A 57671-nucleotide genomic window follows, 5' to 3' on the forward strand; every position below is an offset into this window, starting at 1 on the left:
TCACCACTACCACGGTAAGCAGATAGATGCTCACCAGCGCCGGGCGACGGAACAGCAACGGCAGGCTTTTCAGTGAACCGGAGTGTTCGCTTGGCAGGCGCGGCAGCAGTTTTATCAGCGCCAGCATGGTTATCAACGCACCCACGCCAATGGCAAAGAAGGTGGTTCGCCAACCGAAGTACTGGCCCACGATACGGCCAAGCGGGATCCCAAATACCATCGCCAGCGCCGTACCGGTGGCCAGCAGGCTCAGCGCCTGAGCGCGTTTACCGGCGGGAGCCATGCGAATGGCTAAAGAGGCGGTAATTGACCAGAACACCGCGTGGGCAAAGGCAATACCGATACGGCTGATAACCAGCACGGTAAAGTTCCACGCAAGGAACGACAGCACGTGGCTGGCAATGAATAAGACAAATAGCCCAATCAACAGCTTACGGCGTTCAATCTGGCTAGTGAGCAGCATAAAAGGCAGTGACATCAGCGCCACGACCCAGGCGTAGATGGTCAGCATAATGCCCACCTGCGCCGTTTCCATACCGAAGCTGCTGGCTATATCAGACAGCAGGCCAACCGGCACAAATTCAGTGGTATTGAAGATAAAAGCAGCGATAGCCAGCGTGACTACCCGAAGCCACGCGATCCGACGAGAGACCGTGTTTGTTGTCATAAAAATGCACCGGGAGCGTTAGAAAAAAGAAGAGACGTACGATCTTAAAGCGAATAATGCGGCAAATACAATCGTTTTGTGACATACCTCTCATTATTATATTTGTGTGACGTTGTCACCTTTTGCAAAAACAAAGAGACTTGTCGATGTTAATTTTTTGTGTCAGTTTGCTATGACGCACCGATGACGAGGGAATACGCATGCACGAGATTGATTTTTATATGGTTGATGCCTTCAGCGACCGGGCTTTTGGCGGCAACGCGGCGGCGGTCTGCCTGCTGGATGACTGGCTACCCGATGAAACGCTATTGAGAATGGCCCAGCAACATAATCAATCGGAAACGGCGTTTATCGTGAAACAACGCAGCGGTTTCTCCCTGCGCTGGTTTACAACCCAAAATGAAGTCAATCTTTGTGGTCATGCCACGCTTGCTAGCGCGCATGTTGTCTTTCAGCACCTTCACTATCCCGATGAACGCGTTCACTTCGAGACGCTCTCCGGGCGCCTAACCGTCTCTCGACGCGAAGCATGGCTGACGCTGGATTTCCCAGCCTGCCCAACCCACGACGCCGTGCCGCCAGCAGACATGCTGCAAGCGCTTGGCCTGAGCCACTATGTGAATGCACGCAAAGGTCGTGCTTGGGTTATCGAGCTTGAGAGCCGCCAGCAAGTTGAAGCGCTGAAACCGAATATCAGCGCGATGATCCCTGGCGAACATAAGGTCTCCGTGACGGCACCAGGCGACGGTGAATACGATTTTGTCAGCCGATTTTTCTCTCCGGGAGAAGCTGTGTGGGAAGATCCGGTCACCGGTTCTGCGCATACCATGCTAATCCCATACTGGGGTGAAAAATTGGCTAAAACGCAGATGTTGGCGCGGCAGGTTTCTGCGCGGGGCGGTGATATCCGCTGTGAATGGGTGGGAGAGCGAGTGTTGATGAGCGGCGTCGCGCGAACCTATTTACAGGGCAAAGTGTTGCTGGATTAGTGTAGGCTGCCGGCCAATAAACCGCGTGACACGGTTTATTGGCTTTGCGAAAGGGCGAGTGGCATGTCACGAATGCTAAAAATTCACTAGAACGGCAGCTTTCGCGGCTGCGTCTGCATTGTCACCCAGCGCAGTTCCGTAAATTCATGTATCCCCGCTCGACCACCAAAGCGTCCGTATCCAGAATCTTTGGTGCCGCCAAACGGCATTTGGGCTTCATCGTGTACCGTAGGGCCATTGATGTGACAAATCCCGGTTTGTAAAGCCTGCGCCACGTTCCACGCGCGGGCGGTATCCCGACTGTAGACGGCGGATGAAAGCCCGTAGGCGCTGTCATTGGCTATTCGCACGGCATCCTGTTGGTCATTCGCGCGTATAACGGCTTTCACCGGACCGAATGACTCCTCGTGCCAGATACGCATAGCCGGTGTGACGCCATCCAGCAGCGTGGCGGACATGAATGTTGACTCCGCTTTCCCACCGGTCAATAGCGTCGCACCCTGGGCCAGCGCGTCATCAATCAGCGCATTGCAGCGCTCCACGGTTTTGTTATCCACCACCGAACCCAGTACGCCATTCGGCAGCGCATTGACCCGTTTAACGAGCGCCTGAATAAACGGTTCGGCAACCGCCTGCTCAACGATAATGCGCTCGGTCGACATACAGATCTGCCCAGCGTTAGCAAAGGCTCCGAAGGTCGCGCCAGAGGCGGCCTGGTCGATATCCGCGTCATCCAGCACCAGCAACGGCGCTTTACCGCCGAGTTCGAGCACCACCGGCTTAAGGTATTTAGCACAGGTCTGGGCAATGATTCGCCCAACCGGCGTAGAGCCGGTGAAGTTAATCCGCCGTACGCCGGGGTGGGCAATTAAGGTCTCAACCAGCGCGGGAGCATCCTGCGGCGCACAGGTAAGATAGTTCACCACGCCTGCGGGGAAGCCCGCCGCTGCCAGCGAGGCAATAATCAACCCTTGTGTCGCCGGTGAAAGTTCGGAGCCTTTAAGGATCACCGTATTGCCGCAGGCAAGCGGCGTGGCGATAGCGCGTACCGCCAGAATAATCGGCGCATTCCACGGTGCCATACCGAGCACGACGCCCGCGCCCTGACGGGTGGCCACCGCCAGATTACCGGGAATATTTGACGGGATCACCTGACCGTCAATCTGCGTGGTCAGCGCCGCGGCTTCGCGCAGAATATCAGCCCCGAGGTGCACATTGAACCCCGCCCAGTGCGGCGTAGCGCCGGTTTCGGCGTTCATGGTAGCGACAAACTGCTCGCTGCGTTTTTCCAACTCATCCGCGGCGGCCAGCAGCAGACGGCGACGCTCACCTGGCGACGTATCGCGCCACTGTGGAAACGCGGCGGCGGCGGCATCGGCGGTGCGGGTGGCATCTTTCAGCGTGGCGGCAGGCGCAATGCTCGCCGTCTCTTGGGTGACCGGATTCTGGCGTGTGAAGATGGCGGCGTTTTGCGCGGCGCAGGCTTCGCCGTGAATAAATAGGGTACAGGTGATGGTCATGGTGGCCTCTTATCGACTCGGGTTATTTATCGAGTGTAAAGAGGCTCCCGCGGGTTGAATATCCGTGATGCGGATTTCGCACGTTTTTTTTCAGCTTTTGAAAGCGGTTCACATCCTTGTGCCGCCGAGGGTTTACCGGAGAATCGTTTGTAGCGTTTGCTGTGCGTCACGGTTTAATGCCAGCGGGTTAACGGCTTCACCTGGTTCGGTGCTGCGCGCATAAAGCGCAACCAGCCAATCATAAACGTAGCGCGTTGCGGCATGTACCGGCTGCTCACCTAGCTGGGTAAGACGCACACGGGATGGCGCGGCGGGCAGGGCGAAAATGGCCTCACCTTTGGCGATGCGGCTTGCCGGGCGTTGCGACACCGGTTGCTCTGCGTAGCCCAGCCAGTTAATGAAGTTGCCGATAATAGCCCGAAGCTGTGCGGCACCGGCCTGCTGTTCGGCGCTGGCGCGTCGCAGCTGCTGCGCCAGCGCCAGACGCTGGCTGGCAACGAGAAGCGATAAGGCGAGCTGCTGCTGCGAATCGGCGCTGAGCAGGGCATGTGGCTGACGGCTCCATTGACGTAAATGTTTACACCACAGCGCGTAGGCCTGCGAGCCATGATCCTGATGAACCAGCGTATTTTCCATCACCGATTCTGGTGCGGCGAACAGGTCTACCGCATCATTAAACAGGCCGCTGACTTTCTCTTCGCGCTGCTGCTGAACCTGGCAAAGGGCATCGAATGCCGCAAGTTCAGGCAGTAGGCTTTCCAGCAGCTCACCATGGCGTGCGGCGTGCGTCTGTAGTTCGCGGATCATGGCTTCGACTTTTCCGGTGTCTGGCTGCGCCGGAGCCAGCAGCGGCTGGCACAGCGTGCGTAACTGTTGCTGACGGGCAGTCGCCATCGCGGCGAAACGACGCTGGCGTAATTCTGACTGTGAGGCCTGAGACAGCCACTCAATCAGGCGCTGTAGGCTACTGTGATCGAGCGCTTGCAGGGTTCCCCAATGCTGACCGGGTTTGCCCACCAACTGTTGGATCGCTTCATCGAAATGACGTTTATGCACGAAGCGGTCGTCTTCCGGCGTAATGGCCCACACCAGACCCGGCAGTTTATTCTCCTGCACGGGTTGAGTTTCGGTTACCCAACGCAGCAGCGTTTTTGCGGTGTCCGGAATCGCCGTTCGCTGGGCGGTGGCGTTACAGGTGAGCAGAATGTCCGGCTGCTGTTGCTGGCGGTAGTAATCCAGCAACCAGCGGCATTTGCAGGCCCATAGCGGAGACGCTTCATCACGTGGCGGTACGGGAATATCGATAATATCGACGTTATCCAGCACGCCGTGTTCGGTGCTGAGCACCAGTTCCAGCGTAAGCTGCGCCAGCGTCGTGACCGGCACACTGACGGCGTTCTGGTAGCCGTCGTGGGTTAACGGATGCACCAGAACGGCATCGTCGGTTTCGCCACCCGGCGTTAAGAAAGCATCCATCGGCAGGGCGAACGCATCAACCAGCAGGCTCAGCGGCGCCATCACTTCCCGGCGATTGCCCAACTGATGCAGCGTATGGGCAAGCGTTAACCACTGCTGGGTCAGTTCCTGTTGTTCACCCCACAGCAACGACCAGGCGCGAGCGCGAGCGCTGAGATCCAACGACGGCAGCAGGTGAGCAAACTGATACCACAGCGCATCATCAATCTGCTGATAGGCCGTTGGCAGCGTGTCGCGCCAGAAACGGCTGATGGTGGCAATGTCCGTCGCCGTCAGACCTGGAACCGGCTGCGGCTGGCGTAAACTTTGCCAGCCGCGCAGGCGTTGGGCGATAACGCTGCTGTCCGGAGGACGGACATCGCCGCGCTGCCAGGCGTGGGTGATAAATAGTTGAACCAGCTCCGCTTCGCTAATCAGTTTTAGGCGCAGCGGGAAGGCATCGTCCGGCGTGGACTGATCTCGGCTAAAGCGCAGCGCCATTTGCGTCAGGCTATGGCCCGGATTGATGTGGCTGAAGTAGTCGAGCGTTTTGCTACCGCTTTGCACCGTCAAGCGACCTTCGCCGCTGCCGCATAGCGTACGGAGCAGATGCGCTTTAGACGGCTGTGAATGGCCGAACAGCGCGATGCTGGCGCGGCGCGCTATCGCCTGTTGGTGTGTTTGCTGCTGCGCGTCAAGAGCCAGCAGCCGAATAAGCAGGGCGTCTGCATCATCATCCAGCGCCGGGTGCGCGTGTCGCTCGGTGGCGAGCCAGTCCATTACTGCGTGTACGGTGGTCATTTCAGGAATACGCTCCCGCTATCAATCCAGTAGTGGCTGCCGCTATGACGGCGGTCGGCCAACGTATTTAGCTTCAGGGTCAGCGCATCCGGTGAGACCGGCGTGCCGTCCTGCAGCCACGCATCGCTGAGCACGAATGCCTGCGGCGCTTCGCTTTTGCTCCCGCCCTGAAGTTTCAGTCGTACCTGCAGTACGCCATCACCGGCGATGGCGCGGGCCAGTTCCGGCGAGTTGATACTCAGGGTGTAGAGCGGCGTGGCTGGCCAGCGGGTATTCGCCAACTGACGGAAGCCGAGGGTGACGTTGCCGCGCAGCGGGAAGTGCAGGCGGGCGTCGAGCTTCGCGCCGGGCTTATCGAGGTCGAGATCCTGATACCAGATATTCTCATCGCGCAGCGTATTGACGGTTTTATCCAGTACGCCCAGATAGCGCACGGTGGAATAGGCGCCGATATCTGCCGCTTTAAAGTTAAAGTGCGGCAGGCGAAGATCCAGCGCCAGGCTGCACAGCATCGCGCCGACGGCGGCGGTGGATTTGGGGTTGCCAATACGCCCTTGCTGGCTGAACGGATACCACTCGTGAACGTGGTATTTATCCAGCCAGACCATGCGGTTAACCGGTACCGGCTGGAGGTAGCGAATCAGCGCCTGGACGCCCGGCAGGCAGCCAGGACGCCCGGTTACCAGCAGCACGTCGCAGCGGTAATGGGAAATGGCCTCACACAGCGCGTGTAGCGGACCCGCAAGGGTAAATTCGCCTGCCAGCATGGCTGACTGGAGGGTGCTGAAGGTGACTTCCAATGGTACGGCAAGCAGGTCAAACGGCGCGCTTCCGGCGGGCAGGGCATGTTCGATGGCCTGCCCGACATAGTTCATGACGTTACGGGTTGGCGTTTGCGTCAGTAATTCACCAAAGGTGGCATGCAACCCGGCCAGCGGGTCCTGTACATCGCTCTGCTCCCACGCCGCGAGAATCGCGTGGCCTAACGGCATAAACAGTTGCAAGGTGGTCTGCTGGCGCAGCACTGCCTGCGTGTCTAAGCGCCCTGAATCGCCAAACAGCGTTGCCATCAGCGCCTGGGCATCGGCGACGCCCGATTTTTGCAGCTGGGTTTGCAGCGCGGGCAGGACGCAACGCTGAATAATATCCAGCAGCACATCATCACCGGCAATTTTGAACCCTTCGCGGAACAGCAGCTGCGGGGTGATTTTGACGTTGCCGCCGATACCGTCATCTAACTGGTACTCGGCGATGGCCATATCGGTGGTGCCGCCACCGAGATCCAGTGAGGCAACGCGCAGCGTACGGCCAGCCGTTTCACCGGCTTCGGGTTGGCGGTCCGGGCGGGCCATCGCGGTGAAGAGCGCTTCGGTTTGTCCGGCAAAATGGGAAATGGCTTCGTTGTACAACCACACCAGCTGACCGCAGCTGGCTTCATCCCATTCCATATGAATTTTCGGAATCGGCACGACGCTCTTTTCCTGCAGGCGAACGTTAGCAAAATCGTCGTCCTGCGGGTGCCAGCCCATGGCTTTCCATACCAGCGCAATGGCTTCAAACATGCGGCGACGGAAAATCTCGCGCTCCTGCTTCGGCATCGCCGACGGCAGGGTGAGGATAAGCGTACGTAGCTGGCGTGGCGAAGCCGGGAAGCCCAGACGCAGACGGGTAGCCACGCTGTTAATTTGCCCCAGCGCCTGTGCCAGCAGCTCGCAGAGCATGTGGGTCATCAGGGTACTGCGGCTATACTGCGGCGAGAAGACCGGCATGCGCTCGTCCGGCGGCAGGGTAAACAGCGGCTGGCCCTCATCATTCATCAGGTTCATCAGCGGGAAGGCCGTCGCCAGCGGTTCGCGCTGGGTTTTGCCGTTCATCTGGCTAAAACGCCAGTCCTGGACCGTTGGAGTTTCATCCCACAGGTAGCGGCGCGGGCTGGAGATGCCGCTGTAGCCTTCGGTGCCGGAGCGCTGCATTGCCAGCTTGCGGGCTTCATCGCCCACGCGCACCAGCGATGGCCAGATAAAGGCGTCTTCGCGCCCGCTTTCGACGGAGAAGTGCTGCTTGCCAAAGCGGGATTCTGAGAACTCGACCCGGCTGGTAAACAGCGGTTCGTTCAGATATTGCGGCTCGCTTAGCGAGCGCACCTGTAGCTCTGCGGTCTGACGCAGGCCGTCGTTGGCATCGCCGTGATCTTCGATGCTCACGCCGCAGGTGTGGGTGTTGCCCACGTCGAGAATTAAATCCACCGGGATAGCCGGCGTGCTGAGGGTGGCGGTGACCATTTTAATTTCCGGCACCGTCAGCTGTTCGCCGAGCAGCGCCAGGATGTTCATCCAGTGGCCCTGATATTCAAAGCTGCGCAGCGCCTGGGCAATATCACGTTCGCTTCGGGCTTCATGGGTGGTAGTGGTCTGCTGGAACACTTCGCGCAGCCAGCCGTCAATCCAGGTCTGATCGAGGAAGTCGGCAATTTCATTATCGCGCCAGGCCAGCGCAAAACGGGTACCGTTCAGCAGATCGCCAGCGACCGGGGAGAGCGACATCGCATCGTCCGGGCTTATCTGGCTGTCGAACGCCAGCGTTACGCGGTGAGTGTTGCCCGCGCTGTCCGGTTCGGCGAGTTTTCTTATCTGCACGCGAGCCCAGTTATCCGGCCCTTCAACGAAGGTCCGCGGCGGGTTAAAGCGCAGGAACGGCAGCGGTAGCCAGACGCCGTCGAGCAGCGTCAGCGAGTGGTGCAGGGCAAGCGTGGATTCGGGCTTAACCACTTCAGGCGCGCGACCGGGCTCACCCGGCAGCGTATAGCGCTGATTGACTACGTCATAATCAAGGCGCAGCAGGGGGCCGTTGGCGGTTTTGCGCACGAAGCGCCCGTGCTGCAACGACTCTTGTGGACTCAGGCCGAAATCCAGGAACTGTACGCCGCTGTTGGCAATCAGCGTAACGCTCTGTTTGTAATCGCAAAGGGTGACCAACATGGCTTAGGCTCCCGTCTTTTTAAAGGTCAACGGCACAACGGTTTTAGCATCAAACCGTGCGGTGCAGACGGCGACGTTGCTGTTGCCAGGCTTGCAGCTAATTTCCGGCAGCGGATAGCGTGCGCCGTCGCTGCACTGCGCGTTACCGCGGCTCTTTATCATCAACTCGCCGTTTTGATGCAGGCCAGAGAAGACCGCCGCTTTGCAGACGATACTGCCTTCACGCACCACGCGAGCGGTGCCTTTGTTGTTCTGAATCTGATAACGCAGGCTTGGTGCTTTGCCACTGTGGGCGTCGCTGACGTCCATCTGGACGCGCCAGGTGCCGTTCAGGAAGCGGGTGGTTCCGGCGCGAAGCTGGTCGGCATCCATCACCATCGCATCTTTAGGAATAACGGCGATCACCACCGGTTTCTCTTCTGGCTCAACGACAGGTTCTGGCTTGACGCTCGCCTGATGCAGCGGCAGATCGCTAATTAGCATCGGCATGTCGGGCGCTTTTGGCATGGCTGGTGCAGGCACAGGCGCAGGTTCAACCTGAGCGACGGGTTCGGACTCAGCCTGCGTAGTTGGGATCATCAACGGGACGGCAATGGCTACGGCTGCAACCGCAGCGGCCAGCGGCAGCCCCCAGACCCAACGCGGACGACGCGTTTTTGGCACTGATATTACAGCAGCAGCCGGTGTATGCGGCTCTTCGGCTTCTTCCACCGGCAGCGTATAGGCGTTTATTAATGGTTCATTGGCGGAGATAAGCGGAGCATCGGCTTCACTAAACGTGACGAGAACCTCTTCAGGCTCTTCCACTTCAGGCACTTCGGTGATTACCGGCTCTTCTTCGACTATGATTTCCGGCTCGACGTAGCGCAGGCAATCGAGCGCATCTTCACGCGCGCTTTCGTTAAGATTCACGAAGCCCCAGAAGCTGATAACCGGTTTGCCCGCTACCAGAAAGAGGTGGTTTTCGCCGGGAAACTGCAGCGATTTTTCCAGCAGCGCGCCAAAAAGCTGCTGTGCGGTTTTATCTGATTGCAGACATTTTTTACTGAGCGCTCGGGCGCTTTCCTGCAAGCTTTCTAAATAGTGTAGCGCGCGGGTGCGCTCGGCCTCATCGGCGGCTTTCCAGCCAATGATCTCGCCATCGACCGGGGAGTACCAGTCAACGCGGTCGCCTTCATCATTCAGTTGCGGTATCGCCAGGCAGTCGGCCAACGCCAGCTGTTTGCGTAAACGCAGCGTTTCGCGCACCTGAAGCGCAGAATGAAATACGGTTTGCCCGCCGCCGCCTACGGCCTGAAAGTCATCAAGACTTCCACTGCGTAAAAGAGTTTTTGCCACGTTCCTGTCCCATAGACTTCTTCACGGGATTACTTTACCCAAAGCAAAAAGCAACAAACGGCGAAAGAGAGGGGTAAATAGGGTAATTCTCGCGGCATTGAATGGCTGGACTTAAGTCAAATCAAAAGACAGGCGATGAAGAAACCAGCAATAAACGGTTATTCAGCATAACCTGAGACAAATTGGTTATTTGCCAGTTATCTGCCCCTGTGCTGTTATTAAGCCGTCCATATAATAAAATCGAAAGGCTTATAACCATGATCACAGGGAACACCACAGGGAAAACGCTCCTCGCGCTGGCCTTCAGCGCGCTGTTACCGGCAAGCGCCTATGCGGCAAACACCGACACGCTGGTTTACTGTTCCGAAGCATCGCCAGAATCCTTCAACCCGCAGATTGCCAGTTCCGGCCCGTCTTTCGTGGCCAGCTCGCAGGTGCTGTATAACCGCTTGATCAACTTTGATCCGGTGAAAAATACCCCGGTGCCTTCACTGGCAACGGACTGGACCATCTCTCCGGATGGCCTGACCTATACCTTCACGCTGCGTCAGGGCGTGAAGTTCAACAGCAATAAATTCTTCAAACCAACGCGTGATTTCAACGCTGATGACGTGATTTTCTCCGTCATGCGCCAGAAAGATGTCAATCACCCGTATCACAAAGTGTCGCAGGGCAACTACGAGTACTTCAGCGATGTTGGCCTCGATAAGCTCATCAAAGAGGTGAAGAAGGTCGATGATTATCATGTCCAGTTTGTGCTGAGCGAACCGAACGCCGCGTTCCTTGCTGACTGGGGGATGGACTTCGCTTCGATTCTGTCGGCGGAATATGCCGACCAGATGATGAAAAAAGGCACGCCGGAAAACGTCGACAACTGGCCAATTGGCACCGGCCCGTACGTACTGCAACAGTACAAGGTGGATTCACAGATTCGTTACCTGGCAAACCCGAACTATTGGGACGGCGCGGTACCGACTAAGCATCTGATCTTCTCCATTACCCCGAATGTGGAAACGCGTCTGGCGAAACTGCAAACCAACGAATGCCAGATAATCCCGGCACCGTCGCCGGTTCAGTTCGACGTCATTAAGGGTAATAAAGATCTGACGCTGCATGCGGTTGAGGCACTGAACGTCGGCTATCTGGCGTTTAATACCGAGAAAAAACCGTTTGATAACGTGCTGGTACGTCAGGCGTTAAACTACGCCACCGACAAACAGGCTATCGTTAACGCGGTGTTTATGGGTTCCGGCACCGTGGCGAAATCGCCGATCCCACCGAATATGATGGGTTACAGCAAAGATCTCAAAGACTACAGTTACGATCCGGAGAAAGCGAAAGCGTTGCTGAAACAGGCAGGGCTTGAGAAGGGCGCGGAAGTGACCCTGTGGTCGATGCCGGTACAGCGTCCGTATAACCCGAACTCACGCCGTATTGCGGAGATGATCCAGAATGACTGGGCGAAAGTAGGTATCAAAGCGAAGATCGTTAGCTATGAGTGGGGTGAATACCTCACCGGTATCCGCAAGGGTGAGCACGACAGCGCGCTGTACGGCTGGATGTCGGACAACGGCGACCCGGATAACTTTGCCAATACGCTGCTCGGCTGCGACAGCATTAAAACGGGCTCTAACGCCGCGCGCTGGTGCAATAAAGAGTATGATGGTCTGGTGAAAAAGGCGCTGGTGGTGAGCGACCCGGCTAAGCGTGCCGCGCTCTACGGCCAGGCGCAGGAGATTTTCTACCAACAGGCACCGTGGATTGCGCTGGCAAACGGCAAAACCTTCTACGCGACGCGTAGCAACATTACGGGTTATAGCGTCAGCCTGATGGGCAGCGATTTCTCGAAAGTGAAAATCAATTAAGGAGTGAATATGTCACATTTGGATGAGGTCATCGCGCGCGTGGATGCCGCGGTGCAGGAAAGCGTGATTACGCATATGAATGAATTGCTGGTGGTATTAAGCGACGATCCAGAACTGAGTCGCGAAGATCGTTTCACCCAGCAGCAGCGCCTGCGCGTGGCGATTTCACATCATGGTCAACACCTGCGCGAGCAGGAAGAGACGCGTAAAGAGCAGCTCACTTCAGGTGGGGCCATTCTTTAAGTCTGGCATTGTTCCCGGCGGCGCTTCGCTTGGCCGGGCTACGGTTGTTCACGACATTCTGTAGCCCGGCAGAGCCACGCGCCGCCGGGAATGGTCGTGCATCAAAACTGGCGCTTTGCTACCAGCCATGCTCCCACAATCAACATCACCGCGCCGCATACCGGCCCGATGAGCGCTCGCCAGGGTACGCCGTGGCTTCTGACGACGTCCATCACCAGCCCGCCGATGAGTTGACTCGCGACCAGCACAGCAATGGTCGTTGCCGCCCCCACGTACTGATAGCCGCTGATGCTGGCAAACACGAAGAACGACCCGAGCAGGCCGGGAATTAGCGTCCACCATTTAATGGTCGCCACCAGCTCGCTTACGCCCGCGAGCCCGTGTTTAATCAACAAAATACTGACAAACAGCACAATGCCCACCAACGAGTTCAGCAGCATCGCCACCAGAATAGTGGAGGCTGACTGGGTAATACGGACCATCAGCGTATTCTGGATAACCAGCCCAATCCCGGCGGCTATCAGGAACGTCAGCGTGAGGGACTGATTCATGCCTGTCCATCCGGGTCGCTGCGATTATCGAGCTGCAGCTGCATGAAGGTGAGATCCAGCCAGCGACCAAACTTCGTCCCCACCTGCGGCATCTGCCCCGTGATGACAAAACCGTGCTTCTCGTGCAGGTGCAACGAAGCGTGGTTTTGTGATTCGATACCCGCGACCATCATGTGCTTGCCGCGACGGCGGGCCTCATCAATCAGCGCGCCGAGCAGAATATTGCCGAGCCCTTTGCCCTGGTGTTCCGGATGGACGTAGACTGAGTGTTCAACGGTGTGGCGGAAACCGTCAAAGTTACGCCAGTCGCCGTAGGAGGCATAGCCGGTTACGACACCGTTTTCTTCGCTCACCAGCACCGGGAAATGACCGAGCTGACGCGCTTCAAACCAGGCAATGCGGTTATCGGTATCGACGGTTTTATCGTTCCAGATAGCGGCGGTATGGACGACCGCGTGGTTATAGATTGCCGCAATGGCGGCACAGTCTTCTTTTGTTGCAAAACGAATAGCCATGGAGTTGCGTCCTGAGTGTTGTTCACTATATTATTACGATATGAATACTATTGAAGACAACTTAAATCAACGGATCGGTGCAAGAATTCGCATTGAGCGTGAGTCGCGCAGCTGGTCGCTGAGCGAATTGGCCGAGCGTGCGGGTGTCTCGCGGGCGATGATCCACAAAATTGAACGCGGCGAGAGCAGCCCAACAGCGGCACTGCTGGCGCGGCTTTCGGGTGCCTTCAGTATCAGTATGTCGACGCTGATTGCCCGTGCAGAAATGCAGGAAGGGAAGCTGCTGCGATTTGCCGACCAGCCGGTCTGGCACGATCCGCAGACCCACTATCTGCGTCGCCACGTCTCGCCACGCGGCGAGCTTCCGGTCGATCTGGTGCAAATTGAGCTACCGGCGGGTAGCGACATCCCGATGCCCGCATCGGCCTACGCCATGGCGCGACAGCTTATCTGGATGCAGGAAGGCGAGCTGCTGTTTATGGAAGGCGATACAGCGCATCGAATGCAAACCGGAGACTGCCTTGAACTTGGGCCGCCAAACGACTGCCGTTTTATTAACGACAGCGGTAAATCCTGCACCTATCTGGTCGTCAGACTTAACGTGCCGCTGTAGTTAACGATTCAGCAGCCAGATTACATAGTTTACGCATGATTAATTTTCTATTAATTTTGCTTAAATCTAATTGTGATAAAAATATATATCGTATTTTCTGCGCAAAAAATAAAACCCCAGCTATTAATTATAAATGGTCTGGGTAAATAAATACGCGGAGTTATAATAATTATGCTGGATTTTGCTAAAGCACAACGTATCAGTTTGACACAGCAAGTAGAGAACAATATCAAGAATGCGCTTGTCATGGGGGCGTTAAAACCCGGGGAGCGATTAGTCACCCGAGAAATAGCCATAAACCAGGGCGGTAATGCTGCCAACTTACTGATTTAGTGTATGATGGTGATTTTAAGGTGCTTGCGTGGCTTCCATTTCCATCAGATGTCCCACTTGTTCAGCTACCGAAGGCGTCGTGCGTAACGGTAAAAGCACTGCCGGACATCAGCGCTATCTCTGCTCTCACTGCCGTAAAACATGGCAAATCAGCTTCACTTACACCGCCTCTCAACCCGGTACACATCAGAAAATCATTGATATGGCTATGAATGGGGTTGGGTGCCGTGCCAGTGCCCGCATTATGGGCGTTGGCCTCAACACGATTTTACGGCACTTAAAAAACTCAGGCCGGAGCCGGTAACATCGCGCATACAACCGGGCAGTGACGTCATTGTCTGCGCGGAAATGGACGAACAGTGGGGCTACGTCGGGGCTAAATCATGTCAGCGCTGGTTATTTTACGCCTATGACAGGATGCGCAGGACGGTGGTGGCACACGTCTTTGGTGAGCGTACTCTGGCCACACTGGAGCGTCTTCTGGAGCTGCTGTCGGTCTTTGATGTGGTGGTATGGATGACGGATGGCTGGCCGCTTTATGAATCACGCCTGAAGGGAAAGCTGCACGTTATCAGCAAGCGTTACACTCAGCGCATTGAGCGACATAACCTGAATCTGAGACAACATCTGGCAAGGCTGGGACGGAAGTCACTGTCGTTCTCAAAATCGCTGGAGCTGCATGACAAGGTCATCGGGCATTATCTGAACATAAAACACTATCAGTAAGTTGGAGTCATTACCAACCAGGGCATCAGTATTACACCGGTGCGTGAAGCGCTGCTGCGTTTGGTTTCCTTCGGGGCGCTTCAGGCAGCGCCTGCTCAGGCCTTTATGGTACCAGCGCTAACCAACTCGGCCTATCTTGAAATTAACCGGATTCGAAAAAACCTTGAAGGGATGGCGACAGCAGCGGCCTCAGAACATATAACCGCAGATAAAATGAGGGCATTAAAGTCTCTCTCCGAAGCCTTTCATGAGGCAAAATCTGCCGGTGACGTTACCCGTATGCTGCATACTAATTATCAATTTCGATTCCAGATATACACCTATGCGGAAATGCCAACCTTAATGGCAATGATTGAACAATTATGGGTGCGAGCGGGACCAAGTCTGCATTTTTTATATTTAAATTCTATGGAACCGTTTCAGCATCAAAATGTGTATCAACCATTGTTGGATGCGCTGGAAAAAAGGGATTCAACAGAAAGTTATTCGGCGATATGTCAAATTATTGATGAATCAACATCGTATTTGAAACAGCAGTATCGGCATTAATTTACGTCTGGAAAATACGTTTCCGGGCTGCCCCGGAAACGTTGTCATGCATTATTCAAAACGCCACGCCACATTAACGCCCACGCCGTAGTTACGACCTGGTGCCGGTTCGTAGTAGCGCCCTTTAGATTCATTCACGATAACCGAGCCGACGTATTCGCGGTCAAACAGGTTATCGACGCGCCCGAAGACATCCAGCGTCCAGTTGCTGAGATTGAACTTGTAGCCGGTATTCAGGCCAACCACGGTCCAGGACGGCGCACGGGCGGTGTTAGCATCGTTGGCCATAATATCGCCCATGTAATGCACGTCCGCACCGGCGTACCAGCCGCTTTCCGGTTCATAGCCCAGCGAAGCGAAGCCCATATTGCGGGCGATGCCTGGAATACGATTGCCGTTACAGCTGCCGTCGCCACAGACATCGGTGCGGTAGGTGGCGTTAAGCCAGGTCCATGCCGCTTTGGCGCGCCAGTTTTCGGCAAACTGTTGGTCAATCGCCAGCTCAGCACCCTGACGACGGGTCTTACCGGCGTTTTTGTAGCTGGCGCGGCTGTCGGTGTTGCTGTCGGTGACTATCTCATTAGTGGTGTTGGTCTGGAACAGCGCGGCGCTGAGTAAGCCATTGCCAATACGCGTTTTGCTCCCAATCTCATAGGTCTCGTTGGTGGCAGGCTTAAGATCCAGATTCAGCCCATTTGCCGTGCCGGAACGGTAGGAGAGTTCGCTGATGGTCGGGGTTTCAAAGCCGCGGCCAACGCTGGCATAGACGTTCCATGCATCGGTAATGGCATATTTTAACGAGCCCGCAGGCAGCCATTCGTGATAGCTGGTATCGCCGCTGCTGTCGCCATTACCCGTTGTCACGTAGTGATCGTTGGAGTCAAACCACACCGAGCTATAGCGCACCCCCGCATCCAGGGTCAGCTTGTCGGTCAGCTGCCACTGGGTTTGCAGATACGGGTCGAGATTCCACATCAGGTTGCGTTCGTTGCGGCGTAAATTACCTTTTTCGCCATACTCCGGCGTTGAACCATTCATAACGAAGTTTTCGTAGCCCCGGCGCTTCTCGTTCATATTTTCGTAGTTAAGCCCAGTGGTGAAGGTCACCGGAATCAACATTTCGCCGCGGTGCGTCCAACGAGTATCGATACCCTGATAGTGACGATCGAGGTCGATCACGCCGCCGGAATGAGCGGGGTTCTTCTGATAAGTGTTGGGAATCGACTGGTACTGCGTGGTCTGGCGCTCCCCGGCGTACATCATCACGCTGAGGTCGTCCTGCTCGCTGAGCTGACGCTCATAGCGCAGGCCCGCCTGGGTTTGCTTCACGCTTTTACGCGTATTGTATTGGTCACCGCGCGGGGACTGCTGGCGGTCAGCGTCCATCTCACTTTTCGTCAGGCCGCCCGGATCGTTAGCTTTTATATCGACGGTGTTGAACAGCAGCGTTAGCTTGCTGACGTCGTTGATCCGTACGCCGAGTTTGGCGTTGGCGAGGTTCTTGCGCGCCGCGCTGTGATCGCGATAACCGTGGGTGGTGAATCGATTCGTCGACACCGTGTAATCAACGTCGCCCGCATGGGTACCGTCGCCCACTGCGCCGCTGGCTTTCATGCCGTAGTGCCAGGTACCGTAACTGCCGTAATAGCTGTTGGCTTCAATGGTGGTGGGCTGCTTGCCGGTCTGGGTGGTGACGTTGACCACGCCGCCGGAGGCGTTACCGTACAGCGCCGAGAAGGGGCCACGCAGCACGTCAACGTGATCGATGCTGCCGATGTCGATGTTCGAGGTTTGCCCCTGACCGTCAGGCATGGTGGCCGGAATACCGTCAACGTACAGACGAATACCGCGAACGCCGAAGGTTGAACGGGAACCAAAACCACGTATAGAAAGCTGAAGATCCTGAGCATAGTTCTGACGGTTCTGCACCTGCAAACCCGGCACAGCGCCCAGCGATTCTGAAAGGTTAACCTGCGGTGCGGCGTGACGCATGTCTTCGCCGTCTACCACGCTAACGGCGGCAGGGGTATCCAGCTCAGAAACGGCCTGTGGGGCGGCGGTGACGATTAAGGTTTGTTCATCATTGGCCCAGGAAAAAGGAGAAAAAACAAGCGGCAACAGCAGCGCAGGCAGCGCCACAGAGCGTACGGTTATGATTTTCATGAAAAACTCGCAAAATGTACCAAATGGAACAGACCCCAATAGGTTAATACTTTTGTAAATGTATTGAAAACTTTAGCAGCATAAATCGTTAATTTCAGGTGATGAAATAGAAACTAATTGGTTGCCAGGGGTAATAAAAGCTCCACTTTACATAAATTAATGATTACTATTCGCATCTATAAACGTAGTGCAATGACGCTGCGAAGCCAGAAGCGATGTGAAGCAGAAATCATTAAGTTCATCAAAGGGAGTCGTCATGTCATTACGTCAATTGTCCGCGCCGCGTCTGCGCCGTTCTCTGTTGTTGAGTGCTTTCCTGCTGGCGGGAAGCTTTAGCGCGCATGCCGCAGATGAAATGCTGCGTAAAGCGGTAGGCAAAGGGGCATATGAAATGGCCTACAGCCAGCAGGAAAATGCGCTGTGGCTGGCCACATCACAAAGTCGTAAAACCGATAAGGGCGGGATTGTTTATCGCCTTGATCCGGTCACGCTGGAAGTGACGCAGGTTATTCATAACGATCTCAAACCGTTTGGCGCGACGCTGAATAATCAGACCCAGACCCTGTGGTTTGGTAACACCATTAACGGTGCGGTGACCGCGATTGACGCCAAAACGGGCGACGTGAAGGGACGCCTGGTACTGGATGGCCGTGAACGTAGTGAAACGGTTAAACCATTGCAGCCGCGTGAACTGGCGGTGGATGAGAAAACCAATACCGTATACATCACCGGCATTGGCAAAGATGGCAGCTCCGTCTGGGTTGTTGACGGCGACAAACTGACGCTGAAAACCACCATTACCGGTACCGGAAGCTTCGGCACGGGCTTGGCGGTCGACTCGGATAAACAGCGCCTGTACGTCACCAACGGCGACGGCGAGCTGGTCACCATCGATACCGCAGGCAACAAAATTCTGACTCGTCAGAAGCTGCAGGATGACGGCAAAGAGCACTTCTATATCAACATAAGCCTGGATAAAGCAGGTCAGCGTGCCTTTATCACCGACTCCAAACAGCCGGAACTGCTGGTCGTGAGCCTGAAAGATGGCAAAGTGCTGTCGAAGGTAGACACCCAGGAAGGGCTGGCGGTGCTGTTCAACCCGGTTCGTAACGAAGTTTACGTGACGCAGCGTAAAGCGGGCACCGTGACGGTGATTGATGCGAAAGACTATAAAGTCACCAAAACCATCAAAACGCCAACCTTCCCGAACAGCCTGACGCTCTCCGCCGACGGTAAAACGCTGTACGTCAGCGTGAAGCAGGAATCTACCCGTCAGAAAGAGGCCACCGCGCCTGACGACGTGATTCGTATCGCGCTGTAATTTGTACGCCGGGAGGTCCATTGACCTCCCGGAAATCATCACGTTAACTTCTGTTACAACCCGTCGATACCCCATTTCACCGTATCCGGCATACAATATGCCGACTTAACCTTGCCATTGGCGGGGACAATGAACGGAGAAATGATGAAAAAGCCTTTATATTTTCTGTGTGCGGGCGCAATGCTGCTGGCGCTGGCAGGCTGTACGACTAACTACGTAATGACCACCAAAAGCGGTCAGACGATTGTGACGCAGGGTAAACCGCAGCTCGATAAAGAGACCGGCATGACCAGCTACACCGATCAGAACGGCAATGCGCGTGAAATCAACAGCAACGACGTGTCGCAGCTGGTTGAAGATAATTGATTTGAGTTTTGTTTAGCGACCACGCTTGCGGTATTCGCCTGGCGAAATACCGAACCGCTGCTTGAAGGCGGTAGAGAAATGGCTGTGGTCGCTGAACCCCCAGCGATAGCCGATGCCGGCGAGCTTTTCGTCGTCTGGCGCACGTTGTAGCGCTTGGGCGCAGAGGTCAAGACGACGGTTCTTGATATACTGCGCCACCACCAACCCTTTATCGGCAAACAGTCGGTACAGGCTTCTTACCGACATACCGGTTTCATCGGCGAGCCACTCCGGGCGCAGATGCTCTTCCTGAATCGCATCGTCAATCAGCGTCATGATCTTCTGAAACTGCTTTTCGCGCCGTGAAGGGGCCACCTCCCGCTGATGCAGCATCGGGCGCAGCAGGCACACCATCGCATCCAGCGCCGCTTCACTTTCGCTTGCCGAAAGCTGCGGGCTGCTCATGCTCTCATGCAGCAGGCGCTGGCTAAGCTGCACCATCGGCAGGGATTTATCTAAACGGGTAGCGACGCTAATTCCGCTGCCGCGCAGCTGGTTTTCCAGCAGTTGACGCGGTAGCAGCAGTGAGACCTGACGGGAGGTTTGCTGCCAGAGAATAGAGCAGGGGCGCGACGCGTCAATCAGCGTCATATCGCCGGTTTGCAGCTTCACCTGACGATCGTCCTGCTCAATATCCGCCTGACCGGCAAGCTGAAACACAGTATAGAACCAGGCATCGTTGCCGCTGCGGATCTCCTGGCGGGTGCGGAACAGATTGACGTTGCGGGTCGTAACGGTGCTGAGCTTGAGGCTGCCCGCGTAGCTGGTATCTATCTCACCATGAAAGTCGCCATCTAACGGACGTGCCGCGAAATGCCCGCACACCTGGTTGATTTTGGCCAGCCACGCCTGATATGTCTCACCGCCATTTACCGCTGCCATACGCCATCTCTGCAATGAAAATGTTTTGGTATTGTTGCATTTATGTTGCCTTTAACAAGGCTTCGCAGGGGAATATATGAAAGAACTATTACCTGTTGCACATTTCTGCCAGAGCAATCTGTTTAATTGCGGCGTCTGTCACAGCCGCACAAGCGAATGTCACAGAGACAAAAGCGCGATCTCCAGACCCGCCGTAGACTGAAATGACTAACCGCGAAGAATAAGGAGACGATATGTCCTCATCACAGGTAGCACTGCTCCCAAGCGTGCAACAGTTTTTAGACCGTCAGCATGGCCTGTTTATTGATGGCGCGCAGCAGGCGGCGCAGAGCGAAAAACGTCTCACCGTCTGGGACCCGGCAACGGGCAAGGCGATTGCCACCACCGCGGATGCTAATGCAGCAGACGTTGACCACGCCGTCATGTCCGCCTGGCGCGCATTTGTTTCTCGCAGTTGGGCTGGGCGTACGCCTGCCGAACGCGAACGTATTCTGCTGCGCTTTGCTGACCTCGTTGAGCAGAACGGCGAAGAACTTGCTCAACTGGAGACGCTGGAGCAGGGCAAATCCATCAACATCTCCCGTGCCTTTGAAGTCGGCTGCACCCTGAACTGGATGCGTTATACCGCCGGGCTGACCACTAAAATTAGCGGCCGTACGCTGGATGTCTCCATTCCATTCCCGCAGGGCGCACGCTACCAGGCGTGGACCAAAAAAGAGCCGGTCGGCGTCGTTGCCGGTATTGTGCCGTGGAACTTCCCGCTGATGATTGGCATGTGGAAGGTGATGCCAGCGCTGGCTGCGGGGTGTTCTATCGTCATTAAACCGTCAGAAACGACGCCGCTGACGCTGCTGCGTGTGGCGGAACTGGCCATTGAAGCGGGCGTGCCGGAAGGCGTATTCAATGTGGTGACCGGCAGCGGCGCCGAGTGCGGCGCGGCGTTAACCTCGCATCCTCATGTGGCAAAAGTGAGCTTTACCGGCTCTACCGCGACTGGTAAACAGATTGCCCGCGTCGCCGCCGACAGGCTCACCCGCGTGACGCTGGAGCTGGGTGGTAAAAACCCGGCCATCGTACTGAAAGACGCCGATCCGGCCTGGGTTATCGAAGGGCTGATGACCGGCAGCTTCCTTAACCAGGGCCAGGTGTGCGCCGCCAGTTCACGTATCTATATAGAAGCGCCGCTGTTCGATACGCTGGTCAGCGGCTTTGAGCAGGCGGTGAAATCGCTACAGGTGGGGCCAGGTATGCTGGAAACCACGCAGATTAACCCGGTGGTGTCTCAGGCGCATTGCGCCAAAGTGGCGGCGTATCTTGATGACGCGCGTAAACAAAACGCCGAGCTGATTACCGGCAACGTTGGCCCGGACGCTCAGGGCTTCTACATTCCGCCAACGCTGGTGATCAACCCGGATGCCAATCTGCGCTTAACTCGCGAAGAGGTGTTTGGCCCGGTAGTGAACCTGGTACGCGTCGCCGACGGCGAAGAGGCGCTTCGCCTGGCCAACGACAGCGACTTCGGCCTGACCGCTAGCGTCTGGACCCGTGATCTGACTCAGGCGTTGAACTATACCGACCGCCTGCAGGCCGGCACGGTATGGGTCAACAGCCACACGTTGATTGACGCCAACCTGCCGTTCGGCGGCATGAAGCAGTCGGGTACGGGACGTGATTTTGGCCCGGACTGGCTGAACGACTGGTGTGAAACTAAATCGGTGTGCGTGCGCTACTAATTTGCACTCAACCGTGCCCTCTCCTCGATGGGAGAGGGCCTTGCACATAGCCTTATCAAAACGAGGTGTTCAGCGAGTGACGTTCGTTTAAGCGACCCATAATAATTAGTTGTTAAGGAACTTCTGAGCATGGAGAAACAATGTGTTACTATAATTCAAACGGGGGTATGAGGATTCAGGGATTATAAATATATGAGATTTTATGGCATCGATTATCTTCAAACGCAGTCTAATATTAATGATTATTTAAAATACATCATTATATTTAGTGCGCTATTTATTCTGATTGTTGTTTTTAGCCTGTACATGCGTCATCGCTTGCAAACTAAATATCGTGACTTAACGATCATCGTCTTCTTGTTTTTACTCTTCATTTCTGGTGTCCAGTATGCTGATTATACTGATAGCCAAAATTTCCACTCTCAATCATCGCAAATGGTTAATTTCGTTAAGTTGCTATCGAAAGAAAAAGAAGTGAACGTAAATACTATATTCTCGAGTTCAGTACAACTCTCAGATGGTATTATCGTTAAAATTAATGAAATTTATTATCGTGTTAACTTAAGCCCGGATCAGAAAACATACGGTTTAGTAGAAGTTTCGTTAGTAAACCCAGACATAGAAATTATAAAACACTGAGGAGTGAAAATGATAATTTATACACCTATCATTATAAAGCTGGGCCTGGGAATACTGTGTCTAATTGTTCAAATCAATCTCATGGGGAAGGGGAATCTGGCTCCCTCATCCGCAATGGATCAGGTTCAGAACTATGTGCTGGGGGGGATCATCGGTGGTGTAATTTACAATGAATCGATAACAGTACTACAATTTGTTCTGGTGTTAATTATATGGACTTTTCTTGTCTTTGTTCTTAAGTTTTTGAAAGAGAACAATCGGCTAGTTAAGAGAATTATTGATGGCAAACCCATTACTTTGGTTCATAATGGCAGCGTAGATGTTAGGGAGTGTTTACGCAATGGCGTTTCTGCAAATGATTTGATGTTCAAATTACGAGCCAATGGCATTTATGAAATAGAACAATTAAAGCGTGTCGTACTCGAACAGAATGGGCAGTTAACCATTATACAAAATGGTGATGAAAATATACGCTATCCAATTATAGTGGATGGATTGGCCAACCATGACCTGCTCGAAATCCTTAACAAGGACAGCGACTGGTTAGAAAGTGAAGTGACAAAACAAGGTTTTAATAAAATCAGTGAAGTATATTTAGGTGAGTATTTATCGGGAAAGATTAATTTATATGGATATGAAAAATAATACCCAAAAGCAAATTAAACTGTGGTTAATGTTCACTTCCAGCATGAAGTCAGACCTCGTCGTGAGGTCTCTCAAGATGCTGACGTATTTCTTCACTGGCATCAAAAATGCAGTCTAAGTGTTTGCTGTGCTCAACAATCCTGTGGAGTAAATTCGGGTTGCCGCATCCTGCTACAAACTCTGACATCTGCTTTGCGTCAAATAACTCATCATTCTCGGCAATCAGAACCGTTACAGGTAGCGGTAGTGCTGCAAGTTGCCTTGTGGGATGGTTCGGTGTTAAAGCATTCGCCATATTGACACTGTATCGCTGAACAAATTCAGGCCGTAATAACATGACCTCATTGGGGTAATTCAGCGTAACGGCAAAATGGTTGCCACACAATAATCCGCCACTGAGCGCATTGAGTATAAAAGGCCACTTGCTTACTGAGGCGAATGGCACCGATGTGCTGTTGAAAATTTTGGCTGGCGCGAAAGGCCCAAACTCTGGCGCAAGTAGAATCAGACTGTCACTTTTTTGCGATGGGGTGTGGCGAGTGAAATAATTGATCAGCATTCCCCCTCCGCTTGAATGACCCAGTAGATGAACCCTGGCCCGGGGGTATTTTACGTGCAGATGTTCAAGAATCGTGTCGACATCCAGCCAGATTTGCTGTGGATTATCAACGCGCCCTTTATCACCCGACGACTGTCCGTGTCCACGAATATCAATAAGACACGTACAAACAGACCCTCGATGACTTATCTGATGAGCAAGGATATCGTAACCCGCATCTGAGTTGACGCCACCACCGTGATAAACGAGAAGCACATCCTCGACGGCATTTTCCGGCTCATAGAGGCGAATATGTAACCCGGCGACCCAATAGTCAGCCACATTTTTAGCATGCGGTAATAGCGAACTGGATTGTTGATGGCGGTCGTTAAAATGGATGAAATCAATCACGTTAAAATTTCCATGTGCAAGTACGCTAAAAATCAGTCTTGTTCTTCTTCTTTACCATAGTAAAGCTTACCGAGTTTGATAAGAGGGCGGCCCTGGGATTTGCGGTGCAGGTTGCTGTCACGCAGCGAGTAAACGCAGCCGCAGTATTCCTGCTGATAGAACTGCTCGCGCTTACTGATTTCAATCATGCGCGAGGAACCGCCCTGTTTGCGCCAGTTATAGTCCCAGTACACCATGCCCGGATAATGCGCGGCGGCTCGCTGCCCGCAATCATTGATTTGCTGCATATTCTTCCAGCGTGAAATCCCCAGCGAGCTGCTAATCACGCTGAAACCATTTTCAGCGGCGTACAGCGCCGTGCGCTCAAAACGCATGTCAAAACACATCGTGCATCGAATGCCCCGTTCAGGTTCCCATTCCATGCCCTTGGCGCGTTCAAACCAGTTGTCAGTGTCGTAATCCGCATCGATAAACGGTATGCCGTGCTGTTCAGCAAAGCGAATATTTTCATTCTTACGAATGAGATACTCTTTCTGCGGATGAATATTGGGATTGTAAAAGAAAATCGTGTACTCGATGCCCGACGCCTGGATAGCTTCCATAACCTCGCCGGAGCAGGGGGCGCAGCATGAGTGCAATAACAATTTGTCCGCGTCGTTAGGGAGTTGCAGTTTTGGCCGCTCAAATTTAGCTATAGTCATCGGTCATTTTTTTATGATAAGAAAATTTGCGAAAATTGTAGCATTTATAAGGGCATTGTAAAAAAAATGATAAACATCAGGCGCGTGTCCGCTCCTGGCGCCAATCAGGCACCCCTTTGGGGCCGAAATCTGCAATGAACGAGAAGCAGACCTGTTCAGTAAGGTCAGCTAACTCACAAGAGCATAGAAGGTGACTTTTTGATTTAATAGAATATTCACGCCACTATCCATTCCCTGGTCACGATTCATTACTTCCACTGATTTACTTAGTTTTTTTGCTTGTTTAAATAGAATGAAATAAAAATCAGCGCTAGTTCATGATTTATATTTCGTCAAATAATAAAGATAATGTGAAAAAATAAAGTGCTGTAAATTCAATCAAGTACCTAATAATTTTAATTTTTAAGAATTACAAAGAAAGCCAACGTCAATTCAATGTATGAATTCAATTCCATAACATTGCCAAATGTAAAAAAGAGGCCAATCTTTAATAGTTAATTCCTGCAGATGATTTGAAGGCGTTATAGACGGGGATGCAACATTTGTTTATCACTAAGTCAATGAGGGTCGTAATGAAACTAACGCTTATTGTTAAAAGCCTAGCGCTGGCCGGACTAATGACAACCGTTAACCTGCCTGTTTATGCTGATGTTCCTGCGAAAGATGCTACCGACGCAACGAAAACTGCTAACGATGCGCTCTATAACCAATTGCCTTTTTCTGACAATACCGATTTTACGAATGCCCATAAGGGGTTTATCGCTGCACTGCCAACTGAAGTTATCAAAGGTGAGCAAGGTAATATCATCTGGGACCCACAGCAGTATGCATTCATCAAAGAGGGTGAGAAAGCCCCTGCTACCGTTAACCCGAGCCTGTGGCGTCAATCCCAGCTTATTAATATCAGCGGTCTGTTTGAGGTCACTGACGGTGTTTACCAGATCCGTAACCTTGATCTTTCCAACATGACCATTATTGAAGGTAAAGAGGGGATCACGGTTGTTGACCCTCTTGTTTCTGCGGAAACCGCCAAAGTGGGGATGGAGCTCTATTATAAAAACCGTGGTAAGAAACCGGTTGTGGCCGTCATTTATACTCACAGTCACGTCGACCACTACGGTGGCGTTCGCGGCGTCATTGATGAAGCGGATGTGAAATCCGGCAAAGTGAAGATTTACGCACCATCGGGCTTTATGGAAGCCGCCGTTGCAGAGAACATCATGGCCGGCAACGTAATGAGCCGTCGTGCAAGCTATATGTACGGTAACTTGTTGAAGCCTAATGCCAAAGGCCAGGTTGGCGCCGGCCTTGGAACAACGACCTCCGCAGGTACCGTCACGCTTATCGCACCGACAAATATTATTGAAAAAGATGGTCAGAAAGAAGTGATTGATGGCCTGACCTACGACTTCATGTTAGCGCCCGGCTCAGAAGCGCCATCCGAAATGCTGTGGTATATCGAAGAGAAAAAGCTCATCGAGTCCGCAGAGGATGTGACTCATACCCTGCATAACACTTACTCATTGCGCGGTGCGAAGATCCGCGAACCACTGCCGTGGTCTAAGTATATCAACGAGGCTATCGTTCGCTGGGGAGATAAAGCTGAGATCATCATGGCCCAGCACCACTGGCCAACATGGGGCAATGAGAACGTGGTTAACCTGCTGAAAAGCCAGCGTGACCTCTATCGCTACATAAACGATCAGACGCTACGTATGGCTAACCAGGGCCTGACGCGCGATGAAATTGCCGCCGACTTCAAGTTGCCAGACTGTGAGTTCAACGGGTCGATGCAACGCTATCCTTAATCAAGGGGGGACGTTGCCATGAAACGAAGAACGCGCATTTACTACACGCCAGAACAGAAAGCGATTATCTGGGACCGATATAAGCAAGGTGATTCCCTGCACGATATCGCCAGAATGTTCGACAGATTTCACTCTTCTATTATGCCTACAATCCACCAGACAGGTGGCTACCGTCCTCCCGTGCGAAGGCGGCACCGGTTAGCGCTCTCGCTTGATGAAAGAGAGGAAATATCCAGAGGATTGGTAGCAAAACGCAGCATCAGGGACATCGCTGCCAAATTATCAAGAGCTCCTTCAACGATTAGCCGCGAGATTAGGAGACACGGTGGTGCAAAACAATACCGTGCAGCAAAAGCCGATACTGCTGCGTGGGAAAATGCTCTGAGACCAAAACCTTGCAAGCTAATTCAAAGCCCCGCATTGTGTAAAATCATTGCAGAGAAGATGCATCAGGACTGGTCGCCGGAACAGATCGCCGGCTGGCTGAAACGCTGTTATCCGGATAGTCAGGAAATGCATGTGTCACACGAAACGATATATAAAACGCTTTTTATACAAACCCGGGGTGCATTAAAAAAAGAACTGCAGCAATGCCTCAGAAGCGGAAGAGTCGTGCGTAGATCCAGAACATCATCGCTTAAAGGGAAAGGATTAGGGTCAATCCCGGATACGATCTCTATCAGCGAAAGGCCACCTGAAGCAGCTGACAGAGCCATACCAGGTCACTGGGAAGGTGATCTGATCCAGGGCTCTAAAAACTCCTATATCGTCACCCTCGTAGAGCGTCATTCCCGTTTTGTTATGTTGGCCAAAGTCAGGGACAACAAGACCATAACGGTTATATCTGCACTCATCAAACAAGCCCGTGAATTACCTGCTGAGCTTTATAAAACATTAACATGGGACCGGGGTGCTGAAATGACCAGCCATACCCGGTTTACCGTAGCTACAGATATTCAGGTTTACTTCTGCGATCCTCAATCCCCCTGGCAACGCGGCTCAAATGAAAATACAAACAGATTACTCAGACAGTATTTTCCAAAAGGAACTGACTTATCGGTTCACAGCCAGCAAAGACTAAACAGTGTTGCCAGACAGCTCAACGAGAGGCCGAGAAAAACGCTAGACTATGAATCACCAGCAGAGCGGTTCAATCAATGTGTTGCATCCATCGGTTGAACTCACAGCCCAGAGCGGACGTGAATGTGTACATAAACATCGACAAATATGCCCAAAATCCTGCCCGCTGATTTTGGGCTTTAACTACTTTTCAAATCACCATAACCCGCTTCCAGGCAGCAGATAAAACAGCGTCAGCAGCTTAATTTATCGATCTTTTTCGCCTGCAACTCTCTAACAATACCGGCCAAGGCAAGAGCGATGGGAACAAGGGAGCCCCACAGGACGGCGTTCCAGCCGTAGAGGCTGAGCAGGGCACCTGAAGAGAAAGAACCGACGATCATCACTCCAAACACCACAAAATCGTTCAGGGACTGGACCTGGGTTTTCTCTTCGGGACGGTGGTATTCAATGATCTTCGCCGATGCGCCGGTAAAGCCAAAATTCCAGCCGAGACCCAGTAAAATCAGCGATAGCCAGTAGTGGAAAATATCGGTTCCACCGAGCCCGGCCAGAACAGAACTTGCGGTGATAAGCAGACCGGCGGCAGCGATACGCATGGCTCCGAAGCGGTTGATTAATTTGCCGGTGAAAAAACCTGGGCCATACATGGCAATAACATGCCACTGGATACCGAGATTCGACGCCTGCTGAGAAATGCCGTGCATATGCATGGAGAGTGGTGCTGCCGTCATCAGGAAGTTCATCACCATATAGGTTACGGCACCGCTGAATACGGTTCGGGCAAACCCTGGCTGACGGACAATGTCGCGCAAAGGTCGCCCACCCATTTTTACCGTGCTGGCAGGTTCTGTTGTTTTCACGCCTTTGAGAATGAATGCCGAAATGACGGCGACGAGCGCCTGGGCGATGAATGTGACGGCAAAGGTATGAGGCGGCCAAAGGTGCATCGTACCTGAAACCAGCATTGGGCCAATCACACCGGCAATCACTCCGCCGCCCATCACCAGCGATAGGGCCCGGGCACGACGTTCTGGCGTGACGCCGTCGGTTGCGGCAAAACGAAAGCTAAGCGCAACGGCGGCATATGCGCCACCTAAAAATGCGGCAATGCAGAACAGCAGAAATGAGCCGATGACCACGGCCAGCGCAGCCGTCAGGCCGGTAATGACGCCCGCCCCGGTGCCGACCATAAAGGCGGCTTTACGGCCTTCTTTTCGCGCTAATGTACCTAACGGCAGGATACAGGCTGCCATCCCCAGAACAAACATGGTGATGGGAAGTGTTGCCAATGAGCTACTGGGCGCGAGGGCGTTACCCACAATGGCGCCGGTGGCATAAAAGACGACGGAGTTGGCGCCGGCAAGGGCCTGGGCGGCCGACAGGCGGATAATATTATTGTTCTGGTCTGCAACGGGCAGGAAATGTTCTGCGGACATGTGATTAATTATCCTGGTTCATGGTGAGGACTATCCGGTATCGCGCCATACCCTGCTTAAGTCTGTTGAGCGCCTCATTTGCCCGTTCGAATGGCAGCAACTCTGTGATGGGCAACGTTTGAAAGAGCTGGCTGAACCGCAGTGCGCGCTCGGTTTGCGCAGGTGTGCTGACGAAGGAGCCAGTCAGTGTGCGTTCAGCGCCGATCATCATACCCGGCGAGACCTGCAACGGCGTTTGTCCTGTACCAAGCAGGATCGTCTTTCCCCGAGGAGAGAGGGCGGACAAGAGGGCTGCAACCGTTTTTGAATCCGCTGCCGTAGCCACAATATAATCCACACCGCCGTCGTTTTTCAGCCGTTGTGATGCATTTTCCTTCAGCGTATCGATGTAGTGGTGTGCACCCAGTTGAAAGGCCGCACGTTCTTTTTCATTACCCCGCGCAACCACCGTCACGTCAAACCCCATTTTGCGGGCGTACTGAACCGCCATATGGCCAAGGCCACCCATCCCGATAACCGCCACTCTCTCGCCCGCTCTGGCACCAGAATTACGCAGCGCGTTGAAGGTTGCGGTACCGGCGCAAAGGATTGGGGCGGCATGCACGGAAGCGAGCGCGGTGGGGATCGCTATCAGCGCGGTATGCCGCATGACAACGTACTCTGCGTAGCCGCCATCGCAGCTAAGTCCTGGTGTAAGCTGATTTTCACAGAGATGAAAAAGCCCGCTGCGACAGGGTTTGCAGTACTGACAGTACCCACCCAGCCGCCCGACGCCTACCCGCTGCTCGGTTTGCCAGATATCGGGTACCTTTTCTCCCTTGCGGGCAATAAACCCGACGATCTCATGTCCCGGTATACGACCAGGCTGGCCCTCTTGCGGCGCGCTTTCCGCGTCCCGGAGATCGGCACCGCATACTCCGCATGCTTCAATTTTGATAAGCACCTCATCCGGGCCGGGAGCGGGTATCGGCCGCTCTGTCATTTCCAGCACGCCGGGGGCAACGATCTGCATCGCGCGGTATTTTTTATTCATAAATGGCACCGGTAAAAATAGGGATTATCAGATGGCAAGGGCGACGAGAAGACGAGACACCATGTTTTATGCGGCGACGGTCCACGGTCTCTTTCTCCTCTGGCTTTCATTGACGAAAAGCCGTGATCCTCATTGTGCAATACCAGAATGCCATCGGAGCCTCTGATTGACGACTGAGAAGAAATTGCGATACAGGAAAGAAAATCTATCTTGCGTGCGTATACTGGGTAAACATGAATCAGAATGATCAAACGCGTGACCTTTCAGTAAAAGAATGAAGCGTTATCTTCAGTCATCTAATAACTGCAAAAGTCACTGTTCATATGCACTCGCACATCAACCAAATAGGGCAGAACGCAATGGCGACATGCTTAAAATAAGGTTTTGTCGACGGTTAACCCAAAGATGTGTCCTGATGTTCAGTGATTGAATGGCGGAGATAGCGGGTCGGTGTTGTGCCCGTATATTGACGAAAGAAAACAATGAAGGCGCTGTCACTGACAAAATCAAGCTGTTGCGCCACCTGACTTAGCGACCAGGCGTCACACAGCATTTCCATCGCTTTCAGCAGCCGCCACTGCTGCCTCCAGCTCTGATAACTCATTCCCGTATCCCGAATAAATATACGGCTTATTGTGCGTTCACATGCGCCGACCTTTTGGGCTAACTGCCCCAGACGTGGGGGTAATTCGCCTCCGCGCACGCTGTCCAGCCAGACACTCAGGCGAATATCTAACGGAAACCGCAACGTCCAGTTTTCGCTTTGGGCGTTTTTAATTTCTTCACAAAACACGGTGATGAGACTGCTTTGTTGTTCTTCAGGCATCCCCCATTGCCAGAATGCCATCCTTTCGATCACTTCAAAGAACAGGGGATTAACCTCAACGATCTGCAGGGGCAACGCCGATAACGGTAAAACGTTTGAAAAGTAAAGAGAACGATAGGCCATTGCGCCATTCATAATGGCGCGATGAACCGTGCCGGCAGGTATCCAGGCAGCGCGCCGGGGCGGAAGTAGGCAAAGGGTATTATCCAGCTCGATTGTGATGCTTCCCGCTGCCGAAAAAAGCAACTGATGACGAAGGTGGCTGTGCATCCCTGAATCATGTATTCCCATATCAGATGCAATTCCAACAACCCTCTCATCGAACGTATCCGGATCAAAAGAATCGTCTGGATTGATCTTCATCTTGTGTCCTATTTTAAATATAAATAGTCCTTATCATGGTAATACGACATAACCACTTCCGCAATAATAGCCGCATATTCTGATTATCTAAGGATTGTTGCTATGAAAACCAATAAAAAACCACCGTTGTGGTTACTTACATTACTGATTATGTTTCCCCAGTTGGTGGAAACCATATACAGCCCAGCGTTGCCCGACATTGCTCGTGCTTTTCAGGTGGGCAGTGAACGTGCCGCACAGACGCTTTCAGTCTATTTTGTCGCGTTTGCCGTCGGCGTGGCGCTCTGGGGATGGTTAAGCGATCGCGTTGGTCGGCGCCCCGCGATGATGGCCGGGCTTCTGTGCTACGGGGCCGGTTCAGCACTCGCTCTTGTGGCTACCGACTTTAGCATATTGCTCCTGGCTCGCATGGTCGCAGCCATAGGTGCCGCTGCTGGCTCAGTTGTCGTTCAAACCATGCTGCGAGATAGCTATGAATCGACGGCGTTAGCCCGTGTCTTTTCCGTGATGGGAGCGGCGCTGGCAATCAGTCCCGTTTTCGGTCTGGTCAGTGGCGGCTGGCTGGTTAGCCTGTACGGACATACCGGCGTGTTTGTTGCGCTGGTCACGTTGGCGCTGATACTGCTGATGCTGACAGCATGCTTGCTGCCTGAAACGCGGTCGGAAAATACTTCCGGCTCGCGATTTGGCGGACTGGTCTGCCGGATGGCGGGGGATGGAAGGCTGTGGAAAAATGCAATGCTCGTTGCACTGCTTAATACAATGCTTTTCAGTTACTACAGCCTTGCACCGTTTCTTTTCGGCCAATTGGGTTGGAGTGCCAGGGCTTTCGGATGGACAGGGATTTTACTGGCCTTTGCTTCCCTATCGGGCAGCTTATGGAACCGGAAACTGTTGTCTATCGGTTTGTCGCCAGAACAACTGGTGAAAAATGCTTGCCTGCTGGCGCTATTGTCGGGTGTTGCAGCATGGATCTTACAGCAATCTGTATGGATCCTTGTGCCGGTAGTTGGGGTTGTGATTGCCTATGGTATTGCGATTCCAAACGTGCTGAGTCAGGCCCTAAGCCAGTATCGTGAACAGGCAGGCGCAGCCGGAGCGCTGTTTGGATTGGTCTACTATTTATTGCTGGGAATGATGCTGGGACTTGCCGGCATCGTGCAGCAACTTGGACTCGTTCTGACCGCATGTGCAGTAATAGCCTGCCTTTGCAGCCTGTCACGGCGCTAAGCCTGCTGGTTTTACTATTTACCCGGGAACCTATTGTCGTATGGGTTCCCGGTATAATATTAAATGGTTTACGACTGCCAGGGCAGATTAGCTGGGAGCGGGAACTGCTTTAGAGATTAATGGGCTTGGTAGTAGGACATATCACCAGCTTTAATCAGTTTAAATGTGCCGTCTCCCTGGTAAGATAAGGTGGTAACACTCATATTATCAATTAACGGCACAGCCTCTTTACCTGGTGTAAGTGTGTCGATAATAGTGCCAATAGCCCCACCATGGCTAACTACCAGTACATTTTTATAACCGTTTTTTTCGGCATTTTTTGCTATATCTTCTAGAGAATTATGTAACCGTGTTTCAATCTGTTGGTAGTTTTCGGCCCAATGCATGGGATCGTTTTGACTGATTTCATTTGCAATATCCCTATCAGTCGCCTTACTCATCAACTGATCCCACTGAGTGAAGTTTTTGTCATAGCTCAGATTCCACTTTTTGAAAATCGGCGTCCACAGCTCACCATCTAAGCCGCCTTCGTACCCTCCGTAGTTCCACTCTCTGAGTCTGTTATCTTCGATAACAGCTAAGTTACTATGTTGCCTGCTTTTAATTATACTAGCGGTTTCCCTAGCCCTACCAAGATCGCTGGTGTATAGGATATCAAATTTGATTGTTGAAAGACCATTAGCCACCATATAGGCGTCTTTCTTGCCCTTTTCTGTTAATGGTGAATCTGACCAACCCTGCACCCGGTGGAGCGTATTGAACATCGTTTTACCGTGTCTTACGATATAGATTTTTATTTCTTTATTTTCTATATTTGATTTTTCTACTGGTTCAGCTACGGCAGTTGAAAAGAACATTGCCGAAACAATACCAAGGATAATCTTATTTATAATAGTCATACAGAGTCCTTTGAGCGTAAGTGTATCTATAATATCCAGGAAGTAATCGATAATAAATATTAAAGCGCGTGATATGATGCAGTATTACTATCCATCACTAAACTCATATACTCACATTTTGTTTAACGATGTCTTCCTTTTTTTTGTTTTAAAAGTTCCTGTTTTTTGCGTTACCGTCAAAAAATAGTGAACTTGTGAATTAAATCACTTTTGACAACCCCACCTGGCCCCGAATATTTTGCATGGCAAAGAACTCTGATAGCACGTTGAACTTCAGCGAGCAGCGTCGCGGTAGGGGGAATCAACACAACTGTGGTTGATAGCGAAACTGATGATAATGGGTGAAGGCGTATTGAAGAAAAAGGCATCACAATACTAAAAGCGTGATGCCAGGTCTTTATTTATATAAAACCCTTAGGGTAATTAGCTTGGTTTTATCGTTGATCTTCTTCAGTGACGATGAGAAATAAAATCGATCATTGAGGTTGCCGGATGCTTTTCTGGAGGTTAACACGTACGTGTTGGCTTCTTGGGTACGTCCACAGGACAACCTGACCTGGTTGTTATTTGTGCTAACAAAGCACGACGGTTCTACTATTTTTCCTAGAAAATGAACATCACTGCCTGACGAGTAAGAGCTGGCAAAAGCCAGGCTTGAAGAACAAAGTAAGGAAAAAACTGGCGCTATCATTGATAATTTTTTAATCATACAGTATCTCGTCAAATAACGTAACGCGAGTAAAATTAGTATCGCTTTCTGGAGAATAAGAACCTGAAGGATGACTGGGTTTTCACAGAATATATGATGAGAAGAGAGGGGGGGAATTGATCTTGATTATGTTTTATGGGTGAGATTAACAGCAAACAACTATTCATTGAGATCTATCAATAGATTTATTCGTTTGTCTGTCTAATGAAAAGGGGTAGGAATATCTATTTTAGACTTATACAGTCAATGGTTACGAAAGAGTAGCAAAGGACAACCCTAAAGAGGTATGTCCTTATAAGTGGAGAGGGGGCAAGTAAATACGGCGATTTCCAACGTTACAAAACACAAGTTTGCAAGGTTAGTAGTTTCAGATTATCTCACTCCCGTTGAGACTCCGTGCTAAATGTGCGGGAAAACTGATGGCCTTCATCATCGATAATAGAAGTTTCGACGGTCGCATTATCATTAAAGGATTCAACAGCTCCTTCAACCTCAAACGTTTTCTGGCTCAGTGGTGCAATCATCATGTTGCTTTCTTGTTTGACCTCATATTTCTTACCGTTGGCTAAGAGTGAGATTTTGGCAAATGAGATATGAAATAATGAATCATTTTTACCGGTCAGCGATACGGAACGGCCATTTTTTCTGACTGTAAAACTAAGCTGGTTGACAGCAAGGCCTGCTTTTTTAGCGATACTATGCGGACGATAAAAAATCTTCATTTGCGTATTCATGGCCAGAGTCACCTGTGTCTGGTAGGGCGGTATCGTTGGTTTGCCAGGTGGTATTTCATAAAGATTAAGCCAGGCAACGGATTCTCTATCATCAGGTAGACTTAAGTTATTCCTTACGATACGTAAACCTTTCATGGCTCCTGAATGCATTTTGAATACACCAGGCAACGATACGAATGGTGCAACAGTAGAATCTGGCGTGCTTTTAATGTCGCCATCATCAACCCAGGTCTGAACAATGACGGGGTAGGCATTCGTATTGACAAGCATCAGGCTTTTTTCATTGTCACCCTCAACAAAAATAACCCGGGTGGCTGATGCAATAATTCCAGCATTTGCATATTGACCCGACGAGGCAATGAAAACAGCACTGAGGAGCAGTAGTAATGATATTTTAATCGGACTCATTGGACCTTTACCCAGATATATGCTTTGGCATCAACCTTACCCGCTGTTACGGTTTCCCCTGGAATTCGGGTAAGCGTTGCGGTTAATTGCGTGGTGTAGTGGGTGTAGCCGTCAGTTGTGCTACCGTTGCTGGTTGAACCATCCAGCACCGGGTACCATCCGCCGGCATTGCCGGTTAAGCTGGAAGGATTGGAAGCTGCCCAGCCTAAAAAATTCATGGCTGTTCCAGTTTCGGTGTTTGAAAGTTCAATTCCAACGCCGGTTGCTACGCTGCTATCAGTACCGTAACCATCGGAAAGAAGATAGCCCACACCGCCGCTTGAATTAACGAGGCCGAGTTCCTGAGCAAGGGTGTAAGCTTCATAGGGAACCTGTAAACCCAACGCTGTTCCGTCGCTACTGACACCTGATACCGCTGAGTTATCACACTCAATGTTAATGACGAATTGGGCCTGAGAAGATGAACCATTATTTAATGCGGAAACAGAAATCGTCGGTAATAAAACCAGTGGGGTCACATTACGGGCAACACATGTTGCGGTATGCGTAAGCGTTGAAACTGGAGAAGTGCCCATGCCAAATGCATTCCAGCGACCGGTTCCCCAGACACTATAGTTCGTTGCGGAATCACTACCTACTGTGTCAGATTCAATGCCTGGGCCTGCAAAAGTCACATAGCCGTTGGGTTGGGCGCAGCTGTAAGTAGACGTTCCGGTTGTTGACGCCATACCGTATGTTAAGTCAGATGCGCTATAACCACAGTACTGATTTGCCCCCTGGCCGGGCAGTGAACTGATTTTAATCAGGTCGGCGCGAACTGAACTAAAATCCTTAACCCTTATCTGAATATATCCATCGGATGTAGTGGCATAGCTTTTAATTGGATATTGCTGCCAATAGCGTGTGAACTCAAGCCCCGAATTCAGATGCGTGAGCTTAATTCCGACATAAGGAAAATAGGTGGCAAAATAGTTAGGATAACCGTCAGCGGCCCCCAGGTCATAATATCCACCGACACGGTCATCGCCGTTCGTGGCGAATACTTCATAAATACTTCCAGCATCACTGGCTGCACATTGATAAAGCACCTGGTCGGGATCCGAATAACGAACACCTGAAGTAAGGTTAAAAGTGCTACTACCTAAAGGGGTGCCCACCGGTTGAAGATATGCACTTGTAAGGTTAACTCTCCCAAGGCCAATACCGACACCACAGGTATCGCACCCGGCATCCACAGTGGGCGAGACGCGTGTACAGGTGGCGTAAGAGGGTAATGTATAACACAATGATAGAAATACGATGGAGAAAAATAAATTATACATAGTGGTTCCTCGGTAAACTAACGGCATTGAGCATCAAGTAACGCAACAGGCGCATCAAGGTTAGTGGGTAAATCATATTCTAAATTGCATTTTTGATTATCTTGATTGCCCCACTTCAAGGTGATTTTGGCATGCTGTTTTACGCTACGCAGATATACCTGGTTAGCTTGCCCGACCATACCTATTTCTTTCCCGTTTGAATCGAGAACAGAAGTCCCCATGGGGATGATTTGATTATTTAGCGTTTTAGCCGTAATCAAAATAGCTTGCCCATTAATAGTATTGAATTTCACTCTAACGGTGGCGCCGGCATAAGGCGCAATACGTTTGTGACCATCTTCAAGTTCGACTTTATTATTCATACCCTGTGGATCTAAGGCTACCGTATTATAATGATATGGCGTCAACGATGGCGCCAAAGCATAACCAAAGTAATCAATTTTTGACCCCTGTCCGCCCACAATTTTGGCTCCCCTGGCTCCGGGCGCATCAATAAGTGCAAAGCTGTCTCCCACATATGGGCCAAGGGTAATCCCTCCACGGTGCACTACAGTAGCACCCTGTAAGGACATTGAACCTTGCCAGTATTGTTGCGATGTCGATGCCGAGCCGGTGACATTAGCGTAAGGTAATCGAGTTTGAAGATTACCTCCCCAGATATTTTGGTGACTGGTGTTATCTGTGGAGAAATTAACGCCGTAGCTCACAGGATTATCATCACCCACGCTGCCAGATAATGACGTCTGGTAACTACTTCCTTGACCTCTGGTGTTGTTTGCCACTACTGACACACTAGGTGAATTCATTTTCCGTCCGAGCGGAAAAGTTAATGATAATGCTGTAGTCGTCTGGGATTTATATTCATTACTATAACTGGTACTAGAACCATAATCGTATTGGTCATTATAGTTATAAGCATAACTTAATGTTCTCGACTTCGTTACTGACAGATTTAATGCCACTCCATTATTGAATATTTTTCCCCAGCCAAATTGCAGTTGCTTATCGCGATTACGGTTATCACGATAATCCTGTATTGAACCTGACAATGTCAGGTTGCCCAAATCACCTATATTTTGATTAAGCGATAACTCGAAGCGCGAACGTTGACGATAAGTTGTGGATGACCACGCATCACCGTTTTTAGCCGCTTTGCGCAGACCAAGTACATCGCCCATTTCCCGGTAACCGTCGGTTGAATAGCGATATCCTGCAATGGACAATGTCGTATTAAAGGGTTGAAACGTTTTGCTATATGAGAGGTGCATAAGCCATCCTGCGACATCATCATCAGGGAGGCTCGCATGGGAGTAGGTTGTGTCCATCCCAAAGGCCCCAAATGAATTGGTGTATACACCGCCAAGCATTATTGACTGATAGCCATCAGCAAATTGGTTACCAAGGTTAAGCGTTAGCTCATTTGTTAACCCGCGCTGCCATGTTAATTCGCTGAATAGATCGTCATCACCAACGTACCGCGTTTTGCCTAACGTAAAGCTGTATCTTGATAATCCTGGGCGCATAGATTCAGGAACCGCAGCAAAAGGAACGGAAAATGAATGCGTCGAGCCATCCGCCTCGGTCACGATAACGGTTAGATCACCTGCATAGTTGGTTGCGTAAAGATCTTCTATTGAAAAGGGGCCGGGAGCCACCGTAGTTTCATATAGTACATTCTTACCTTGAATAACCCTTACGCGAGCATTTGAATTAGCCACGCCACGAACGGTTGGTGCGTATCCGCGCAATGAATCAGGAAGCATACGTTCATCCGAGCTTAATTTTATGCCTCGAAACCCCAAACCGCTAAAGAAATGACCGGTGGTAAACCCTTCCCCCAATAACACTTCACTTTTGAGCGGATAAATGGCTCGCTGAACATATCTTCGAGACGTATCAAAGTTAGTGCCACTCCCGCTTTGATAACGTAGGTTTGATATCTGGCGATAACGCCACAGACCCAAATTTATGCCGCCATTCATGCTTGCATAGGTAGAGTTCAGATCGCTGATATTGCTTTCTTTATAACTCACATGATATTGATTGAGATTGTAGTTCATGAAAAACATTGACTCGCCAGATTCGAGAATGTTTTCAGTAATATATCCACGCGGCCTACGATTCATCATGGCCTGGGGGATGCTCAGATCTATTCTTAACTGCGGCAGATCAATGGTGGGCTTTATATCAGTGCCGAGGGGATAAGTTTTAGTATCCTCCTGAGATTTTATTTTTAATCCAATATTTTGAATCTGTTTTAGGGTAAGTTTTGGCGATGTATGACCGTTTTTATCTTGCTCAATTGATATATCATCGCGGAATACAAAATTCCCGTTAACGTAGACATCAAGCAGGTACTTGCCAGGCGCTATAGTCTCTTCTTGTTTGAATTTATCAAGCATTGCATTGTTAAGTGAACTGCCGCGTAACAATGAGGTGTCAAATGTAAATCCGTCATCCGCACCGTGAGCAAGAAAACTAAATGGAAAAATAATAAATGTATTCCAGATAAAGAAATTTATTTTTTCATTAAGTAAGTTCATAGTAGCAAACCTGTTAAAAATCATAAGTCCGTTTAATTTCTACGCCATAATCGTTGATAACTTTCAATGTCACTTGAGATTTTTTAAACGTTCCCTGAATCGGAAAATCTTGAGAGGAAAAAGGGGCGATCATTTTTATATTTTTAATGTTTTCTATTTTATTATTGCTAACGATCGTTGCCGAGCTTATATTGGCATGAAATGGCATCGGATTTTTTATCGTCAGTGAATTACCTGTCCTTGAAACCAACAAATTATCTGCCATCTGATTAGGGTCACCCTGAAGATTGGCCGGGCGATAGAACAACTTTAGGTTATTGGTCACCATTAACAGGAGTTTATTCTTGTCTTTATCCTCATCATTGACCGCGGGAACCTGGAGGAAATTAAAATAAAATACAGACTCTCTATCCGCAGGTAATTTTTCCTTGCCTGAAAACATGATTCTAACTAACTGACTTTTTTTGGCGTCAATCCTGAAAATAGGTGGTGTAATAATGAATGGTGCAGATGCCTTATCCGGTGAGGAGTTTTTCGCTTTGCTATCAACCCATATCTGCACTAAAGAAGGCTTATTGTCTTGATTGCTAAACTGTAATGTCTTTTCCTTTGATGCCGAATTATAGATAATGCGGGTGCCGACCAATGTTACACTCGCCATTGTTTTATTGATGAAAGCGAACAGGAAAATAATGATGATATACTTATTAACATGTAACATTAATAACGGCCATTTATCTAATAGTATTAAAACCCTAAACTGCATCAATTTAGGGTTAACGCATATTTAAAAAACTATTCGTAGGTGATTGCGTACTGGGCGCTGGCAATGACGGTACCTGCAGTAACACCGGTATCCTCAGCATAGTAACGGACGATTAAATCTTGTGACGTCGAGTCAGCACCGGTAGCCAGCGTCATGGCTGAGGTTGTGGCTATTGAGCCTGAGGCGAAAGATAACGGTGTGGTTGCATCACTGTCGACCAACTGGATTGATACATTTGTGGCATCACCCGTATTGCCAAGATTGCCGTTGGTCGTAATATTATTACCAGCAAATTCCGTCTTAATCGCGGTATCAGCCGTAGCAACATCGCAGCCGGTAACGTTCACGGTAAATGTCGTTTCACCTGCAGTTGCGCCAGCGGTTGCCAGAGAGCTTGTCGAAACTGTAGGCAGCAATACAACTGGATTAGCTTCATTGCCGTTAATGTTGACGGAACAGGTTTGGGTGCTGACTTCCCCTTTGAATTGCACTGTGTTGGTCGAGTCAGCATATACGCTGGATGCTGAAACTGATGCTAACGATAAGACAAGTAATTTCTTTAACATGATTTTTCCTTTATTGATTGCATAACACGTATGTTGATTTTCCATAAGTTAAAGCATCCTTTTTATTGTAATGCCCATTTTTCGTTCTATTGAGCTGCGTAAGTTATATATTCTCTTGTCAGTGGTGTATGTACGAGAAGCTATTTCCTGGACAGACATTCCTTTGATTAGATACTTAAGCACCTGAAGTTCTGTGTAGTTTATTTTTCCATAACTTCTTGTACTGATGCTTCTTCCTGATAAAAAGTATTCAAGCCTCCTCCTGAAGACAATCACACCATCGGTACTGCTAAGCACTTCTTTGATTCCTGGATTGATGCTTTGAAAATACAGAGCAAGAGCTTTTAAATATCTATCGGTAACCAGGATGACAGTTAACCCCGAACTAACCAAGCGAGCATTCCAGTCAGTATTTAAAAAGTACTTAATGTTGTAATACGAGAAATCTACAAATAAGTAGCCTTTACCAATGATTATCGCTCTTGTGGATTTGAGCATATCAAGAAGGCCATCCGTAAAAAACATATTGCTATTAGGCCATATACTTACCTGACCATTGAGACAATTAGCGGACTTCACCATTCGCTGCGGTAAGATCTCACATTTCAATGCACAACTTTGGCACAGCAGTTTGTATCCTTTGTCAAACAATGATTAAGCCTCAGTCAATTCAGGATATTAAGAATTAACATCATAATAACTGTAATTTGATTTAAGACAAATGAAATGCATTTAAATTACAAAGGATTATCTTCATATATTCTCCTATACAATCAGTTTGGTTTTTATTCATATTATGAGGTTTATTAAGACTTTTCATGTTTATACTAGGAATTTTCATTATAAATTGTCATTGTCTATAACCCTTCCTGGGGATATAGAATTATATTTTTATTCAATCCGTTTTCGTGTAAATCATTGATTTATTGAGTGATGTGAAGAACATGATGATTTTTCATTAAAAGTAATATTTGAGGCGAGTTCTTAATCTGCTGGTTGTTATTTATACAGCCATATACGGGAAGGGCGCCAATATTGATGTTGTGATGAAAAAATGTTTACAGGTGAGGCCGAAAAACGGTCAAGTTAATAGAGTCGCAGAGGATGATTGGAACAGTATTAAGTGCACGGGATAGGCTGAATTCTGGTACGCAGCATGCGAAACCCCATAAAGTACAGATACAGCTATGAAAGCATAATCCAGCTGACCGGCAACCGTTGCAAATAGCCCAGTTCGGAGGAGAGCGCGAAAAGTGACGGGACATCGACCACGGCAGCAGTGGAAGCATTAGCAAAGATAAATAGAACTATTTTTTGAATCAATCTCATTCGTTAATTGCACTTTTTAATTTGATTTTCAAACCATATCCTTATCTCAACCACTAGAGTTCATACTCAAAGTTCAACGATATTTATCATCAAGGATAAGAATATGGAAAACCGTTCACTGCAAGAGATGTCTTCCGACCTGTCAGAGTTCGTGGGAACCCACTTCGTATACACCTATGACAACGGCTGGAAATATGAGTGGTACGCACGTAATGACAATACCTGCGACTACCGTATTCATCAGGGGTTAGTTGGTGGGCGTTGGGTGACAAATCAGAAAATGCATGCCATCCAGTTTGCTCCGGGCATCTACAAAGTCGACTGGCATGAACCGACTGGAACCTGTGTGAGCCTGCTGTTTGATCTGAAACGTAAACTCGTACATGGGACAATCTTTTTCCCACAGTGGATTGCCGGCGAAGGGCAGCACCCAGAAAAAACCATCTGCTATCAGAATGAGTTCATCGAAGATATGCATCGCTTCCGCGATGAAGGTCCAGCCTATCCTTATGTCATCATCCCTGAGTTTGCCCAGGTAACCTATATGAAAAATGAAGGTGCCGACAATGACGAGGTTATCAACATGCCTCCTGGCCAGCTTCCTGATAACTTTTTTGATGGTAAGTAAAAGCGAATAATCTGCCCGCTAAGAAAGTAGCAGGCGGTAGGAACGATGGATAATCACCCGGTAAAGTAGATACTCACTATACCGGGGAACTCACAGTTTTAGACTGCGCTATTTACCGCGTAAAAACGAATCCGGCCCAGGTTTCCCCGGGCCGCACCTCATCAATCCAACACCGTCCGATCCCTCTTAATCACCATCTCCTTCATCTCCTCAAAATGCCGTCTCGAAAAGTCCGCAATCTTCTCCCAATCCTGCGCCGTCTTTTCCGCCACCTCATCCGATAACACCTTCAGCGGCTGCCCGGTCGACCACGCGGTAATCAGAATCTGGCAAGCGCGTTCCAGCGTCCAGATATCATCAAACGCCTCGCCAATATTGGGTGCCGTCACCAGTACGCCGTGGTTGCCCATCAGCAGGCGGCGTTTATCTGCCAGCAGCCCCGCCAGTCGCGCGCCTTCTGCGGTGGTGTCCGCCATGCCGCCGTACAGCGTGTCGACGGCAACGCGGTTAAAATAGCGGGCGGTGTTTTGGTCAACCGGCAGGATCTGCGGCGTGGCCAGACAGGCGAGGCTGGTGGAGTAGACCGGGTGCAGATGAAGCACCACTCGTACGTCCGGCAGACGCTGGTGAATTTGCCCGTGAATCGCCCACGCGGTGGCGTCCACGTCCGGGCGCGCCGCGCAGCTTTCATCATCAGCGTTCAGCAGCAAAAGGTCGCTGGCGCGAATGCGTGAGAAATGCTTCCACTTCGGATTCAGCAGAAACGTTTTCCCATCGGGTGAGAGCGCCGCGCTGAAATGGTTGGCAACCGCTTCATGCATCCCAAGCTGGGCGATGATGCGAAAGGTCACCGCGAGATCGATACGGGTTTGCTCTTCGTGCGAGTAGCGCATGGTGATTACTCCGCTTTTGGCATCAGGGTTTGCAGGTCCTCTGCGCTCGGTGCCTGGAAATTGTATTTCTTCAGCAGCGCGGCGTATTCAGGCGTGGCGCTGAATTTCTTCAGATCTTCCTCAAGGGCTGTTTTCACCTCGGTATTGCCTTTCTTCACGCCATAGCCGTTCAGCACCGGGTAGATAAGCGTCTCGGAGGAGATCACCACACGGTCGCCGAGCTTCTCAACAACCCCGCGCGCAACCGCTGCATCGGTGATCTGCGCTTCCACCGCACGGGAGAGCATCGCCTGAGTGGTTTGCGGATCGGTGGTGTATTCACTTAGTTGAATTGGCTTAAGACCTTTTTTCACGCAGTAGTCGACGGAAAGCTTCTGCAGCTGCGCCAGCCAGGAAGTAGCGCCCATCGAGCCAATTTTATGGCCGCAGAACTCCTCCGGGGTTTTGGGCTGATAGTCACTGCCTTTTAGCGACAGAATCGCTTCGCCGCTTTTCAGATATGGCACCATGTCGATAACCTTCAGACGCTCGGCGGTGATGTACATCGACGAGTTGGTGATGTCGAAACGGCCACCCTGTAGGCCCGGAATCAGGTTCGGGAAGCGGGTGTCGATATTGACCGCTTCCCGGCCCATGGTTTTTGCCAGACCATCGAGAAACTCGATATCAAACCCGGCCGGTTTATTGTTCTCCATATATTCATACGGGAAAAAGGTCATGTCCGAACCGGCGGTGATCTTGCCGTCGTGCTGGAAGGCCAGCGCGCTAAAGGACGTCAGCGCGCCAGCGGCGCAAAGGAGCAGGGCAACAGGACGCAGTGCAGTCAAACGTGTCATAAAACCTCCAGAAAAATGAGCAAATTACATGCTGGCGCTGTCGGCACCGGCCTGTTGAACAAAGAAGGATGCGCCGCGTGGTTTCTGCGGCAGACGAAGCTGGTTCACGGTGCTGCGCACAAGGCCGCTCTCTGCACCCGCGACCAGTTGCCCCGCGTGGGCGCTCGGCAGCGGGTTTTCACCAAACGGCAGCGCGTCTTCTGCGGCATAGACGCTGATGAACAGCGTGCGCGGCTGTGCGGTCTCGTTCGGGCTTGAAGCGTGCAGCAGGCGCGTGTGCATAAAGCAGACGGAGCCCGAAGGGCCAAAGCAGGCCTGCGGCTGCTGGCAATGCGCGTCAACCACGTCGGTGTCCACCGCGCCGGTAAAACGCTCGTTCTGCCAGTGTGACCACAGCGGCCCTTTATGGCTGGCGGGCACCACATTCAGCGGGCCGTTCTCCGGGGTGACGTCGCTCACCATCAGCAGCGCGGTGATGATGTCGTCGTTGCTATGCGGGGTGAACAGAAAATCCTGATGCCATTTCACCTGCGTGGCGGTGTGCGGCAGCTTGGAGTTAATTTTGCTGTGATGAAAACGAGTGCCGCTGCCGCCGATAAGCTGGGCGGCAATGGTCGCCATCCGCGAGTTCAGCGCCGCGTGGTGATAGGCGGCGGAGATCTCGGTAGGCGAGGTGACGCGGCGAAGAGAAGGGTGATCCGGCGAATGATCCTGCTCAAGATCAAAACGCGGGCGTCCGTCCAGCGTCTCGCCCCATACCGCGTCGTGGGCGCGGCTCTCTTCCACCCAGCCGTCAAAATCGGTCTGCAATGCGGCGATTTCATCGCTGGAAAGCACCCCTTCGACAACCAGATAACCCTGCTGATGAAACTGCTCGATTTGCCATTGCGCGATCATAGTGGTTCCTCTTCAAGTACGAATGATTAAGCCAAAGAGACATCTTTCAGGAAGGCATCGACGCGCGGGTGTTGCCCGCTACGCATAGCCTGCGGCGTGTCGTCACAGACCACCCGGCCTTTTTCCATAAATACAATTCGGTCAGAGACTTTGAAGGCGAAGTTCATCTCGTGGGTAACGATGACCATGGTGATGCCTTCATGCGCCAGGGATTCAATTACCTGTAGTACTTCGTTAACCTTTTCCGGGTCCAGCGCTGAGGTCGGTTCATCAAACAGCATGATCTGTGGGCGCATCATCAGCGCGCGGGCAATCGCCACACGCTGCTGCTGGCCGCCGGAGAGCTGGTGCGGATACTTCCACGCGTGTTCCAGCATGCCGACCTTATGCAGCAGTTCACAGGCGTGCTGGCGCAGCTCGGCATCGGTCGCCAGGCGGTGGTAGCGCGGTGCCAGCAGCAGATTGCCGAGCACGGTGAGGTGCGGGAACAGGTTGAAGCTCTGGAACACCATGCCGATATTCAGGCGATGCTTAGCCTCTTCCATAAAGCGCGGCTTCTGCTGACCCTGACGCTCAAGGTGGATAAACGGCTGGCCGTTGATGCTGATTTCGCCGTTATCAATTTGTTCCAGGCCGTTCAGGAGGCGGATAAGCGTAGTTTTTCCCGAGCCGGACGGGCCAATAACCGAAACCACTTCGCCTGGCTGGATCTTGAGGCTTACCGCGCCGAGCACTTCGACATTGTTATAGGCTTTGTGCAGCTTCGAGGCCTGCAACGCGGGCTCTTCAGCGGTCGCAACGCTTCGCGCCACCACCGGGCGTTGCGCGGTGGCCAGCTTCTGCATTTCAGCGTCAACCTGACGGGTGGTTTTGCGCTGGGTGACGTCGAGATACTTCTCCAGCCACTTGAGCAGGAAATCAAACACCGTGACGATCAGGATGTAGTAGAAGGCGACCGCCGCCATCGTCTCCATGACGAGGAAGTTCTGCGAATAGAGACGCTGACCAACCATCAGAATTTCGGTCAGTGAGATAACCGACACCAGCGAGCTGAGCTTCACAATAGCGATGTATTCGTTGGCAAGCGCAGGCAGCGCGACGCGCAATGCCTGAGGAATAATGACTCGCCACTGAATGCCGGCGTAGCGCAAACCTAGCGCCCGCGCGGCTTCGCTTTGCCCACGGGGAATGGAAAGCAGCCCACCGCGGTGAATTTCGGCAATATAGGCAGATTCGCTTAGTACCATGGCGATGAGCCCGGCCCAGAACGGATCGTTAAGCAAAGGGGCAACGGACGGTAGCGCCTGCGGCATGTTGTAGACAAAAATCAGCAACACCAGCAGCGGCATACTGCGAAACAGCCAGATATAAAGTCGGGCCGGTGTGCTTAACCAGGCACGCGGCGATTGTTTGGCCAGCGCCAGAATAAACCCCAGCACAATACTGCAGCCCCAGGTCAGCAGACTTAATTTAATGACGGTCCAGGTGGCCTGCCAAAAATCGACATCGCTGAGCAGGCTTAACATGTAGTTCCAGTTAAACGTCATGGGCTATTTACTCGCCATAATTAACAGAAATGGAAGCGACGTGATGGTGCATTAATCCAACGTCGCCGATATTCATCGTGCAATGACACTATGCTGGCAGGACGTTAATCGAGGCAATTAGTAAATTTTTGGTCTTTAAGTTTAAAAAAACTATGCAGCGATATTAACGTTATGGAATGTAAAGTGATTATCGCGATACTGACCTGAAACAATTAAAAAACAATCATCGAAATTAAATAACGATATTTAGGACGAGGAGAGGTATTTGCACATTATCGGGGCAGGAAGTGCGTGGTAATAGTGCAGCATGGCTCGTGATGGTGCAATCAGAAAATAACAGCGTTAATAAAATGACCGTTGATAAATATCAGCACTCCGTATTGGGGATAAATACCCCGTTTGGGTTAAATGGCATGAGGATTGCAACGCCATAGCAGGAAACTATTTCCGATGAGCAATGAACAATATTTTATCAATGGTGATGCGATGAACCGATTTACACTCAAACAGCTGAAGTACTTTGTGACGGTCGTGGAGACGGAAAGTATCGCCGAGGCCTCCCGCCAGCTGCATATTGCGCAGCCGTCAATTTCTATTGCGATAAAAAACCTGGAAAGCACCTTCGACCAACAGCTGTTTATTCGCCACCATGCTCAGGGCGTGTCGCTCACCTCCAGCGGCCGCCGCATCTACGATAAAGCCAAAGAACTGCTGCGCCTGTCGTGGGAGTTTGAGCAGAACTCACGGGCAGATAAAGAGCTGGTTTCCGGCATGATTTCAGTGGGTTGCTTTGAATCCGTGGCGCCGCTGTATATGCCAAAACTGGTGGCCGGGTTTAAAAAGCTGTACCCGGAAATTACCCTGCATTTATACGACGGTGAGCAGCATGAATTAATGCATGGCCTGCATCGCGGGCGCTTTGATTTAGCGCTGGTTTACGATCTCGAACTGGGGCATTCCATTAACAAAGAGCGCCTGAACGCGCCGCACAAGCCCTATGCATTATTGCCAGCCTCACATCCATTAGCGCAAAAATCGGCGGTGACGTTACAGGAATTAAGCCGGGAACCGATGATCTTGCTGGATGCCGTCCCCAGTAAAAACTATTTTATCTCGATATTTAAAGAAAAAGGCTATCACCCGGAAGTCGCCTACAGTTCGCCGTCCATTGAAATGGTGCGCTGCATGGTGGGGCAAGGATTAGGTTTTTCGGTATTAGTCACGCGTCCGTATTGTGATATGACCTATGACGGTGAAAGGGTGGTGCAGCGAGATATTGTTGATGAGATGCCTGCATCAACATTAATTATGGCGCATCTTGCCAACAATGAGCCAACGCGCCCGACGCAGCTGTTTATGGATTATTGCCGCAGTATTGAGTTAACGCCTTCATGCGCATGAAAATAATGCCTGCATAACCTGCAGGTTTATTTTATTGCATTACGGCTACCCTCATAAAATTCTATTCAGACGATCGTTTTATAATAATTTACGATTTCCTCACAGTTACATAACCTGAGTTCTGTCAATTCCGGCGAAGACGTCGGCAACCGTGCTTGAAGGACAGAGAAATGACAGAACACATTACCGAAATCGATACCCTGGTGGTTGGCGCGGGGCAGGCGGGCGTCGCCATGAGCGAACATCTGACGACGCTCGATATTCCGCATCTGGTACTGGAAAAGCAGGGCATCGCCCAGGCGTGGCGCACCGGCCGCTGGGATTCGCTGGTCGCCAACGGTCCGGCCTGGCACGACCGCTTTCCCGGCATGATGTTCCCGGAGTGCGACACCGACGGCTTTGTCGCCAAAGAACAGATTGCGGACTATTTCGCGGCTTATGCCCGTAGTTTTAACGCCCCCATTCGTACTGGCGTTGAGGTCTATAGCGCTGAGCGCCTGAAGGGCCGCCCGGGTTTTCGCGTGGAAACTTCGCAAGGGGTGATTGAAGCGCAGCGCATTGTCGCCGCCACCGGTCCGTTTCAGCGCCCGACGATCCCGGCGATCGCGCCACAGACTGATGCTATCGATCAAATTCATTCCGCGCAGTATTACAACCCGCAGCAGCTTGCCGACGGCGGCGTGCTGGTGATTGGCGCAGGCTCTTCCGGCGTGCAGATTGCCGATGAATTGCAGCGTGCGGGGCGTAACGTGTGGCTCTCGGTCGGCGCGCACGACCGCCCACCGCGCCGCTATCGTGATCGCGATTTTTGCTGGTGGCTTGGGGTGCTTGGGCTATGGGACGCCGCGGCAAATCAGCCGGGCAAAGAACACGTTACCATTGCGGTGAGCGGCGCGCGCGGTGGCCATACCGTGGATTTCCGTCAGCTTGCCTACCAGGGCGTAACGCTGGTGGGGCAAACCCAATCGTTTGACGGCGCAACGGCCACTTTCCAGAACGATCTGGCCGACAACATTCGACGCGGTGACGATTCCTATCTGGCGCTGCTCGATGCGGCGGACGCCTATGTCGCCCGCAACGGTCTCGATCTCCCTGAAGAACCGGCGGCCCGTGAGTTCCTGCTGGACCCGGCGTGCGTCACTGAACCACTGTTAAATCTTGATCTGATACAGGCCGGGATCACCACCATCATCTGGGCCACCGGCTACACCACCGATTACCGCTGGTTGAAGGTGAATGCTTTTAACGACGCGCAGCGTCCTCAGCATCATCGCGGCGTTTCTAGCGAGCCGGGGGTCTATTTCCTGGGCCTGCCGTGGTTGTCGCGTCGCGGTTCAACCTTTATCTGGGGCGTGTGGCACGACGCGAAATACATCGCCGACCAGATTGCTATCCAGCGCCAGTACCAGCACTACCAGCCATCCTGATAATCCGTGAATAAAGGAACCCAACGATGCCAACCCATACCCGTATTCGCATGTTTAACACCAAAGAGACCTACCCGAACCAGTCGCTGAACAACGATTTATGCCAGGCGGTGCGTGCGGGCAACACCGTGTACGTACGCGGTCAGGTCGGTACCGATTTTGACGGTAACCTGATTGGCCTTGGTGACCCGCGCGCGCAGGCGGAACAGGCAATGAAGAACGTGGCGCAACTGCTGAAAGAAGCGGGCAGTGACCTGACGCACATTGTGAAAACCACTACCTATCTTATCGACCCGCGCTATCGCGAGCCGGTGTATCAGGAAGTCGGCAAGTGGCTGAAAGGCGTTTTCCCTATCTCAACCGGCGTGGTGGTGTCGGCGCTGGCGCAGCCGCAGTGGCTGATGGAAATTGACGTCACGGCGGTGATCCCGGACGACTGGAACGGCGAGGTGGCGTAATGACGATTTCGATTGCAGCACTGTGCCCGGAGTCCGGACAGTTAGGTATCGCGATTAGCTCTTCAAGCATTGCCGTGGGCGCACGCTGCCCGTGGCTGCTGGCGGGGGTAGGCGCGGTCTCCAGCCAGAACATCACGCTGCCGTCTCTGGGGCCGCATATTCTTGCTAGCCTGGAAGCAGGCGAGTCGGTGGAGCAGGCGCTGAACCGCGCGCTGGCGGAGGATCGTTTTAGCGAGTATCGCCAGGTGACGGTGATTGACGCCAGTGGCGAAATTGCCACCTTTAGCGGTGAACACACATTGGGTATTGGTGAAACGCTGGCAGGTGAGAACTGCGTGGCCGCAGGGAATATGCTGGCGGAGCGCGGCGTCATTGCCGCCATGGTTGAAGCCTTTGAAAACGCGACCGGGGAACTGGCTAGTCGACTGATTGCCGGGTTACGCGCGGGGATCGCCGCTGGCGGCGAAGCCGGGCCGGTGCACTCGGCGGCGGTGAAAGTGGTGGAAGATTATGCCTGGCCGGTCGTCGACCTGCGCGTTGACTGGGCGGACGACGATCCGATCGCCGAGCTGGAGCAGCTATGGCTGGCGTATGAACCGCAGATGGAGGCCTACATTACCCGCGCCCTGGACCCGCGCGATGCACCATCTTACGGCGTGCCGGGCGATGAATAATTCCGCGCGCGATATTCTGGCCGCGCTGCTGGCGTTTGATACCACCAGTCGCGAATCCAATCTGGCGCTGATTGACTGGATTGCCGATTTTCTGGCCGTGCGTGGCATTACTTGCCAGCGTTTTTACAACCAGGACGGGCGCAAAGCGAACCTCTACGCCCGCCTGGGGCCAGAAGGGCCGGGCGGGGTGATGCTCTCGGGTCACACAGACGTGGTTCCCGTCGATGGGCAGACCTGGAGCGTGCCACCGTTTGCGCTCACCGAGCGTGACGGGCGTTACTACGGGCGCGGCAGTGCTGATATGAAAGGTTTTATTGCCTGCGTGCTGGCGAGCGTCGATACCTTTTGCGCAGTGACGCTGCGCATGCCACTGCATCTGGCGTTCTCCTATGACGAAGAGGTGGGTTGCCTTGGGGTGCGCAGTCTGGTGGATTTTATTGCGGCCTCGCCGGAGAAACCCGCACTGTGCCTGATTGGCGAACCGACGGAAATGCAGCCGGTCTACGGCCACAAAGGCAAACTGGCGATGAGCTGCTGCATAGAAGGTCAGGCCTGCCATTCTGCCTATGCGCCGCAGGGCGTCAACGCTATCAATTATGCCGCGAAATTAATTACCCGGCTGGAATCATTGGGCGACGCGCTGGCGCAACATAAAGATCCGCGTTTTTCACCAGCTTTCAGCACATTACAGGTGGGGATGATTCAGGGCGGGGCGGCGCTGAACATCGTCCCGCAGTCTTGTTGGTTTGATTTTGAAATCCGCTATTTGCCCGGCGTTAACCCGGACACCGTCACGACATCGCTGGCGGACTATGCCCATCAATTGCTGCCGCAGATGCGGCAAATCGCCGCACGCAGCGACATTCAGTTTCAATCCTTAAGTCATTATCCGGGGCTGCTCAACGACCCGCAGTCTGACTTTGCCCGCTGGCTGGCGCAGTGGTGCGGCAGCGATAATTTCTCCACCGTGGCGTTTGGCACCGAGGGGGGATTGTTTGATGACGTGGGGGTAGCGACGCTGATTTGTGGGCCCGGCAGTATGGCGCAGGGCCATAAACCCGATGAATACGTCAGCATTCCGCAAATGGAACGCTGTGCACAGATGCTGGAGAACCTTTGCGCCTGGATGCGCGCCGAACCCTAAGATTCCCTCAACACAGGATCGTAAGTGATGCAAAAAGATCTCACTGCACCTATTGATCAACAAACCATCGACCGCTGGCAGGCCGATGGCGTGGTGTTACTGAAAGGCGTTTTCACCCCGTGGATTGAACCGCTCTCCCGAGGCGTGGCGGCGCTGATGGCGAATCCCAGTGAATATGGGCATGCGCGCACGGTGATCCCCAAAGATGGCTCGGCGCCGTTTTTTCAGGATTACTGCAACTGGTCGCGGATACCGGAGTTTGAGGATTTCGTGTTTCAGTCGGCGGCAGCAGAAATCGCCGCCGCGTTGATGCAGTCGCAGACGGTGAAGTTTTTCCATGAGCATACGCTGGTGAAGCAGCCGGGGGGCAGTACGGTGACCCCGTGGCATCACGATCAGCCGTATTATTGCGTTTCTGGGCGGCAGAACGTGAGCTTCTGGATCCCGCTGGACCCGGTTGCACAGGCCACCTCGCTGCGCTGTATTCGCGGCTCGCACCGCTGGGACGCCGAGTTCAGCCCAACCCGATTTAACGGTACGAAGCTCTACGATCATGCCAGTTTTCGCTCGCTGCCGGATATCGATGCCCATGAAGAGGAATACGATATCGTCAGTTGGGATCTGGAACCAGGGGATGCCGTGGCGTTTCATTTTCGCACCGTTCATGGCGCGCGAGGGAATCATACCGCGCGTTCCCGACGGGTCTTTTCTGCCCGCTGGGTGGGCGATGACGCCGCTTTTGCCGATCGCGGCGGCGTGACCTCTCCACCGTTTCCGGAACTGAGGTTGCGAGATGGTGAACCGCTCGACTCTCCGCTGTTTCCGCAGGTCTGGCCGAGAGGCTAGTTGTTGGTGCCGGGTGGCGGCCAGGCCTGTAGGTTTGGGCGTTGCTGTTATCCCGGCGTCTCGCTGTACCCGTCATTCATCTCAGTACCAAAATTCAGCGCCGAATAGCATCGACGTCAGGAAATGAGTCAGTTGCGACATAAAGCGATATATAGTCAAATATATAGCGATCAGAATAACCTATGAGGTTCAGCATGAATTTGTTTATGTTTTATATTGGTGGGAATGCGGGAAAATCGAATATTGAAGTGCATGATATTCAGTTTGTTGCAGCCAACGAGCCTCAGGATGCCTGGCCTGCGCTCCGTGAATCATGGTTTGGCGATAGCGATAAAATTCATATCGACGGTTACAGTCGTATTACCTGGGCAGACGGCTATGCTGTCACGCTTTCTCCTGAGCCACCTCAGTTTGCATTAAGATTATTTTTCGTCAATGCGGGGGGCTACAGCCCCGACACGCTTGCCGAGCTGCACGAATACGATTTGTTTGTCGCAGAGAGTGCCCAGGAGGCGAAGAAAAAAGCGTTGAGTACGCTGTTGTGTGGTGCCTTTCAGCAACATAAAGACAATTTGGTCGAGGTCGATGACTGCCTGCTGCTTGAAAAACTCGGTGAGATGTTTATTCATCTCACGCCTTGTAAAAACGGATCCCGCGCTCGACCTGAGTGGCAGGGGTATTTACCGATAGGTGTTTAAATCAGGACGCTTCTGCTGCCGCTGCCGACGCAACGGTCAGCGAAGCACCTACTATTTACGTCTTCCAATCTCAGCGTCGCTGCCTCGTCAACGTGCGCGGCAGCCCCGGGGTCGTCTTGCTCGCACCAGCTAACGCTCAGTAGCCCGGCCAAGCGCAGCGCCGCCGGGAACGGCGCCTAACCAAACCACAAGCACAAAAAATGGCACCATCCCCGAGGTCGCGCTCGCTCGGCCGAGCTACGGTGTTGTTAGAATTTCCCGCCCGTTTTACTCCGCTTAATCGCTGGAATATCCCCACTATCGTTCAACGCACCTGGGAAGGTTTTCAGCCATGCTTTCACTTTGCGCTGGTTGATATTCGCGACGCTCATACCTTCAATGCATCCCCATAGCTCGCGGGTATTCTGCGGGGTAATCACAATACAATCTTTCATTACGCGGACTTTAACGGGCATGCCGTCGATAAATCCGGCCTGAGAGAGCCAATCTCCACCAAGGTGAACGGCGCGGCCTTCAACGAAGGAGTAAAACTCGCAGTGACTGAAGTCTGGTACGGTAGTTGGGGTGAGGGGTGTTGCCATGGGGCTGCCTCCGATGAGTGGTTTTTTCTCTCTCATTGGCGGCTAAATCAGATGGGTTAGAAGACCGACTCATCGATACCGGTGCATCTTTCGACGCCTCGCTGGCCTACCATTGAGATGGTAACTGTGCGAACGACATGCGCACGTTTCTCCGATGAAGTTAGGTCAGGAGGCTAATCCCGGCACCTGATTTTGCAGGTACAACAATAGGGTACTGCGGTTAGTGGGGTTGGGCAATAGTCGGGGCTGGAAGTGGGATCGCAGAAATGAAAATTGGTAACGGTGCCGTGGGAGAATTGGGAGACACGATGATTTACCCGCGATATATCTTAGAATGGCGAAATTAATGACACAAAATATTTATGTAATTTTAAATAGGTTATGTTGCATCTTTGTAACTTATATAAAGGCCCGTTAAATGGGCCTTTTGTTATATATACCTTAATTATATTGTGTAATATATATTAAATTTATCTGAAGCGCTCGAATAATGCTCCTAGTTTATCAGCAGGTATATCTTTGACCTGAGCACCTTGACGCTCTACCCACTTTCCGTTCCAATGAGATGGAGAGTCCTGACCTTCAACTTCGAAAACAAAAACCGTCTTATCATAATAACGTACACATTTAAGATGGTTATAAATGTATGATCTTAATGGTTCCGAAAGCCCTGAGCGTCCCACTCTATCAGAAATGTCTTGGAACATTTGATCCAGGTTTTTACCAGCGAAATTAGCTTCATGATCGACCCCAGTTATATGGAAGCCATTATAAGAGAGTGCACTGCTTCCGAAAATTTCAAATATTCTAGCAGCTGTCTTTGCTGTTTCAGCTACACCTACTAGCACATAGCCTTTATGTCCTTTGCCTATGTTAGCGATAGCAGCACAAGTCTCCATTATCTTATCAAATGAATTTTCATCAAAAGAAGGGTTAGGATCTAAAGTATAGAAACCTTGTTTGAAATCGTAGGCTGTTGTTCTGTAATCGAGTTTGTAAGCAAGTTTTGGAGTTTAGTTATCCAATGAACCTTCGCTGGATCCGGATTATGATCGTTCTCAAAAAATCCTTGCACCCAACCAATAATAGAATCGATCATTCTGCTTCGATTATCAGCCCCCCATCGGCCACCATCTTGAACTTGAATATTCTTTCCACAATCCCTTAACCGAGCAATAAGCCCTGCACTATCAGAAATAACCATACCTTTTTTAATCATCAAATCATGAAGGGCGAGGAAAATCACTTGAAAATATCGAGGCACTGGATTGCCTCCATTTCCAGTAGGGAAAATTAATCCAGAGAAAGTAGCCTGAGCTTGGCTTAGAAGTAAAATCAAAGCATCATGTACTCGTTGATAATCAAGATCAACAAGCTCTGTACTTCTCTTTTTGACGGCTTGATCGATTGCTTCAAATCTTGCCTTGCTAGTCATCGTTTCTGGATATGTTGCACCAAAATAATCATCTAAAAGTTCGGTACGCGATGCAACCGGTTTGTCAGAAACCATATAGGCAAGTATATCTGCAACTAACTCTTCATCACGACTCTGACGTAGTTGTTCCTTCGTCAAAATTCCGTGAGCAATCCAAAAAACAGTGTCTGCATTTATACCATAATGCAGTTCCCTATTAGTGATACTAATTTTTTGCATTTCACTTAATAATAATAGGTCAGTATTCGAAGTGTCACCACGAACTCTTGCAGATATTTTTCGAACACAATCAGCGAAAGCATTAGTCGCTCCAGCTGCTCGCAACTCTTGTCGTGATAATTGACGCCCACCTGAGTTGATGCGACGAAATACTTCTTCCACTGACTCTCTTTCAGCTGCTTCATAAATTGAAAGAGGTACAGGATATGATGCAATTGCAAGGCACTTCGTTCGATCGAGCACAGGCTTCTTCTGATCAAGTACTCCACGATCTAATAAATCTTTTGTAGTTGCAAAAGTATTAAGATCAAAATAACAACCATCGAACGAGAAATCATTCGTGATAAAAGACATGACGGCATTCATACGTTGCATACCATCAATGATCTCTAGAGTACCGTCGTTTCGACCAAGAGGCTCTGCTAACAATATGATAGGTATAGGGAAACCTTTTATTATTGAATCGATAAAACTTTGTTTTTCTTCAATAGTCCATATCAGCTTACGCTGATACTGACGGTTAACGACGTATTTTTTATCCTGATAGTTGATGAAAACTCGCTCAACTTGTTCGCCACGAACTATCAATTCTTGCTGTAATATTGCCATTTTATCGCTGTCCTGAGCTGTTAAAGTGACACTAAAGAATGAGGAAAATCTGCCTTAAGCATTTTTAAGTAACACGTTTTATTCAGTTGCTAAAAAGAATTTATCTTGTACCTCACAACGCTTAACTTCTCAAGTTTCGCAATAGCCTTGTTCACAGATTTTCATGAAATCCGTCCGGGCTACCCGCCATGTAACCCGGCCAAGCGCAGCGCGCTGGGAACGGTTACGAGCAAAACCCTACACAAAAAAACGGCCCCATCGCTGAGGCCGTCTTAAATCACAACTTACTTCTTCTTCTCGCCCAACGTCGGCGTCTCGTCAAAGAAGTTCCACGGTTTCAGCAGCGCGTGGGCCCACTCGGTTGCCATAATCGGCCACTCTTCGGCGCGCGCCACGTGGGTGGTGCCGGTGGTTATCCATACCACGTCATCGTGGTTGGTCAGCGACTCATCATCCTTCGCGTACTGGCCAAGGCCGGTATCGTGCACCGAACGGTTCGGGTATTTCCCTTCCGGATAGCGCTCATCCTGATGGTAACGTGTGACCCACAGCTGTTTATCCATAAAGCTCAGGCGGTGATAAATCCACTCGTCCGGGGCAAACTTCGCGCCGGTCGCTGCCGGGTGCGTGCCGCCAGCGTAAGGGATAATCTGGTAGGAGACCGGATTACCCATACGGTTTTCTTTAGTGGTGTTGCTCAGCAGGCGAATCGTGCCCGGGTCAAATTTCTGCGCCGCTTTCTGCTCGCTGTCGATGGTGTACTGGTTCACCTGCATGGTACTGGTACGTGGGCCGCCCGCGGTGTTCGGCTTCACTTCCGGGTCCATTGCCACCAGGCTGTTATTCTCGCCGTCCACGTCGAGGTCGAGGCGGAAGTTGTAAATATGCTGGTGGGTGGTGCCGACGATATTATGGTCGATCAGCGTACCGTAACGAGTGTCGTCTTTAGCGCTAGGGTCGTGCATGGTTTTCGCCTTCACGCCCTTAACCGCTTCAATACCGGTCGCCCCGGCATCGATGCCGATGGTGCCGTTTTCGTGGAATACCCAGTCGAAGATGTAGTCGTAGTTGCCCACGGTACTGATCCAACGGACCACCAGTTCACGGCGCTCGGTGCTGACGTTCGGCTGGCCCATCTCCTGGTGCTTGTACTCTGGTCCAGCGTAGCGTTCGAATACCGCCACGGCGCGAGGAATGGTGGTTGGCGTGCCGGTGTAGTCGGCGATGGCCTCATCCAGCAGTACGGCGTTGTTCGGCGCATCTTTGCCGCGAGCGATTGGCGAGGTCAGGGTGCCCATGCCGTAGTCGCCGGAGTCGAGATACGCTTTGAAGTACCAGCCCACATCCGGGTCGCCGTAAGGCACGATCATGCCACCCAGCGAGCCTTCGTACATGACCTGGCGCTTGGTGCCGTTGTCGTTATAGGTCACGGTGGAGAGAATTGGCCCCACGCGGGAGTTCAGGCGCAGGTGGAAGTCCCAGTTCTGCCAGTGGATCATATCGCCGGTGATGGTGTAGTTTTTACCTTCCGGCTCGATGATATCCAGCGGTTTCACCGTTTTAGCTACGCGGTCGCGGCCATCAAACGGACGGGCTTCCATCGGGACAGGAATCACCGGGCCTTCTTCAATCTTGATGATTTTCTTCTGCTCAAGGTCAACCACCGCCACCAGGTTTTCGATCGGGTGCGCCCAGTAGTTGCCGTCGCCGGTATCCAGATAGCTCACCACTTTCAGCAGGCG

At 51.7% G+C, this 57671-nt stretch carries 49 protein-coding genes and 3 pseudogenes (2 of these 52 cut by a window edge); 23 read left to right on the forward strand and 29 right to left on the reverse strand.

Annotated features, from left to right (window positions below):
* Positions 1-667 carry the 5' portion of a sugar transporter gene (locus tag MY052_RS11410; protein ID WP_248538836.1) on the reverse strand. Its footprint begins 533 nt before the window's first position, so the window shows 667 of its 1200 coding nt (coding positions 1-667); its start codon is at positions 665-667; its stop codon lies beyond the left edge, outside the window.
* A 200-nt stretch (positions 668-867) separates the two neighbouring features.
* Here MY052_RS11410 and MY052_RS11415 point away from each other — a divergent pair, with 200 nt between their 5' ends.
* Positions 868-1656, forward strand: a complete 789-nt coding sequence (locus MY052_RS11415) for a PhzF family phenazine biosynthesis protein (RefSeq protein WP_248538837.1) — start codon at positions 868-870, stop codon at positions 1654-1656.
* Positions 1657-1742: 86 nt separating this feature from the next.
* Here the strand turns inward: MY052_RS11415 and MY052_RS11420 are convergent, their stop codons facing one another.
* The 4 genes from MY052_RS11420 to MY052_RS11435 all read right to left on the reverse strand — a co-directional run bounded on the left by MY052_RS11420 (position 1743) and on the right by MY052_RS11435 (position 9748).
* Complete coding sequence (locus MY052_RS11420) at positions 1743-3176, reverse strand: aldehyde dehydrogenase (RefSeq protein ID WP_248538838.1); 1434 nt, start codon at positions 3174-3176, stop codon at positions 1743-1745.
* A gap of 132 nt (positions 3177-3308) precedes the next feature.
* Positions 3309-5432 carry a virulence factor SrfC family protein gene (locus tag MY052_RS11425; protein ID WP_248538839.1) on the reverse strand — a complete coding sequence of 708 codons (2124 nt, stop codon included), beginning with the start codon at positions 5430-5432 and terminating at the stop codon, positions 3309-3311.
* The gene (locus tag MY052_RS11430) at positions 5429-8410 is read right to left on the reverse strand and encodes a virulence factor SrfB (protein ID WP_248538840.1); all 2982 of its coding nucleotides are present in this window, start codon (positions 8408-8410) and stop codon (positions 5429-5431) included. The genes MY052_RS11425 and MY052_RS11430 overlap by 4 nt, the downstream gene beginning before the upstream one ends.
* Positions 8411-8413: 3 nt before the next feature.
* Positions 8414-9748 (reverse strand): SrfA family protein, encoded by a 1335-nt coding sequence (locus tag MY052_RS11435; RefSeq protein WP_248538841.1) that lies wholly within the window; start codon positions 9746-9748, stop codon positions 8414-8416.
* Between the two features lie 257 nt (positions 9749-10005).
* On the opposite strand from MY052_RS11435, the gene MY052_RS11440 reads away from it, so the two are divergent.
* Together MY052_RS11440 and MY052_RS11445 are read left to right on the forward strand one after the other, a co-directional pair.
* Positions 10006-11613, forward strand: coding sequence for an ABC transporter substrate-binding protein (locus MY052_RS11440; protein WP_248538842.1), 1608 nt, complete (start codon positions 10006-10008; stop codon positions 11611-11613).
* Positions 11614-11622: 9 nt separating this feature from the next.
* A complete protein-coding gene (locus tag MY052_RS11445; RefSeq protein WP_035897830.1) occupies positions 11623-11856 on the forward strand; it encodes a DUF2526 family protein in 234 nt (77 codons plus the stop codon).
* Between the two features lie 101 nt (positions 11857-11957).
* Here the strand turns inward: MY052_RS11445 and MY052_RS11450 are convergent, their stop codons facing one another.
* Positions 11958-12407 (reverse strand): DMT family transporter, encoded by a 450-nt coding sequence (locus MY052_RS11450; RefSeq protein WP_123651973.1) that lies wholly within the window; start codon positions 12405-12407, stop codon positions 11958-11960.
* Positions 12404-12922 (reverse strand): GNAT family N-acetyltransferase, encoded by a 519-nt coding sequence (locus MY052_RS11455; RefSeq protein WP_202217966.1) that lies wholly within the window; start codon positions 12920-12922, stop codon positions 12404-12406. Before MY052_RS11455 ends, MY052_RS11450 begins: the two co-directional genes overlap by 4 nt.
* A gap of 40 nt (positions 12923-12962) precedes the next feature.
* On the opposite strand from MY052_RS11455, the gene MY052_RS11460 reads away from it, so the two are divergent.
* The 4 genes and pseudogenes from MY052_RS11460 (at position 12963) to MY052_RS11475 (ending at position 15143) form a co-directional block, all read left to right on the forward strand.
* Positions 12963-13535, forward strand: a complete 573-nt coding sequence (locus MY052_RS11460) for a helix-turn-helix domain-containing protein (protein ID WP_248538843.1) — start codon at positions 12963-12965, stop codon at positions 13533-13535.
* 171 nt (positions 13536-13706) lie between these two features.
* A pseudogene (locus tag MY052_RS11465) lies at positions 13707-13841 on the forward strand (GntR family transcriptional regulator); the annotation flags it as partial.
* 55 nt (positions 13842-13896) lie between these two features.
* Positions 13897-14594, forward strand: a protein-coding gene (locus MY052_RS11470; protein WP_248537139.1) for an IS1 family transposase whose coding sequence is annotated in 2 segments (ribosomal slippage) — positions 13897-14146 and positions 14146-14594 — 699 coding nt in all. Because the reading frame shifts where the segments join, the coding sequence is not laid out codon by codon here.
* Positions 14595-14633: 39 nt separating this feature from the next.
* A complete protein-coding gene (locus tag MY052_RS11475) occupies positions 14634-15143 on the forward strand; it encodes an FCD domain-containing protein (protein WP_248538844.1) in 510 nt (169 codons plus the stop codon).
* Positions 15144-15194: 51 nt separating this feature from the next.
* Here MY052_RS11475 and pqqU read toward each other — a convergent pair whose 3' ends face one another.
* A complete protein-coding gene (gene pqqU, locus MY052_RS11480; protein ID WP_248538845.1) occupies positions 15195-17306 on the reverse strand; it encodes a TonB-dependent receptor PqqU in 2112 nt (703 codons plus the stop codon).
* Positions 17307-17562: 256 nt separating this feature from the next.
* Between pqqU and yncE the strand changes: the two genes are divergently transcribed.
* The gene (gene yncE, locus MY052_RS11485; protein WP_248538846.1) at positions 17563-18627 is read left to right on the forward strand and encodes a 7-bladed beta-propeller protein YncE; all 1065 of its coding nucleotides are present in this window, start codon (positions 17563-17565) and stop codon (positions 18625-18627) included.
* A 144-nt stretch (positions 18628-18771) separates the two neighbouring features.
* Positions 18772-18993, forward strand: a complete 222-nt coding sequence (locus MY052_RS11490; RefSeq protein WP_035897298.1) for a YgdI/YgdR family lipoprotein — start codon at positions 18772-18774, stop codon at positions 18991-18993.
* Between the two features lie 12 nt (positions 18994-19005).
* Here the strand turns inward: MY052_RS11490 and feaR are convergent, their stop codons facing one another.
* Entirely contained in the window at positions 19006-19914 is a 909-nt protein-coding gene (feaR, locus tag MY052_RS11495) for a transcriptional regulator FeaR (RefSeq protein ID WP_123651979.1), read from the reverse strand.
* Positions 19915-20147: 233 nt separating this feature from the next.
* Here feaR and MY052_RS11500 point away from each other — a divergent pair, with 233 nt between their 5' ends.
* The 3 genes from MY052_RS11500 (at position 20148) to MY052_RS11510 (ending at position 22931) form a co-directional block, all read left to right on the forward strand.
* Complete coding sequence (locus MY052_RS11500; protein ID WP_202217971.1) at positions 20148-21647, forward strand: aldehyde dehydrogenase family protein; 1500 nt, start codon at positions 20148-20150, stop codon at positions 21645-21647.
* Positions 21648-21839: 192 nt separating this feature from the next.
* Positions 21840-22286 carry a DUF3290 domain-containing protein gene (locus tag MY052_RS11505; protein WP_248538847.1) on the forward strand — a complete coding sequence of 149 codons (447 nt, stop codon included), beginning with the start codon at positions 21840-21842 and terminating at the stop codon, positions 22284-22286.
* 9 nt (positions 22287-22295) lie between these two features.
* Positions 22296-22931 (forward strand): DUF421 domain-containing protein, encoded by a 636-nt coding sequence (locus tag MY052_RS11510; RefSeq protein ID WP_115074138.1) that lies wholly within the window; start codon positions 22296-22298, stop codon positions 22929-22931.
* 49 nt (positions 22932-22980) lie between these two features.
* Here MY052_RS11510 and MY052_RS11515 read toward each other — a convergent pair whose 3' ends face one another.
* Together MY052_RS11515 and MY052_RS11520 are read right to left on the reverse strand one after the other, a co-directional pair.
* On the reverse strand, positions 22981-23880 hold the full coding sequence (locus tag MY052_RS11515; protein WP_248538848.1) for an alpha/beta hydrolase: 900 nt from the start codon (positions 23878-23880) through the stop codon (positions 22981-22983).
* A gap of 32 nt (positions 23881-23912) precedes the next feature.
* The gene (locus MY052_RS11520) at positions 23913-24581 is read right to left on the reverse strand and encodes an epoxyqueuosine reductase QueH (protein ID WP_072011465.1); all 669 of its coding nucleotides are present in this window, start codon (positions 24579-24581) and stop codon (positions 23913-23915) included.
* A gap of 572 nt (positions 24582-25153) precedes the next feature.
* On the opposite strand from MY052_RS11520, the pseudogene MY052_RS11525 reads away from it, so the two are divergent.
* Positions 25154-26353: pseudogene (locus MY052_RS11525) on the forward strand (alkyl/aryl-sulfatase); the annotation flags it as partial.
* Between the two features lie 54 nt (positions 26354-26407).
* Positions 26408-27568, forward strand: coding sequence for an IS30 family transposase (locus MY052_RS11530; RefSeq protein ID WP_115074693.1), 1161 nt, complete (start codon positions 26408-26410; stop codon positions 27566-27568).
* Between the two features lie 134 nt (positions 27569-27702).
* On the opposite strand, the gene MY052_RS11535 is transcribed toward MY052_RS11530, so the two are convergent.
* The 3 genes from MY052_RS11535 to MY052_RS11545 form a co-directional block, all read right to left on the reverse strand.
* Positions 27703-28908, reverse strand: coding sequence for an MFS transporter (locus tag MY052_RS11535; protein ID WP_248538849.1), 1206 nt, complete (start codon positions 28906-28908; stop codon positions 27703-27705).
* A gap of 4 nt (positions 28909-28912) precedes the next feature.
* Entirely contained in the window at positions 28913-29941 is a 1029-nt protein-coding gene (locus MY052_RS11540) for a zinc-binding dehydrogenase (RefSeq protein ID WP_248538850.1), read from the reverse strand.
* 394 nt (positions 29942-30335) lie between these two features.
* Complete coding sequence (locus tag MY052_RS11545) at positions 30336-31130, reverse strand: AraC family transcriptional regulator (protein WP_248538851.1); 795 nt, start codon at positions 31128-31130, stop codon at positions 30336-30338.
* Between the two features lie 102 nt (positions 31131-31232).
* Between MY052_RS11545 and MY052_RS11550 the strand changes: the two genes are divergently transcribed.
* Complete coding sequence (locus MY052_RS11550; protein ID WP_248538852.1) at positions 31233-32360, forward strand: multidrug effflux MFS transporter; 1128 nt, start codon at positions 31233-31235, stop codon at positions 32358-32360.
* A gap of 116 nt (positions 32361-32476) precedes the next feature.
* Here the strand turns inward: MY052_RS11550 and MY052_RS11555 are convergent, their stop codons facing one another.
* The 7 genes from MY052_RS11555 to MY052_RS11585 all read right to left on the reverse strand — a co-directional run bounded on the left by MY052_RS11555 (position 32477) and on the right by MY052_RS11585 (position 40805).
* Complete coding sequence (locus MY052_RS11555) at positions 32477-33259, reverse strand: histidine phosphatase family protein (protein ID WP_248538853.1); 783 nt, start codon at positions 33257-33259, stop codon at positions 32477-32479.
* A gap of 1086 nt (positions 33260-34345) precedes the next feature.
* Positions 34346-35110: a fimbrial biogenesis chaperone gene (locus MY052_RS11560; RefSeq protein WP_202217994.1), complete on the reverse strand. Its 765-nt coding sequence runs from the start codon at positions 35108-35110 to the stop codon at positions 34346-34348.
* A complete protein-coding gene (locus tag MY052_RS11565; protein ID WP_248538854.1) occupies positions 35107-36432 on the reverse strand; it encodes a fimbrial protein in 1326 nt (441 codons plus the stop codon). The genes MY052_RS11560 and MY052_RS11565 overlap by 4 nt, the downstream gene beginning before the upstream one ends.
* A 17-nt stretch (positions 36433-36449) precedes the next feature.
* Positions 36450-38975, reverse strand: coding sequence for a fimbria/pilus outer membrane usher protein (locus tag MY052_RS11570; protein WP_248538855.1), 2526 nt, complete (start codon positions 38973-38975; stop codon positions 36450-36452).
* 13 nt (positions 38976-38988) lie between these two features.
* On the reverse strand, positions 38989-39696 hold the full coding sequence (locus MY052_RS11575; protein WP_227675165.1) for a fimbrial biogenesis chaperone: 708 nt from the start codon (positions 39694-39696) through the stop codon (positions 38989-38991).
* A 74-nt stretch (positions 39697-39770) separates the two neighbouring features.
* On the reverse strand, positions 39771-40307 hold the full coding sequence (locus MY052_RS11580) for a fimbrial protein (RefSeq protein ID WP_202218114.1): 537 nt from the start codon (positions 40305-40307) through the stop codon (positions 39771-39773).
* A 48-nt stretch (positions 40308-40355) separates the two neighbouring features.
* Positions 40356-40805 (reverse strand): helix-turn-helix domain-containing protein, encoded by a 450-nt coding sequence (locus MY052_RS11585; RefSeq protein WP_167540416.1) that lies wholly within the window; start codon positions 40803-40805, stop codon positions 40356-40358.
* Between the two features lie 934 nt (positions 40806-41739).
* On the opposite strand from MY052_RS11585, the gene MY052_RS11590 reads away from it, so the two are divergent.
* Positions 41740-42264 carry a phenolic acid decarboxylase gene (locus tag MY052_RS11590; protein WP_081918546.1) on the forward strand — a complete coding sequence of 175 codons (525 nt, stop codon included), beginning with the start codon at positions 41740-41742 and terminating at the stop codon, positions 42262-42264.
* Positions 42265-42425: 161 nt separating this feature from the next.
* Here the strand turns inward: MY052_RS11590 and MY052_RS11595 are convergent, their stop codons facing one another.
* The 4 genes from MY052_RS11595 to MY052_RS11610 are packed head-to-tail and all read right to left on the reverse strand — an operon-like array spanning position 42426 to position 46437.
* The gene (locus tag MY052_RS11595; protein WP_248538856.1) at positions 42426-43157 is read right to left on the reverse strand and encodes a class II aldolase and adducin N-terminal domain-containing protein; all 732 of its coding nucleotides are present in this window, start codon (positions 43155-43157) and stop codon (positions 42426-42428) included.
* A gap of 5 nt (positions 43158-43162) precedes the next feature.
* Positions 43163-43993, reverse strand: a complete 831-nt coding sequence (locus MY052_RS11600; RefSeq protein ID WP_248538857.1) for an ABC transporter substrate-binding protein — start codon at positions 43991-43993, stop codon at positions 43163-43165.
* A 24-nt stretch (positions 43994-44017) separates the two neighbouring features.
* Entirely contained in the window at positions 44018-44890 is an 873-nt protein-coding gene (locus MY052_RS11605; protein ID WP_035894740.1) for a phytanoyl-CoA dioxygenase family protein, read from the reverse strand.
* Positions 44891-44916: 26 nt separating this feature from the next.
* A complete protein-coding gene (locus MY052_RS11610; RefSeq protein WP_248538858.1) occupies positions 44917-46437 on the reverse strand; it encodes an amino acid ABC transporter permease/ATP-binding protein in 1521 nt (506 codons plus the stop codon).
* 486 nt (positions 46438-46923) lie between these two features.
* On the opposite strand from MY052_RS11610, the gene MY052_RS11615 reads away from it, so the two are divergent.
* The 7 genes from MY052_RS11615 to MY052_RS11645 all read left to right on the forward strand — a co-directional run bounded on the left by MY052_RS11615 (position 46924) and on the right by MY052_RS11645 (position 53085).
* A complete protein-coding gene (locus MY052_RS11615; RefSeq protein ID WP_123651933.1) occupies positions 46924-47838 on the forward strand; it encodes a LysR substrate-binding domain-containing protein in 915 nt (304 codons plus the stop codon).
* A gap of 170 nt (positions 47839-48008) precedes the next feature.
* A complete protein-coding gene (locus MY052_RS11620; protein ID WP_248538859.1) occupies positions 48009-49265 on the forward strand; it encodes a flavin-containing monooxygenase in 1257 nt (418 codons plus the stop codon).
* Between the two features lie 26 nt (positions 49266-49291).
* Entirely contained in the window at positions 49292-49723 is a 432-nt protein-coding gene (locus MY052_RS11625) for a RidA family protein (protein WP_035894744.1), read from the forward strand.
* Positions 49723-50397, forward strand: a complete 675-nt coding sequence (locus MY052_RS11630; RefSeq protein ID WP_248538860.1) for a DUF1028 domain-containing protein — start codon at positions 49723-49725, stop codon at positions 50395-50397. The genes MY052_RS11625 and MY052_RS11630 overlap by 1 nt, the downstream gene beginning before the upstream one ends.
* Positions 50390-51541: an acetylornithine deacetylase gene (gene argE, locus MY052_RS11635; RefSeq protein ID WP_248538861.1), complete on the forward strand. Its 1152-nt coding sequence runs from the start codon at positions 50390-50392 to the stop codon at positions 51539-51541. The genes MY052_RS11630 and argE overlap by 8 nt, the downstream gene beginning before the upstream one ends.
* A 27-nt stretch (positions 51542-51568) precedes the next feature.
* Entirely contained in the window at positions 51569-52387 is an 819-nt protein-coding gene (locus MY052_RS11640; protein ID WP_248538862.1) for a phytanoyl-CoA dioxygenase family protein, read from the forward strand.
* Positions 52388-52581: 194 nt separating this feature from the next.
* Positions 52582-53085 carry a DUF1543 domain-containing protein gene (locus tag MY052_RS11645; protein WP_248538863.1) on the forward strand — a complete coding sequence of 168 codons (504 nt, stop codon included), beginning with the start codon at positions 52582-52584 and terminating at the stop codon, positions 53083-53085.
* Between the two features lie 248 nt (positions 53086-53333).
* Here MY052_RS11645 and MY052_RS11650 read toward each other — a convergent pair.
* The 4 genes and pseudogenes from MY052_RS11650 to tynA all read right to left on the reverse strand — a co-directional run.
* Positions 53334-53585, reverse strand: a pseudogene (locus MY052_RS11650) (SymE family type I addiction module toxin); the annotation flags it as partial.
* A gap of 551 nt (positions 53586-54136) precedes the next feature.
* Entirely contained in the window at positions 54137-54565 is a 429-nt protein-coding gene (locus tag MY052_RS11655; protein ID WP_248538864.1) for a hypothetical protein, read from the reverse strand.
* Between the two features lie 41 nt (positions 54566-54606).
* The gene (locus tag MY052_RS11660) at positions 54607-55929 is read right to left on the reverse strand and encodes a DUF262 domain-containing protein (protein ID WP_248538865.1); all 1323 of its coding nucleotides are present in this window, start codon (positions 55927-55929) and stop codon (positions 54607-54609) included.
* A gap of 284 nt (positions 55930-56213) precedes the next feature.
* Positions 56214-57671 carry the 3' portion of a primary-amine oxidase gene (gene tynA / locus MY052_RS11665; protein ID WP_248538866.1) on the reverse strand. Its footprint extends 810 nt past the window's final position, so the window shows 1458 of its 2268 coding nt (coding positions 811-2268); the start codon falls outside the window, past its right edge — the gene reads right to left on this strand; it ends in the stop codon at positions 56214-56216.

Origin of the sequence: Kluyvera ascorbata (genome assembly GCF_023195735.1) — a bacterium.
GTDB classification, from domain to species: Bacteria; Pseudomonadota; Gammaproteobacteria; order Enterobacterales; family Enterobacteriaceae; genus Kluyvera; species Kluyvera ascorbata.

Coding starts and splice junctions, on each gene's coding strand:
- MY052_RS11535 (WP_248538849.1), bottom strand. CDS start 28,908: ATGTCCGCAGAACATTTCCTGCCCGTTGCAGACCAGAACAATAATATT.
- MY052_RS11655 (WP_248538864.1), bottom strand. CDS start 54,565: ATGGAGACTTGTGCTGCTATCGCTAACATAGGCAAAGGACATAAAGGC.
- MY052_RS11610 (WP_248538858.1), bottom strand. CDS start 46,437: ATGACGTTTAACTGGAACTACATGTTAAGCCTGCTCAGCGATGTCGAT.
- MY052_RS11615 (WP_123651933.1), top strand. CDS start 46,924: ATGAACCGATTTACACTCAAACAGCTGAAGTACTTTGTGACGGTCGTG.
- MY052_RS11630 (WP_248538860.1), top strand. CDS start 49,723: ATGACGATTTCGATTGCAGCACTGTGCCCGGAGTCCGGACAGTTAGGT.
- MY052_RS11540 (WP_248538850.1), bottom strand. CDS start 29,941: ATGAATAAAAAATACCGCGCGATGCAGATCGTTGCCCCCGGCGTGCTG.
- MY052_RS11585 (WP_167540416.1), bottom strand. CDS start 40,805: ATGCTCAAATCCACAAGAGCGATAATCATTGGTAAAGGCTACTTATTT.
- MY052_RS11570 (WP_248538855.1), bottom strand. CDS start 38,975: ATGAACTTACTTAATGAAAAAATAAATTTCTTTATCTGGAATACATTT.
- MY052_RS11430 (WP_248538840.1), bottom strand. CDS start 8,410: ATGTTGGTCACCCTTTGCGATTACAAACAGAGCGTTACGCTGATTGCC.
- MY052_RS11530 (WP_115074693.1), top strand. CDS start 26,408: ATGAAACGAAGAACGCGCATTTACTACACGCCAGAACAGAAAGCGATT.
- MY052_RS11640 (WP_248538862.1), top strand. CDS start 51,569: ATGCAAAAAGATCTCACTGCACCTATTGATCAACAAACCATCGACCGC.
- MY052_RS11555 (WP_248538853.1), bottom strand. CDS start 33,259: ATGACTATTATAAATAAGATTATCCTTGGTATTGTTTCGGCAATGTTC.
- argE (WP_248538861.1), top strand. CDS start 50,390: ATGAATAATTCCGCGCGCGATATTCTGGCCGCGCTGCTGGCGTTTGAT.
- MY052_RS11500 (WP_202217971.1), top strand. CDS start 20,148: ATGTCCTCATCACAGGTAGCACTGCTCCCAAGCGTGCAACAGTTTTTA.
- MY052_RS11625 (WP_035894744.1), top strand. CDS start 49,292: ATGCCAACCCATACCCGTATTCGCATGTTTAACACCAAAGAGACCTAC.
- MY052_RS11550 (WP_248538852.1), top strand. CDS start 31,233: ATGAAAACCAATAAAAAACCACCGTTGTGGTTACTTACATTACTGATT.
- MY052_RS11450 (WP_123651973.1), bottom strand. CDS start 12,407: ATGAATCAGTCCCTCACGCTGACGTTCCTGATAGCCGCCGGGATTGGG.
- feaR (WP_123651979.1), bottom strand. CDS start 19,914: ATGGCAGCGGTAAATGGCGGTGAGACATATCAGGCGTGGCTGGCCAAA.
- pqqU (WP_248538845.1), bottom strand. CDS start 17,306: ATGAAAATCATAACCGTACGCTCTGTGGCGCTGCCTGCGCTGCTGTTG.
- MY052_RS11445 (WP_035897830.1), top strand. CDS start 11,623: ATGTCACATTTGGATGAGGTCATCGCGCGCGTGGATGCCGCGGTGCAG.
- MY052_RS11595 (WP_248538856.1), bottom strand. CDS start 43,157: ATGCGCTACTCGCACGAAGAGCAAACCCGTATCGATCTCGCGGTGACC.
- MY052_RS11590 (WP_081918546.1), top strand. CDS start 41,740: ATGGAAAACCGTTCACTGCAAGAGATGTCTTCCGACCTGTCAGAGTTC.
- MY052_RS11520 (WP_072011465.1), bottom strand. CDS start 24,581: ATGACTATAGCTAAATTTGAGCGGCCAAAACTGCAACTCCCTAACGAC.
- MY052_RS11490 (WP_035897298.1), top strand. CDS start 18,772: ATGAAAAAGCCTTTATATTTTCTGTGTGCGGGCGCAATGCTGCTGGCG.
- MY052_RS11575 (WP_227675165.1), bottom strand. CDS start 39,696: ATGTTACATGTTAATAAGTATATCATCATTATTTTCCTGTTCGCTTTC.
- MY052_RS11600 (WP_248538857.1), bottom strand. CDS start 43,993: ATGACACGTTTGACTGCACTGCGTCCTGTTGCCCTGCTCCTTTGCGCC.
- yncE (WP_248538846.1), top strand. CDS start 17,563: ATGTCATTACGTCAATTGTCCGCGCCGCGTCTGCGCCGTTCTCTGTTG.
- MY052_RS11440 (WP_248538842.1), top strand. CDS start 10,006: ATGATCACAGGGAACACCACAGGGAAAACGCTCCTCGCGCTGGCCTTC.
- MY052_RS11425 (WP_248538839.1), bottom strand. CDS start 5,432: ATGACCACCGTACACGCAGTAATGGACTGGCTCGCCACCGAGCGACAC.
- MY052_RS11580 (WP_202218114.1), bottom strand. CDS start 40,307: ATGTTAAAGAAATTACTTGTCTTATCGTTAGCATCAGTTTCAGCATCC.
- MY052_RS11560 (WP_202217994.1), bottom strand. CDS start 35,110: ATGAGTCCGATTAAAATATCATTACTACTGCTCCTCAGTGCTGTTTTC.
- MY052_RS11545 (WP_248538851.1), bottom strand. CDS start 31,130: ATGAAGATCAATCCAGACGATTCTTTTGATCCGGATACGTTCGATGAG.
- MY052_RS11510 (WP_115074138.1), top strand. CDS start 22,296: ATGATAATTTATACACCTATCATTATAAAGCTGGGCCTGGGAATACTG.
- MY052_RS11565 (WP_248538854.1), bottom strand. CDS start 36,432: ATGTATAATTTATTTTTCTCCATCGTATTTCTATCATTGTGTTATACA.
- MY052_RS11645 (WP_248538863.1), top strand. CDS start 52,582: ATGAATTTGTTTATGTTTTATATTGGTGGGAATGCGGGAAAATCGAAT.
- MY052_RS11660 (WP_248538865.1), bottom strand. CDS start 55,929: ATGGCAATATTACAGCAAGAATTGATAGTTCGTGGCGAACAAGTTGAG.
- MY052_RS11460 (WP_248538843.1), top strand. CDS start 12,963: ATGAATACTATTGAAGACAACTTAAATCAACGGATCGGTGCAAGAATT.
- MY052_RS11605 (WP_035894740.1), bottom strand. CDS start 44,890: ATGATCGCGCAATGGCAAATCGAGCAGTTTCATCAGCAGGGTTATCTG.
- MY052_RS11420 (WP_248538838.1), bottom strand. CDS start 3,176: ATGACCATCACCTGTACCCTATTTATTCACGGCGAAGCCTGCGCCGCG.
- MY052_RS11415 (WP_248538837.1), top strand. CDS start 868: ATGCACGAGATTGATTTTTATATGGTTGATGCCTTCAGCGACCGGGCT.
- MY052_RS11620 (WP_248538859.1), top strand. CDS start 48,009: ATGACAGAACACATTACCGAAATCGATACCCTGGTGGTTGGCGCGGGG.
- MY052_RS11455 (WP_202217966.1), bottom strand. CDS start 12,922: ATGGCTATTCGTTTTGCAACAAAAGAAGACTGTGCCGCCATTGCGGCA.
- MY052_RS11505 (WP_248538847.1), top strand. CDS start 21,840: ATGAGATTTTATGGCATCGATTATCTTCAAACGCAGTCTAATATTAAT.